Origin of the sequence: Marinobacter pelagius (assembly GCF_003315345.1) — a bacterium.
GTDB lineage: Bacteria > Pseudomonadota > Gammaproteobacteria > Pseudomonadales > Oleiphilaceae > Marinobacter > Marinobacter pelagius_A.
The window spans coordinates 1-57,404 of record NZ_QNRO01000012.1 but is presented as its reverse complement, the minus strand read 5'-3'; the positions used below and the strand labels follow the sequence as shown (position 1 = coordinate 57,404).

General features: G+C 59.6%; 53 protein-coding genes and 1 pseudogene (1 of these 54 running past the window's edge). 28 read left to right on the top strand and 26 right to left on the bottom strand.

The features are described from left to right. From DET50_RS11645 to DET50_RS11625, 5 genes are all read right to left on the bottom strand, one after another. On the bottom strand, positions 1-9 hold the start of the coding sequence (locus DET50_RS11645; RefSeq protein WP_113863018.1) for a FecCD family ABC transporter permease. It extends 1,068 nt beyond the left edge of the window; the window shows 9 of its 1,077 coding nt (coding positions 1-9); its start codon is at positions 7-9; its stop codon lies beyond the left edge, outside the window. Position 10: 1 nt separating this feature from the next. Beyond that, positions 11-1,012 (bottom strand): iron ABC transporter permease, encoded by a 1,002-nt coding sequence (locus DET50_RS11640; RefSeq protein ID WP_113863017.1) that lies wholly within the window; start codon positions 1,010-1,012, stop codon positions 11-13. Positions 1,013-1,014: 2 nt separating this feature from the next. Then, a complete protein-coding gene (locus DET50_RS11635) occupies positions 1,015-1,935 on the bottom strand; it encodes an ABC transporter substrate-binding protein (protein WP_258546114.1) in 921 nt (306 codons plus the stop codon). Further along, a complete protein-coding gene (locus DET50_RS11630; protein ID WP_258546113.1) occupies positions 1,935-3,938 on the bottom strand; it encodes a TonB-dependent receptor family protein in 2,004 nt (667 codons plus the stop codon). The genes DET50_RS11635 and DET50_RS11630 overlap by 1 nt, the downstream gene beginning before the upstream one ends. 405 nt (positions 3,939-4,343) lie before the next feature. Then, a complete protein-coding gene (locus DET50_RS11625) occupies positions 4,344-4,967 on the bottom strand; it encodes a TetR/AcrR family transcriptional regulator (protein WP_113863015.1) in 624 nt (207 codons plus the stop codon). 140 nt (positions 4,968-5,107) lie between these two features. Between DET50_RS11625 and DET50_RS11620 the strand changes: the two genes are divergently transcribed. From DET50_RS11620 to DET50_RS11590, 7 genes are all read left to right on the top strand, one after another. Further along, the gene (locus DET50_RS11620; protein ID WP_113863014.1) at positions 5,108-6,919 is read left to right on the top strand and encodes an acyclic terpene utilization AtuA family protein; all 1,812 of its coding nucleotides are present in this window, start codon (positions 5,108-5,110) and stop codon (positions 6,917-6,919) included. Further along, on the top strand, positions 6,916-7,782 hold the full coding sequence (locus DET50_RS11615) for an SDR family oxidoreductase (RefSeq protein WP_113863013.1): 867 nt from the start codon (positions 6,916-6,918) through the stop codon (positions 7,780-7,782). Before DET50_RS11620 ends, DET50_RS11615 begins: the two co-directional genes overlap by 4 nt. Before the next feature lie 10 nt (positions 7,783-7,792). Then, positions 7,793-9,409 (top strand): acyl-CoA carboxylase subunit beta, encoded by a 1,617-nt coding sequence (locus DET50_RS11610; protein WP_113863012.1) that lies wholly within the window; start codon positions 7,793-7,795, stop codon positions 9,407-9,409. Between the two features lie 477 nt (positions 9,410-9,886). Beyond that, a complete protein-coding gene (gene atuD, locus DET50_RS11605; RefSeq protein ID WP_113863011.1) occupies positions 9,887-11,047 on the top strand; it encodes a citronellyl-CoA dehydrogenase in 1,161 nt (386 codons plus the stop codon). 160 nt (positions 11,048-11,207) lie between these two features. Continuing rightward, positions 11,208-12,029, top strand: coding sequence for an enoyl-CoA hydratase/isomerase family protein (locus DET50_RS11600; RefSeq protein ID WP_113863010.1), 822 nt, complete (start codon positions 11,208-11,210; stop codon positions 12,027-12,029). Between the two features lie 154 nt (positions 12,030-12,183). After that, positions 12,184-14,139 carry an acetyl/propionyl/methylcrotonyl-CoA carboxylase subunit alpha gene (locus tag DET50_RS11595; protein ID WP_113863009.1) on the top strand — a complete coding sequence of 652 codons (1,956 nt, stop codon included), beginning with the start codon at positions 12,184-12,186 and terminating at the stop codon, positions 14,137-14,139. Continuing rightward, on the top strand, positions 14,136-15,962 hold the full coding sequence (locus tag DET50_RS11590; protein ID WP_113863008.1) for a long-chain-acyl-CoA synthetase: 1,827 nt from the start codon (positions 14,136-14,138) through the stop codon (positions 15,960-15,962). Before DET50_RS11595 ends, DET50_RS11590 begins: the two co-directional genes overlap by 4 nt. Before the next feature lie 400 nt (positions 15,963-16,362). Here the strand turns inward: DET50_RS11590 and DET50_RS11585 are convergent, their stop codons facing one another. Beyond that, a complete protein-coding gene (locus tag DET50_RS11585; protein ID WP_113863007.1) occupies positions 16,363-17,343 on the bottom strand; it encodes an NADPH:quinone oxidoreductase family protein in 981 nt (326 codons plus the stop codon). 148 nt (positions 17,344-17,491) lie between these two features. Further along, on the bottom strand, positions 17,492-18,061 hold the full coding sequence (locus tag DET50_RS11580) for a BLUF domain-containing protein (RefSeq protein ID WP_113863006.1): 570 nt from the start codon (positions 18,059-18,061) through the stop codon (positions 17,492-17,494). A 201-nt stretch (positions 18,062-18,262) separates the two neighbouring features. Between DET50_RS11580 and DET50_RS11575 the strand changes: the two genes are divergently transcribed. From DET50_RS11575 to DET50_RS11555, 5 genes are all read left to right on the top strand, one after another. Then, entirely contained in the window at positions 18,263-18,880 is a 618-nt protein-coding gene (locus tag DET50_RS11575; RefSeq protein WP_113863005.1) for a trimeric intracellular cation channel family protein, read from the top strand. Positions 18,881-19,030: 150 nt separating this feature from the next. Then, positions 19,031-20,329: an NCS2 family permease gene (locus tag DET50_RS11570; RefSeq protein WP_113863004.1), complete on the top strand. Its 1,299-nt coding sequence runs from the start codon at positions 19,031-19,033 to the stop codon at positions 20,327-20,329. A 31-nt stretch (positions 20,330-20,360) separates the two neighbouring features. Next, on the top strand, positions 20,361-20,903 hold the full coding sequence (locus DET50_RS11565) for an adenine phosphoribosyltransferase (RefSeq protein ID WP_113863003.1): 543 nt from the start codon (positions 20,361-20,363) through the stop codon (positions 20,901-20,903). A 21-nt stretch (positions 20,904-20,924) separates the two neighbouring features. Next, a complete protein-coding gene (locus tag DET50_RS11560; RefSeq protein ID WP_113863002.1) occupies positions 20,925-21,587 on the top strand; it encodes a fumarylacetoacetate hydrolase family protein in 663 nt (220 codons plus the stop codon). Positions 21,588-21,648: 61 nt separating this feature from the next. Next, complete coding sequence (locus DET50_RS11555) at positions 21,649-22,986, top strand: ABC1 kinase family protein (protein WP_113863001.1); 1,338 nt, start codon at positions 21,649-21,651, stop codon at positions 22,984-22,986. A gap of 226 nt (positions 22,987-23,212) precedes the next feature. Here DET50_RS11555 and DET50_RS11550 read toward each other — a convergent pair whose 3' ends face one another. Beyond that, positions 23,213-23,899, bottom strand: coding sequence for an SIR2 family NAD-dependent protein deacylase (locus DET50_RS11550; RefSeq protein WP_113863000.1), 687 nt, complete (start codon positions 23,897-23,899; stop codon positions 23,213-23,215). After that, the gene (locus tag DET50_RS11545) at positions 23,899-25,302 is read right to left on the bottom strand and encodes an FAD-binding oxidoreductase (protein ID WP_113862999.1); all 1,404 of its coding nucleotides are present in this window, start codon (positions 25,300-25,302) and stop codon (positions 23,899-23,901) included. Before DET50_RS11545 ends, DET50_RS11550 begins: the two co-directional genes overlap by 1 nt. 189 nt (positions 25,303-25,491) lie before the next feature. Between DET50_RS11545 and serA the strand changes: the two genes are divergently transcribed. After that, positions 25,492-26,721, top strand: a complete 1,230-nt coding sequence (serA, locus tag DET50_RS11540; protein ID WP_113862998.1) for a phosphoglycerate dehydrogenase — start codon at positions 25,492-25,494, stop codon at positions 26,719-26,721. A gap of 205 nt (positions 26,722-26,926) precedes the next feature. Continuing rightward, a complete protein-coding gene (locus DET50_RS11535) occupies positions 26,927-27,211 on the top strand; it encodes a sll1863 family stress response protein (RefSeq protein ID WP_092001284.1) in 285 nt (94 codons plus the stop codon). A gap of 61 nt (positions 27,212-27,272) precedes the next feature. Here the strand turns inward: DET50_RS11535 and DET50_RS11530 are convergent, their stop codons facing one another. Further along, the gene (locus DET50_RS11530) at positions 27,273-27,929 is read right to left on the bottom strand and encodes a YiaD family glycine zipper/OmpA-like lipoprotein (protein WP_113863073.1); all 657 of its coding nucleotides are present in this window, start codon (positions 27,927-27,929) and stop codon (positions 27,273-27,275) included. Between the two features lie 54 nt (positions 27,930-27,983). Beyond that, on the bottom strand, positions 27,984-28,982 hold the full coding sequence (locus DET50_RS11525; RefSeq protein WP_113862997.1) for an alpha/beta hydrolase: 999 nt from the start codon (positions 28,980-28,982) through the stop codon (positions 27,984-27,986). 102 nt (positions 28,983-29,084) lie between these two features. Here DET50_RS11525 and DET50_RS11520 point away from each other — a divergent pair, with 102 nt between their 5' ends. Then, positions 29,085-29,978, top strand: a complete 894-nt coding sequence (locus DET50_RS11520) for an alpha/beta hydrolase (RefSeq protein WP_113862996.1) — start codon at positions 29,085-29,087, stop codon at positions 29,976-29,978. On the opposite strand, the gene DET50_RS11515 is transcribed toward DET50_RS11520, so the two are convergent. Together DET50_RS11515 and DET50_RS11510 are read right to left on the bottom strand one after the other, a co-directional pair. After that, positions 29,956-30,234, bottom strand: a complete 279-nt coding sequence (locus DET50_RS11515) for a GIY-YIG nuclease family protein (RefSeq protein WP_113862995.1) — start codon at positions 30,232-30,234, stop codon at positions 29,956-29,958. The genes DET50_RS11520 and DET50_RS11515 overlap by 23 nt on opposite strands. Continuing rightward, complete coding sequence (locus DET50_RS11510; RefSeq protein WP_113862994.1) at positions 30,224-31,132, bottom strand: DMT family transporter; 909 nt, start codon at positions 31,130-31,132, stop codon at positions 30,224-30,226. Before DET50_RS11510 ends, DET50_RS11515 begins: the two co-directional genes overlap by 11 nt. Positions 31,133-31,229: 97 nt before the next feature. Between DET50_RS11510 and dctP the strand changes: the two genes are divergently transcribed. Further along, positions 31,230-32,324: a TRAP transporter substrate-binding protein DctP gene (gene dctP / locus DET50_RS11505; protein WP_113863072.1), complete on the top strand. Its 1,095-nt coding sequence runs from the start codon at positions 31,230-31,232 to the stop codon at positions 32,322-32,324. Here dctP and DET50_RS11500 read toward each other — a convergent pair. Genes DET50_RS11500 through DET50_RS11490 form a run of 3 tightly spaced genes read right to left on the bottom strand, consistent with a single transcriptional unit; the run spans position 32,298 to position 35,241 of the window. Beyond that, positions 32,298-33,107 (bottom strand): mechanosensitive ion channel family protein, encoded by an 810-nt coding sequence (locus DET50_RS11500; protein ID WP_113862993.1) that lies wholly within the window; start codon positions 33,105-33,107, stop codon positions 32,298-32,300. The two genes, dctP and DET50_RS11500, sit on opposite strands and share 27 nt — an antisense overlap. Before the next feature lie 9 nt (positions 33,108-33,116). After that, complete coding sequence (locus DET50_RS11495) at positions 33,117-34,373, bottom strand: hypothetical protein (RefSeq protein WP_113862992.1); 1,257 nt, start codon at positions 34,371-34,373, stop codon at positions 33,117-33,119. Between the two features lie 31 nt (positions 34,374-34,404). Continuing rightward, on the bottom strand, positions 34,405-35,241 hold the full coding sequence (locus tag DET50_RS11490) for a 23S rRNA (adenine(2030)-N(6))-methyltransferase RlmJ (protein ID WP_113862991.1): 837 nt from the start codon (positions 35,239-35,241) through the stop codon (positions 34,405-34,407). 171 nt (positions 35,242-35,412) lie between these two features. Between DET50_RS11490 and DET50_RS11485 the strand changes: the two genes are divergently transcribed. Together DET50_RS11485 and DET50_RS11480 are read left to right on the top strand one after the other, a co-directional pair. Then, positions 35,413-36,726 carry an MFS transporter gene (locus tag DET50_RS11485; protein WP_113862990.1) on the top strand — a complete coding sequence of 438 codons (1,314 nt, stop codon included), beginning with the start codon at positions 35,413-35,415 and terminating at the stop codon, positions 36,724-36,726. A 129-nt stretch (positions 36,727-36,855) separates the two neighbouring features. Next, on the top strand, positions 36,856-37,146 hold the full coding sequence (locus DET50_RS11480; protein ID WP_147252215.1) for a hypothetical protein: 291 nt from the start codon (positions 36,856-36,858) through the stop codon (positions 37,144-37,146). Between the two features lie 612 nt (positions 37,147-37,758). On the opposite strand, the gene DET50_RS19830 is transcribed toward DET50_RS11480, so the two are convergent. Both DET50_RS19830 and DET50_RS11470 read right to left on the bottom strand, forming a co-directional pair. After that, entirely contained in the window at positions 37,759-38,721 is a 963-nt protein-coding gene (locus DET50_RS19830; protein WP_220150142.1) for a thrombospondin type 3 repeat-containing protein, read from the bottom strand. A gap of 147 nt (positions 38,722-38,868) precedes the next feature. Then, positions 38,869-39,927, bottom strand: a complete 1,059-nt coding sequence (locus DET50_RS11470; protein WP_181799977.1) for an OmpA family protein — start codon at positions 39,925-39,927, stop codon at positions 38,869-38,871. 420 nt (positions 39,928-40,347) lie between these two features. On the opposite strand from DET50_RS11470, the gene DET50_RS11465 reads away from it, so the two are divergent. After that, positions 40,348-40,728 carry a DUF6316 family protein gene (locus DET50_RS11465; protein WP_147252213.1) on the top strand — a complete coding sequence of 127 codons (381 nt, stop codon included), beginning with the start codon at positions 40,348-40,350 and terminating at the stop codon, positions 40,726-40,728. 8 nt (positions 40,729-40,736) lie between these two features. Here the strand turns inward: DET50_RS11465 and DET50_RS11460 are convergent, their stop codons facing one another. The 4 genes from DET50_RS11460 to DET50_RS11445 form a co-directional block, all read right to left on the bottom strand. Next, positions 40,737-41,099: a DUF4870 family protein gene (locus tag DET50_RS11460; protein ID WP_092001321.1), complete on the bottom strand. Its 363-nt coding sequence runs from the start codon at positions 41,097-41,099 to the stop codon at positions 40,737-40,739. 154 nt (positions 41,100-41,253) lie between these two features. After that, complete coding sequence (locus tag DET50_RS11455) at positions 41,254-43,296, bottom strand: PhoX family protein (protein ID WP_113862985.1); 2,043 nt, start codon at positions 43,294-43,296, stop codon at positions 41,254-41,256. 157 nt (positions 43,297-43,453) lie between these two features. Next, a complete protein-coding gene (locus tag DET50_RS11450) occupies positions 43,454-43,759 on the bottom strand; it encodes a hypothetical protein (RefSeq protein WP_113862984.1) in 306 nt (101 codons plus the stop codon). A 90-nt stretch (positions 43,760-43,849) separates the two neighbouring features. After that, a complete protein-coding gene (locus DET50_RS11445) occupies positions 43,850-44,107 on the bottom strand; it encodes a hypothetical protein (RefSeq protein WP_113862983.1) in 258 nt (85 codons plus the stop codon). Between the two features lie 200 nt (positions 44,108-44,307). Here DET50_RS11445 and DET50_RS11440 point away from each other — a divergent pair, with 200 nt between their 5' ends. Beyond that, positions 44,308-45,576, top strand: a complete 1,269-nt coding sequence (locus tag DET50_RS11440; protein ID WP_113862982.1) for an alkane 1-monooxygenase — start codon at positions 44,308-44,310, stop codon at positions 45,574-45,576. 145 nt (positions 45,577-45,721) lie between these two features. Here the strand turns inward: DET50_RS11440 and DET50_RS11435 are convergent, their stop codons facing one another. Together DET50_RS11435 and DET50_RS11430 are read right to left on the bottom strand one after the other, a co-directional pair. Then, positions 45,722-46,501 (bottom strand): crotonase/enoyl-CoA hydratase family protein, encoded by a 780-nt coding sequence (locus DET50_RS11435; RefSeq protein ID WP_113862981.1) that lies wholly within the window; start codon positions 46,499-46,501, stop codon positions 45,722-45,724. Continuing rightward, positions 46,501-48,306 (bottom strand): acyl-CoA dehydrogenase, encoded by a 1,806-nt coding sequence (locus DET50_RS11430; RefSeq protein ID WP_113862980.1) that lies wholly within the window; start codon positions 48,304-48,306, stop codon positions 46,501-46,503. Before DET50_RS11430 ends, DET50_RS11435 begins: the two co-directional genes overlap by 1 nt. A gap of 239 nt (positions 48,307-48,545) precedes the next feature. Here DET50_RS11430 and DET50_RS11425 point away from each other — a divergent pair, with 239 nt between their 5' ends. After that, positions 48,546-49,538 (top strand): GlxA family transcriptional regulator, encoded by a 993-nt coding sequence (locus DET50_RS11425; protein WP_113862979.1) that lies wholly within the window; start codon positions 48,546-48,548, stop codon positions 49,536-49,538. A gap of 114 nt (positions 49,539-49,652) precedes the next feature. Further along, on the top strand, positions 49,653-49,817 hold the full coding sequence (locus DET50_RS19440) for a hypothetical protein (protein WP_181799976.1): 165 nt from the start codon (positions 49,653-49,655) through the stop codon (positions 49,815-49,817). Positions 49,818-49,836: 19 nt separating this feature from the next. Here DET50_RS19440 and DET50_RS19735 read toward each other — a convergent pair. After that, positions 49,837-50,856, bottom strand: a pseudogene (locus DET50_RS19735) (CNNM domain-containing protein). A gap of 403 nt (positions 50,857-51,259) precedes the next feature. Between DET50_RS19735 and DET50_RS11415 the strand changes: the two are divergent. From DET50_RS11415 to DET50_RS11390, 6 genes are read left to right on the top strand one after another with little or no spacing between them, the layout of a single operon-like run. Continuing rightward, on the top strand, positions 51,260-54,061 hold the full coding sequence (locus tag DET50_RS11415; RefSeq protein ID WP_113862978.1) for a monovalent cation/H+ antiporter subunit A: 2,802 nt from the start codon (positions 51,260-51,262) through the stop codon (positions 54,059-54,061). Further along, positions 54,061-54,432 (top strand): Na+/H+ antiporter subunit C, encoded by a 372-nt coding sequence (locus DET50_RS11410; protein WP_113862977.1) that lies wholly within the window; start codon positions 54,061-54,063, stop codon positions 54,430-54,432. Before DET50_RS11415 ends, DET50_RS11410 begins: the two co-directional genes overlap by 1 nt. Beyond that, entirely contained in the window at positions 54,429-55,946 is a 1,518-nt protein-coding gene (locus DET50_RS11405; RefSeq protein WP_113862976.1) for a monovalent cation/H+ antiporter subunit D, read from the top strand. Before DET50_RS11410 ends, DET50_RS11405 begins: the two co-directional genes overlap by 4 nt. Further along, positions 55,946-56,434 (top strand): Na+/H+ antiporter subunit E, encoded by a 489-nt coding sequence (locus DET50_RS11400; protein ID WP_113862975.1) that lies wholly within the window; start codon positions 55,946-55,948, stop codon positions 56,432-56,434. The genes DET50_RS11405 and DET50_RS11400 overlap by 1 nt, the downstream gene beginning before the upstream one ends. After that, positions 56,431-56,700 carry a K+/H+ antiporter subunit F gene (locus DET50_RS11395; RefSeq protein ID WP_113862974.1) on the top strand — a complete coding sequence of 90 codons (270 nt, stop codon included), beginning with the start codon at positions 56,431-56,433 and terminating at the stop codon, positions 56,698-56,700. Before DET50_RS11400 ends, DET50_RS11395 begins: the two co-directional genes overlap by 4 nt. 9 nt (positions 56,701-56,709) lie before the next feature. Beyond that, a complete protein-coding gene (locus DET50_RS11390; RefSeq protein ID WP_092001364.1) occupies positions 56,710-57,042 on the top strand; it encodes a Na+/H+ antiporter subunit G in 333 nt (110 codons plus the stop codon). 12 nt (positions 57,043-57,054) lie between these two features. Here the strand turns inward: DET50_RS11390 and DET50_RS19435 are convergent, their stop codons facing one another. Then, positions 57,055-57,225 carry a hypothetical protein gene (locus tag DET50_RS19435; RefSeq protein ID WP_181799975.1) on the bottom strand — a complete coding sequence of 57 codons (171 nt, stop codon included), beginning with the start codon at positions 57,223-57,225 and terminating at the stop codon, positions 57,055-57,057. Positions 57,226-57,404 lie beyond the last annotated feature (179 nt).

Genomic DNA, 57,404 nt, shown 5'->3' with positions numbered 1-57,404 from the left:
ATGAGTCACTTTAAGCGCTCCGGGGTGAGGTTCGCGAATTGAGTAGGTAAATCAGCCAGGGGGCCCCGATCAGGGCGGTCAGCATGCCGACGGGTAACTCCTGGGGGAAGGCCAGCTGTCGGGCCAGGATATCGGCGGCCAGCAATAACAGCCCGCCAAGCAGAGCGCTCAGGGGCAGCCAGTGCTGGATCTGATTGCCGATCATCCGCCTGGCAATGTGCGGTGCCACCAAGCCGATAAAGACGATCGGGCCGGTGAAGGCGACCAGAGCCGCTGCCAGCAACAGCGCCAGCAGCAGAAAAACCAGGCGCCACAGACCGACGGCCAGCCCCATGGCCTGGGCCAGATCATCGTCCAGTTGCAGCAACCGGAACGGGCGTTGCGTCACCAGCAGGGCGAAAAGCGGCAGCAGCAGCCAGGGCAGCACCATCTGTAACTGCAACCAGCCCCGGCCCATCAGGCTGCCGGCCAGCCAGTAGTAGAGCTCGGCCGCCTCCGCCCCCGACACCAGCAGAAGCCCCGTGGTCAGCGCGGTGGCGAGCGAGGTGACCGCTATGCCGGCAAGCACCACGCGCTCGGGTTGGAGCTTCCGGCGACCGGCAATGGCAAAGGTCAGCGCGCCACCCAGCAGCCCTCCGCCAAGGGCCATCAAGGGCAGCCACATGGCGCCTGGCGAACCCAGGGTTCGCAGCGACACCACCGCCAGGGCGGCGGATGCGATCACACCGGTCAGACCGGGTGACGACAGGGAATTCCGGGTGACACCCTGCATGATGGCACCGGCAACACCCAGGGCTGCCCCACCGAGAAGGCCAAGTAAATTACGCGGAAGGCGCAGTTCCAGCAGGGTGATGCGTGTCAGCAAATCGCTGCTGCCATCCAGTGCGGCCAGTATCTGGCTCGGCGAGATCCAGCGCGAGCCCATCATGAGGCCCACGACGAACAGCAACGCCAGGAAGGAGACCGTTGCGCCGTAAAGGGCTGCCGGGCGCAGAGTGGCATCATTAGCCATGGTTATTCCGGTTCCGGCGTCAGCAACAGACGCTGAATGTCGTCCAGGATTCGTGCCCGTGCAATCGGGCCGGCGCCCTCTTTCCAATACTGCGGCACCTCGTAGACCTGATCGGTGCGAACCGCCTTGAGATAGGGCCATATCGGATTCATCGTGAATGCGCGCTGACGGCTGGTGGGCAACAGCAGAATGGTATCCGGGTTAAGTTCCAGCAGGGCTTCAAGACTGATCCGGTAGCCCAGCGGGATGCCGCTGTCGGGATTTGGAGGCTCGCCACCAACATTGTCGAAGCCCAGGCGTTCCAGCAGCGACGTCGGCAGGAAATGGTCGTAATAGATGAATGGGGTTTCACTGCCGCTGGTCAGCAGCGCCACGGTCTTCGTTGAGTTGTGCTTGTTGCGCTCCGCAAGTGATGAGACACGGTCGAGAAAACGAGCGTTGAGTTCTGCGGCTTTCCCGGGTTTGCCCAGCGCATGTCCCGCCAAATCCACCGCTCTCAGGCTGTCCTGAATGGTGATCAGGTCCAGGGCCAGCATCGGGGCAATGGCTTCGATCTGGTCACCGTCTTTCTCGGTGTAGCGGCGAATGGCGATGACAAGATCAGGCCGCACCGACGACAGTACTTCCAGGTTGGGTTGATGTCGCGGGCCGAGCCCCGTAACCCCGTCTAACCGTGATGCCAGGTAGTCGGGAACACCTTGAAGTCCGTAGTCGGTGACCGCGACCGGCGGTGTACCCAGAGCCAGTGCGACATCGGCCCCGAAGGTCGAAATCGCCGCTGGCCGGGTCGCAGCAGCGGACAACCGCAGGGTTTCCCCACGGTCATCCGTCAGCCGGATACCCTGGTTGTCCGCCCACCCTGAGACAGGGGAAAGCAGGACAATCAGCAGGATCTTTGCAAACCGATTCTGTAAAAAGGCCATCAGAAATCGAGCTGCGCCTCCAGGATAAAGCTGCGGCCGGGCTGGGGCACACGACCAACCGGGCTGACGTCCACGCCCCGGAAGTAGTAATCCTCATCCAGCAGATTGTTGACGGCCAGGCCAAGGTTCAGTACACGATCACCGCCCACCGCGAAATCGCGACCGACCCGCGCAGTAACCAGGTGGTAATCCGGCAACTCGCCGGCACTGCCATTACTGGTTTCTTCTTCGGTGTTGTCGGCATCGCTGTAGCTTTCGCTCACGTACACCCAGTTCAGGCTGGCATCCCACGCCTGGTAGGTGTAGACCGCATCGGCACTGACCTTATGGGTGGGCGCGTTGGGCAGCTCGTTGCCTTCGTTATCGCCGGACAGCTGTTCGGTATCCAGGAAGGTGTAACCCAGGCCCAGTTCCCACTGGCTATTGAGGCTCCAGCGGTTTGCCAGTTCGATGCCCTGGTGACGGGTTTCGCCCAGGTTCTCGAAACGACTGGTCGAACGGTTGAACTGAATCTGATCCTCGTAGTCGATGCGGAACAGTGTGGCGGAAGAGAACAGGTCCGGTGTGACCTGCAGGCGCGCGCCCAGCTCATGGTTCCAGGCGGTTTCGTTGGCCACGGCACCTTCACGGGTGGTCTGGGCAATTTGGACCGGCACCAGGGAACGCTGGCTGTTGGCAAAGACAAACAGATCATCAGACGCCTGGTAGCCCACGGTCAGGCCCGGCAGCAGCTCCTCCGCGTTGTTTTCCTCGGTGTTGCCACTGAGGTTGTCGCGGAAATCCATATCGACGTCTTCGTAACGCAGGCCCGGCGTGACCGTCAGCCGGTCATCCAGGAAGGACACGGTATCACTGACGTAGAAGGCTGCGGCCCGGGTATCGAGGTGCCAGTCACGCGCCACCGAACGGTTACCGGAGGAAAGCTCCAGGCGGTTGACGTCGAACTCCACATCCTCACTGACAAATCGGGCGCCCAGAGTAATGTCGTGGCGACCTTGGCGGATGGCGAGCCGGGGCTCCGTGCCTAACACGGTGAACAGCCGGGGCGAATCCGCAACGTGGGTGGAGTCCAGCCCGGGGTCTGCCCAATGGCCATTGCCGCTGAGGTTCTGGCCGAAGAAGAACGTGCGGTCAGCGTCGTGCACGAAATTGCGCCACTGGAATTCCACGTTGTCGACTGGGGTGTACGTCCAGGTGAAGGTTGCGCGGCTCATGTCTGCCTCGTAGCCATCGTACGGGCGCTGGCTCTGGGTGCGATCCTGCTCATAGGCTTCTGGCGTCAGGGCGCCGGGAAGCTCAGCATCGACACGGTAGTATTGCAGCTGAGAAGCCAGTTCGTTCCGGTCATTCAGGTAATAGCGGGCATCCAGGATGAGGTTGTCCACTTCGGTGTCGGAGTGATCACGAAAACCGTCGCCGCGCTGGACGTTGGCCTGGAACTGCAGGTCCAGCTTGTCGGTCGCCCGCCCGCCGACACGGTAATAGGTGTCGGTAAAGACGTTGCCTGTCTCTTCCGCAATGGTCACCCGTTCACGAAGGGTCTGGGAGGTTTCCGCCGGAATTGGTTTGGTGACGAAATTCACCACGCCGCCCACGTTGTTGGGGCCGTAATGAACCGAGGCGCCACCCCGGACAATATCCACAGCCTCAAGACTCGGAAGGGTAACGGGGAAAAGGGACACGCCCACGTTGCTGTAGGGGCCAATGGCAATTGGGTAACCGTCTACCAATATCTGAAGCCGTTCACTACGCAGCGGGTTCAGACCACGGACGCCGATATTGGGGAGGATGCCCGTTCCCGTTTCATCAAGCACCGTAACACCGGGTACCGGGCGCAGGGCGTCTTCCAGATTGAGCGCGCCGGTATCCTGGAGCTCTTCTTCCTCGACCACGGAACGGGCACCGGTGTAGGTTCTCTCGGATTCTTCCGTCGGCGGTCCCAGCCAATCAGCAGTAACCTCAATGCCGGGGAGCAGAGCAGGCGCTTGTTCTTGCGCTTGCACAATCGTAGGCGCGGCAACCGTCGCGAGAAAAGACACCGATAGAAAAGTTGAACCAGCGGAAAGGCTCAGGCGAGGACGTCGATTTGGCGATGATGATTGACCGGGTGTTGGCATTGGGATCTCCAGCAGTGGGTATAATTATGTATGCGCATAATACTGATAATAATTCGCATTACAACCCCAAAAGAAATCGCTACCGCCAATGAGCACTTTCCCCGCCTTCCAACGAAACTAGTTGTCTTGCAGTGGGCGACACGTTGATCGCCTTTAGTTGAGGGACGTAAATGTTCGCTTCTGTTTAATTCCCGGCAATCACTAATCAATCTCACCCAGTATCTTTTTGATGGCTTTCAATAGAATTGTACCCGGAAGCTCCAGGGCCCTTTGTTTTACAGCAGGCGCCCTTCAGGACGTTGCCGGAAATCCGAGCATGGCCATGACCTGATCGGTCAGCCCATCCAGGGTCAGCCCACCCCGCTCCGGCCGGTACCAGGTAACAGTCCAGCTCAGGGCTCCGGTCAGCATACGCCGAACCACGAAAGGCTCCGCCAATAGCCGGCCCTGGTCTCGCAGGGCACCGAGCACATCCAGCCAGAGCGCTTCATAGATATCCCGCAGCTCCAGAACGTCAGCCTGGGAATCCGCGGACAGGCTTCGCCACTCGAAGACCAGAACCGCCATGGCTTCACCAGTCTGGCCATTGATGGATTCAAGCTCGGCACGAACCAGCGCCCGGAGCTTGTCCTTCGGGGTATCGGCCGCCTCCATGGCCGCCTGCATCAGGGCGGTGTTCAGCCCGATGGTCTCGACCATCACTGCCTTGAGGATTTCCTCCTTGGTGCGGAAATGGTGGAACAGGCTGCCAGACTGGATGCCCACGGCAGCGGCGAGATCCCGGACCGTGGTGCGCTCATACCCCTTTTCCCGGAACAACCGCGCGGCTTCCTTCAGCAAACGGCCACGGGCGCCGTTGGGGTCAGAAACGAGGTTTTCGGCAATCAGGGACTGGAGGATCTGGTTCTGGCTCACTACGGCTGTCCGGTTGGCTGATGAGGCCTTTAATACTACCTCAAATCTGCCTGTTTACAAACCAAGCGCTTGCTTGGTATTGTCATTTCCATCCTCCGAAAAACCCGCGGGATGCGGGCGACAAACACAAGGCAGAGAAGATGTCAGATTCCAACCGCAAGACCGTGCGTATCGGCTGCTCCGCCGCCTTCTGGGGCGACACCGAGACCGCCGCCGCCCAGCTGGTCAGGAAGGGCAATATCGATTACCTGGTGGCGGACTACCTGGCCGAGATCACCATGTCGATCATGGCCGGCCAGAAGATGAAGGACCCGACCCAGGGGTATGCCCGGGATTTCGTCCAGACCGTGATGGGCCCCTTGCTTGGCGAGATCAGAGAGAAAGGCATCCGGGTACTGGCCAATGCCGGCGGCGTGAATCCGATAGCCTGCCGCGACGCTCTACAGGCGTTGTGTGAGAAGGCGGGTGTCGATCTCAAGATTGCCCTGGTACTCGGCGACGACCTGCTGATGAAGAAGAAAAAACTCAGCGACGCCGGCATCACCGAGATGACCACCGGCCAGCCCATGCCGGCCATGATGGTCAGCCTCAATGCCTACCTGGGCGCACCAGGCCTGGTGGCCGCCCTGGAACAGGGGGCCGACATTGTCATCACCGGCCGCGTGGCGGACAGCGCCCTGGTGCTGGCACCGTTGGTGCACGAGTTCGGCTGGCAATGGGACGACTACGACAAACTGGCCCAGGGCAGCCTCGCCGGCCACCTGCTGGAATGCGGCGCCCAGGCCACCGGCGGTAACTTCACCGACTGGCAGGATGTGGCCGACGGCTATGCCGATATGGGCTTCCCGATCGCCGAAGTCAGTGCTTCAGGCGACTTTGCCATCACAAAGCCCGAGGATACCGGCGGTATGGTCAGTCGGGGGACCGTCGCGGAACAACTCGTCTACGAGATCGGTGATCCCCGTGCCTACCTGCTTCCCGACGTGGTGTGTGATTTCACCGGGGTCACCCTAGAGGAGTCCGGCCCCGACCGGGTAACGGTCAAAGGGGCCCGTGGCCAGGCTCCCACCGACAGCTACAAGGTATCCGGCACCTGGCCGGACGGTTTCAAGTGCACAGTCACCTTCCTGCTGGCCGGCCTCGATGCCCGCAACAAGGCGCAGACCGTGGCCGAGGCCATCCTGGCCAAGACCTCCCGCATGTTCAGCGAGCGGGGCCTGCCTGATTACTCCGAAACCAGCATCGAACTGCTGGGCACCGAAACCACCTATGGCGCCCACGCCCGTGGCGAGGAGTGCCGGGAGGTGGTGGTAAAAATCAGCACCGCCCATCCGAAAAAAGAGGCGCTTGTTCTGTTCTCCCGGGAAATTGCCCAGGCCGCCACCGGCATGGCACCGGGAATTACCGGTATTGTCGGCGGGCGGCCGACTGTGTGGCCCAAGATCCGGCTGTGGTCCTGCCTGGTTCCGAAGACGGACGTCTCAGTAACCGTGGACCTGGGAGGAGAACAGACACCGATCGACATCCGCACGGACGGCGGCTTTGATCCGGACCGGCTCCTGCCGGTTGTCGACTCCGCAGCCACTTCGGAAGCCGACCTGGTCGTACCCCTGATCGAACTGGCCTGGGCCCGCAGCGGCGATAAGGGCGATCACAGCAACATCGGCGTCATCGCCCGAGATCCGGCTTTCGAACCCTACATCGCTTCCGCCCTGACCGAGGCCGGCGTCGCGGACTGGATGGCCCACACCTTGAATCCCGAGACCGGCAGGGTCACCCGCTGGGCCATGCCCGGCCTGCACGCATTCAACTTCCTGCTGGAACACAGCCTCGGAGGCGGCGGCGTTGCCAGCCTGCGCATCGATCCCCAGGGCAAGGCCTTCGCCCAGCAGCTTCTGGAATTTCCCGTGCCCATCAGCCGGGCCGTTTATGAAAAAGGACAAAAACGATGAGTTATCGCTCTGTATTCCAGCCGGACCTGTTCAAAGACCACACCTACATCGTCACCGGCGGTGGCTCCGGCATCGGCCGCTGCACGGCCCACGAGCTGGCCGCCCTGGGCGCCAGAGTTGCCCTGGTTGGCCGGAAGCAGGAAAAGGTTGACGCGGTAAAGGCAGAAATCACCGAGGACGGCGGCATCGCCTCGGCCCATGTGTGCGATATCCGCGAGGAGGAGTCGGTCAAGGCGACCGTCGCCGCCATCATCGCCGAACACGGCGGTCTCAACGGCGTGGTGAACAATGCCGGCGGCCAGTTTGCGTCTCCGTTGACCGGCATCAACCAGAAGGGCTGGGAAACCGTCGTCCGGACCAACCTCACCGGCGGCTTCCTGATGGCCCGGGAAGCCTACACCCAGGCCCTGAGTAAAACCGGCGGTGCCATCGTCAACATCGTCGCCGACATGTGGGGCGGCATGCCCGGCATGGGCCATTCCGGCGCAGCCCGGGCCGGCATGGTCAACTTCACCCAGACCGCCGCTGTGGAGTGGGCTCCGTCCGGTGTCCGCGTCAACGCCGTGGCCCCGGGCTGGATCGCCTCCAGCGGCATGGACAACTATCCCGCCCACATGAAGAACTGGATCCGCAGCCTGGCCGACGCCGTGCCGATCAAGCGCCTCGGCACCGAATCCGAAGTCAGCGCCGCCATCTGTTTCCTGCTCAGCCCGGCCGCCACCTTTATCTCTGGTGATTGCCTGAGAATCGACGGCGCCGCCTCCCAGGGAGGACGTGTCTGGCCGATGCCGAAAGCCAAGAACAATGAGCCCTGGAACGGCTTCCACCGCGCCGTCACCCCGAAAGTACTGAGCGAGGACTGAGGAGCCGACCATGCAGGTACTCGACACCACAGTAAACCCTCAGTCCGACGATTTCCGGGCCAACGCCGAAGCCATGGAGGCCCACATCCACACTTTCCGCGAGGTCGAGCAGAAGGTTCTGGATCTTGCCGAATCGGCACGGGAAAAATTCACCAAACGGGGCAAACTCCTGCCCCGGGATCGCATCAACCGGTTGCTAGACCGCGGCAGCGAATTCCTGGAACTGTGCTCCCTGGCCGGCTACAAGATGCACGATGACAAAGACGGCTCCCAGGCCGGCGGCGGCATCATCGCCGGCATCGGCACCGTCAGCGGTGTGCGCTGCCTGGTGGTGGCCAGCAACAGCGCCATCAAGGGCGGCACGATCACTCCGGCCGGCCTGGACAAAACCCTGCGGCTGCAACAGATCGCCATGGAGAACAAACTGCCCGTGGTGTCCCTGTCCGAAAGCGGCGGCGCCAACCTCAACTACGCCACCGACATTTTCGTGCTCGGGGCGCGAGGCTTTGCAAACCAGGCCCGCATGTCCGCCGCCGGCATCCCCCAGGTCACCGTGGTCCACGGCAACGCCACCGCCGGCGGCGCTTACCAGCCGGGGCTGTCAGACTATGTCATCACCGTGCGCGAACAAGCCAAGATGTTCCTCGCCGGCCCGCCCCTGCTGAAAGCCGCCACCGGCGAGGTTGCCACTGACGAAGAACTCGGCGGCGCCGAAATGCACGCCACCGTGGCCGGTACCGCCGAATACCTCGCCGAAGACGACGCCGACGGCATCCGCCAGGCCCGTGAAATCCTCGGCGCCCTGCCCTGGAATGAGCATCTCCCGCCCCAGCGGGAAATGGCGTGGGAACAGCCCCTGTACCCGGCCGAAGAACTACTGGGCGTGATTCCCGCCGATTCCAAGAAACCCTACGACGTCCGGGAAATCCTCGCCCGAATCGCCGACGGCTCCCGGTTCCTGGACTTCAAGAACGGCTACGACGACCAGACCGTGTGCGGCACCATCCGCATCGAGGGCCATTCCGTCGGCATCATCGGCAACAACGGCCCAATCACCCCGGAAGGCTCCACCAAGGCCGCCCAGTTCATCCAACTCTGCGACCAGGCCGGCACCCCGATCCTGTTCCTGCACAACACCACCGGTTTCATGGTGGGAACGCATTCAGAACAGAACGGCATCATCAAACACGGGTCAAAGATGATTCAGGCGGTGGCCAACTGCCGGGTGCCGAAGTTCGCAATTGTGGTTGGCGGTTCCTATGGTGCAGGTAACTACGCGATGTGCGGCCGGGGCCTCGACCCACGTTTCATCTTCGCCTGGCCCAACAGCCGAACGGCTGTGATGGGTCCGGCTCAGGCGGGCAAGGTGATGCGCATCGTAGCGGAGGAGAAGCAGCGCCGCGGTGGCATGGAGCCGGATGCCAAGACGCTGGATTTCCTGGAACAGGCGACGGCCAAGAAACTGGAGGATGGCTCCACGGCCTTGTACGGAACGGCCCGGCTCTGGGACGACGGCCTGATCGATCCACGGGATACCCGGCGGGTTCTGGCCCTGGTGCTATCGGTCTGCCGTGAAGCCGAACAGCGGCAGTTGCGGCCCAACACTTTTGGTGTGGCGCGGTTTTGACCTGTTCATAGGTGGAGCCCGCCTCGAGGCGTTCGAATTTGGGGGGAGAACCGGTTGGAAGGACCTGTCCAAAAACCGCTACGAGCACGTCCATGTGCGCTTGTTTCAGGCCATCCTTGGCCTTCAACATTTTTGGACAGGTCCTTCCAACCGGTTCACGCAAATTTGGGAATACCGCCCCTCCTAGAGTCAGCTTTTCGAGGCAGACAAAGAGATGAGAGCAGCAAAGAAAGAGCTCGTTATGGCGAAGGGTCAACCAGAAAAAGGAATTCAACAGGCAGCAACATCGTTTCAGACAAAGGCGGGTGTGGGGGATGGCTTTCAGAAAATGTAGAGGGCCATGGATGGCCCGAAACAAGCGCACATGGACGTGCTCGTAGCGGTTTTCTGAAAGCCATCCCCCACACCCGCAACCCAGGCTAATGGACGTGCACCAGAACAAACAGGCACGAACTAACCACCCAGGAGAACAAGAACGTGAAATTCACAGCCGAACACGAAGCCCTGAGGAAAACGGTAAGAGACTTCGTCGAAAAAGAGATCAACCCCTACTGCGACGAATGGGAAGAAGCCGGCGAGTTTCCCATCCATGATTTGTTCAAGAAACTCGGCAACCTCGGCATCCTCGGCATCCAGAAACCCGAGGAATACGGAGGTATGGGTCTGGATTACAGCTACAACCTGGTTGCGGCCGAGGAACTGGGAACGGCGCTGTGCGGTGGCGTGCCCCTGGCGATTGGCGTGCAGACCGACATGTGTACCCCCGCCCTCGCCCGCTTCGGCTCCGACGAGCTCAAACGGGACTTCCTCGTTCCCGCCATTGCCGGTGACATGGTCGGCTGTATCGGCGTGAGTGAGGTCGGTGCCGGTTCGGACGTTGCCGGTCTGAAGACCACCGCGAAGAAAGACGGCGACGATTACATCATCAACGGCTCGAAGATGTGGATTACCAACTCGCCGAAGGCAGACTTCATTTGTCTGCTGGCCAACACCAGCGACGACAAGCCCCACAAGAACAAGTCCCTGATCGTGGTACCGATGAACTCCCCCGGCATCACTTTCAGTCCGCATCTGAACAAACTGGGCATGCGCTCCTCTGAAACCGCCCAGATTTTCTTCGACGATGTTCGTGTGCCCCAGCGTAACCGGATCGGGGCCGAGGGCACGGGGTTCATGATGCAGATGCTGCAGTTCCAGGAGGAGCGGATGTGGGGCGCGGCGAATGTCATCAAGGCGCTGGAGGTCTGTATCGACAAGACCATCGAGTACTGCCGTGAGCGCAAGACCTTCGGCCAGCCGTTGTTGGACAACCAGTACATCCATTTCCGTCTGGCAGAACTGCAGACCGAGGTGGAGGCCCTTCGGGCGCTGACTTACCAGGCCTGCGAACTGCACATTGCCGGCAAGGACGTAACGAGGCTCGCCTCCATGGCCAAGCTCAAGGCCGGGCGTCTGGGGCGAGAGGTGACAGACAGCTGTCTGCAGTACTGGGGTGGTAACGGTTACATGTGGGACAACCCCGTGTCTCGGGCTTACCGGGATGTCCGGCTGGTGTCCATCGGCGGCGGTGCCGACGAAATCATGCTCGGGATTATCTGCAAGCTGATGGGTACTTTGCCGGGTAAGCGGCGCGACTGACCAGAGTAGAAATTGGTGCATGGTCTGCAGCCCGGAAGCACTTGCCAGGACACGCTACGAGCACGTCCATGTGCGCTCGTTTCGGGCCGTCCCTGGCCCTCAACGGTCCTGGCAAGTGCTTCCGGGCTGCAGACCCCAAATTTAGTGCGTGGAGTCACAAATGGAACGGTTACCTCATTGCGAAACGCTTCTCCTTGAAAAACAGGGCCCAACCCTGTTTTTAACCATCAACCGCCCCGATGTCCGCAACGCCATGAGCCTGCAAATGGTGGCGGAATTGGCAACGATCTTTACCCAGATCGAACACGACGAAACCATCCGCGCCGTCGTCATCCGCGGTGCCGGAGGCCACTTCTGCGCCGGTGGCGACATCAAGGACATGGCCGGGGCGCGGGGCCAGAAACCGGAAGAAGGCCAGCACGACCCGTTCTATAAACTGAACCGTGCCTTCGGCCAGATGATCCAGCAGGTCAACGAATCCTCGAAAGTCGTCATTGCGGTCACCGAAGGTGCCGTAATGGGCGGGGGCTTTGGTCTAGCTTGCGTCTCCGACGTCGCCATCGCCGGACCCACGGCCAAATTCGGAATGCCGGAAACCACCCTCGGTGTTATACCCGCCCAGATCGCTCCGTTTGTAGTGGAACGCATTGGCCTGACCCAGGCCCGAAGGCTGGCCCTGCTCGGCCTTCGAATCGACGCCAAAGAAGCCTGCGCCCTGGGCATAGTCCATCAGGTTGCGGAAACAGACGAGGAGCTGGATCAACTCCTTGAACAGGCCCTCGAACGCGTCCGCCTGTGCGCCCCCAACGCCACGGCCGAGACCAAGGCGTTGCTGTACCGGGTCGGCCACGAACCGATGCACAAACTCCTGGACAGCGCCGCAGAAAACTTCGCAGAGGCCATCCGTGGCCCGGAAGGCGCCGAAGGCACCATGGCGTTCATGCAAAAGCGTCCCCCCAAATGGGCAGACAACGACGAATGATTGCGGAGCAAGGGGGAGGGTCGATTCACTTCCAGAAAATGTTGAGGGCCAAGGATGGCCCGAAACAAGCGCACATGGACGTGCTCGTAGCGGTTTTCTGGAAGTGAATCGACCCTCCCCCTTGCGGCATGCACCCAACTCAGAGAAAACCACAATGCTAAAAAAACTCCTGATAGCCAACCGAGGCGAAATCGCCGTAAGGGTCATCCGCACTGCCAAAGCCCTGGGCTACCGCACCATCGCGGTCTACTCCGAAGCGGACGCCAACGCCATGCACGTGGAACTGGCCGACGAAGCCGTCTGCATTGGGCCGGCGCAGGTCTCAGCTTCCTACCTGAATGCCGAAGCGATCCTTGAGGCGGCCCGAAAAACCGGAGCCGACTGCATTCACCCCGGTTACGGCTTCCTTTCCGAGAACTCCGCCTTCGCCAAAGCCTGCAAAGACGCCGGCCTCGTCTTCGTCGGCCCGCCGGAATCTGCCATCGAACTGATGGGCAGCAAACGCCGCTCCAAGATCGCCATGAAGGAAGCCGGCGTCCCCGTCGTGCCCGGCTACGAGGGCGACAACGCCAGCGACGACGAGCTGATCCAGGCCGCAACCGATATCGGTTTCCCACTAATGGTCAAAGCCTCCGCCGGTGGCGGCGGCCGGGGCATGCGCTTGGTGGAAAACGAAGCCGAACTGGCTGACAACCTCAAACGCGCCCGCTCCGAGGCCAAACAGGCCTTCGGTGATGACGAACTCATCCTGGAAAAAGCGGTTATCGAACCCCGGCACGTGGAAATCCAGGTCTTTGCCGACCGCCACGGCAACGCCGTCTACCTGGGCGAACGGGACTGCTCAGTGCAACGACGCCACCAGAAAGTGGTCGAAGAAGCCCCCTCTCCCTTCGTCACCCCCGAACTCCGACAGGCCATGGGAGAAGCCGCCGTCCGGGCCGCGCTGGCCTGTGGTTATGAAGGCGCCGGCACGGTGGAATTCCTGGTGGACAAAGACCGCAACTTCTACTTCCTCGAAATGAACACCCGCCTGCAGGTGGAACACCCGGTCACCGAGCTGATTACCGGCCAGGACCTGGTGGCCTGGCAGCTTGCCGTCGCCGAGGGCCAGCTCCTGCCGCTGACCCAGGAGGAGATCACACTCAATGGCCATGCCATCGAAGTACGCCTATACGCCGAAGACCCCGCCCACGGCTTCACCCCGCAGACCGGCGAACTCCATTGGTTTGAACCTGCCGAAGGTGAAGGCCTGCGCTACGACACCGGTGTCCGCTCCGGCGATACGGTCAGCCCCCACTACGACCCCATGCTGGCCAAAGTCATCGCCTGGGGCCAGACACGGGATGAGGCCCGCCGCCGGCTGATTCGCGCTCTTGAGGACACGAAAGTATTCGGCGTCACCACCAACCGCTGGTTCCTCAGCCGGATCATCGCCGATGACACCTTCGGCGCCGGTGAAGCCACTACGGGCTTCCTGCAAAGCGCGTTCGCCGACGATCCCTCCCTGTCACCGCAAAAACTCAGCATCCGGGAACTGGCCCTGAGCGCCTGCGCCCTGGGTCTTGGCAATTCGGGCCAAGGCGGCTGGAGTAACGCGCCCGCAACGGTGATACCGATCAAGCTGGAGGTGCAGGGCGAAACCCTCGAACTGAAGGTTCGCAAAAGCGGCAACAGCCTGTCCGTGAGCCATGGTGACGAGGAATACCATCTGGAGGTCCAGAGCCACTCCGATGGCCTGTTATGCATTATCGACAATGGCGTTCGTCAGCGTTGCCAATACCACCGGCAAGGCGATTCCCTATATTTGCAGGCGTTCGGCCAGTCCTGGTCGGTGCGGGATGTGACCCACCAACCAGCGGCTGGCAGCGCCGGCGCCGGGAGCGGAAAGCTCCAGGCCAGCATGGACGGGGCTATCATTGATGTACTGGTGGCCGAAGGCGAAACCGTGGAACAGGGCCAGACCCTGGTCATCCTCGAAGCCATGAAAATGGAACACCCGGTCAAGGCCGACCGGCCTGGCGTGGTTGCCGGCGTGCATACCCGTGCCGGGGAACAGGTCAGACGCAGCCAACTCCTGGTGGAAATCACCGTTACTGAAGAAAAAACATGAGCCAAGACACCGTATCTGCCCGAGACATCTTCCGCAGCCTGCCCGGCGTCCTCCGCCGGTTTCCCGCCATTGCGAAGGGACTGTACTACTACTCCGTGAAGGATGAGAACGCAGACCTGACCCTGGGCAAGCTGATCGAGCAGAACGCTGAGAAATACGGCAACCGGCCCGCCATCCTGTTCGAGGACCGATCCATCACCTGGAGCGAACTCGATACCTGGAGTAACCGCATCGCCCACTATCTGAAAGACAAGGGGCTGGTAAAGGGCGAGGCCATTGCCGTCTTGCTGGAGAACCGGCCCGAACTGCTGGCGGTAGTCGCCGGCGCGGCCAAGGTCGGCATTGCCTGTGCAATGCTCAACACCTCCCAGAAGGGCAAGGTCCTGGCCCACAGCATTAACCTGATCCAGCCGCGTATGGTGGTGGTCGGTGAAGAGCTGGTGGAACACATCGAGGACATCCGCGGCGACATTCGCCCCCGGCATAGTCAGCCATTCCAGTTCCTGGCGGACACCAACACCATGAACAGCTTCGGCGACGCTCCTGCCGGCTATACCAACATGGCAGAGCAGATCAGCAGCTATTCAGGCACCCGTCCGCTGGTAAGCAACCCGCCCACCATGGGCGATACCGCCATCTACCTGTTCACCTCCGGCACCACCGGCCTGCCCAAGGCCGCCCCCGGCTCGCACCGCAAGTTCGTCAAAGCCTATGGCGGCTTCGGCATGATGTCCCTGGCCATGGAGCCGGAAGACGTCCTCTACTGCACACTGCCCCTGTACCACGGCACCGCCCTGCTGGTGTGCTGGGGTTCGGTACTGGCCGGCGGCTCCGCCATCGCCCTGCGCCGCAAATTCTCCGCCACCGCCTTCTGGGACGACGTGCGCCGCTACAACGCCACCACCTTCGGCTACGTGGGCGAACTCTGCCGCTACCTGCTGAACCAGCCGCCGAGCGACCAGGACCGCAACCACAGCCTGACCAAGATGATCGGCAACGGCCTGCGCCCATCCATCTGGAAGGAATTCAAGGAACGCTTCGGCATCGAAACCGTGGCGGAACTCTACGCCTCCTCCGAGGGCAACATCGGCTTCAGCAATTTCTTCAACATGGACAATACCGTGGGCTTCTCCACGGCGCCTTACAAACTGGTGAAATACCACGAGGGCACCCGCGACCCGGTTCGCAACAAGAAGGGCAAACTCGAACCGGTCAAGAAGGGCGAACCGGGCCTCCTGATCGGCGAGATCACCAAAAAATGGTCGTTTGAGGGCTACACCCAGAAAGAGGCGACCGAAAAGTCCATCCTCCGGGACGCTTTCAAGAGGGGCGATGCCTGGTTCAATACCGGCGACGTACTCAAGGAGATCGGTTTCGGACACCTGCAGTTCGTGGACCGGATGGGGGACACGTTCCGCTGGAAGGGGGAGAACGTCTCGACCACGGAGGTGGAGAACATCATCGATGGCTCCGGCATGGTGGAGGAGGCCATTGTCTACGGCGTGGAGATCCCCGGGACCAACGGCAAGGCGGGCATGGCGACGCTGGTGCCCCATAACAACGGCAAGGATTTCGACGTCAACCGTCTGTTCGCCTATCTGCAGGATAACCTGCCACCCTATGCGGTGCCGGTATTCGTGCGTATCACTCACGCCATTGAGATGACGGGGACGTTCAAGTACCGGAAGGTGGATATCCAGAAGCTCGGTTATTCGCCCCGACCCCGTGAAGAAGTCTACGCATGGTTGCCGGGAACTTCTGGTTACACCTTGGTTGATTCGGAGCTGGTTTCTCGGATTGATGCTGGGGAGGTTCGGTTTTGACCTTTGGTTTTTGGTCCTGGTTTGGCCCTAGCCTGTTAGGTTCGGAGTTTGCCGGGCTGGGGTAGTCTTCCCAAAAACCGCTACGAGCACGTCCATGTGCGCTTGTTTCAGGCCATCCATGGCCTTCAACATTTTTGGGAAGACTACCCCAGCCCGGCAATCGAAACTGGGAGTTATAGCCACGCGTCTGGCGTCACCAATGATTTTAGGGCTGGCTCTGCTCGACTATCACTGCCAAGTTCAGAGAGTGAGAGTGGGTGGCCCCTCCCTAAAATGTCGGAGGCCATGGATGGCCGGAGTCAAGCGCACACGGACGTGCTTGTAGCGGTTTTTGGGAGGGGCCACCCACTCTCACCACCCCCGAAACCAGGCAGGCTAGGAACGCAAATCAGGCCAGAACTCAGGACCCAACCTTGAGCACCACCTTCCCGGTAGCCTTCCGCCCCGTAAGAGCACCCAAAGCCTCCACGTAATCCTCGAATTCGTAGACGGCACTGATTTTGGGATCGATCTTGCCCTCGGAGAACAGCTTCATCAGATCCATCATGTTCTGGGCACTCACCTCCGGCTCGCGACGGGTGAAGTCGCCCCAGAATACACCAACCACGGAACAGCCCTTCAGCAACGTCAGGTTCGCCGGGATCTTCGGAATTTCGCCGGCGGCGAAGCCAACGATGAGGTGGCGACCGTTCCAGGCCATGGCGCGCAGGGCCTGTTCGGTGAAGTCGCCGCCAACGGGATCGTAGATGACATCCACGCCTTTGCCCTTGGTGAGCTTCTTGGCGGTTTCCTTGAGGGGTTCTTCGGAGTAATTGATCAGCTCATCGGCGCCGGCTTCTTTGGCAACCGCCAGTTTCTCGGCGGAACTGGCCGCCGCGATAACACGGGCGCCCATGGCTTTGCCGAGTTCGACCGTGGCCAGGCCAACGCCACCGCTGGCACCAAGTACCAGAAGCGTTTCTCCCGGCTGAATGTTAGCCCGTTGTTTCAGGGCGTGGTAGGAGGTGCCGTACACCATGGTGAAGGCGGCGGCCTTTTCGTCGGACATGCCGTCGGGGACGGGCAGGAGGTTGTCTTCCGCGGTTACTACTTCCTCTGCAAAGGCACCGTGGCCGGTGAGGCCGGCGACCCGATCACCGGGTTTGAAGCGGGTGACCTTCTCGCCTACCTCGATGACTTCGCCGGCCATCTCACCACCCGGCGAGAATGGGAGGGGCGGTTTGAACTGGTACTTGTTCTCGATGATCAGGGTATCGGGGAAGTTCAGTCCCGCCGCCTTGACGCGGACCTTCACACCTCTGCCCTTCACTTCCGGGCTGGGTACCTCTTCAATGACCAGTTTGTCGGCGGGCCCGTATTCCTTGCAGAGTATGGCTTTCATGGATTCTCCCGAGATTGTTTATTGTTCGACCGGCGTTTCCGGAATTCTTGATAGCGATCAAGCTAAACACTCTCGGGCCATGAGGCAAATCAGGATCCTTTATTTTTCACAATAAACGCTGCTTATTGTCGGGCTGTTCCGCCCGTGCTCAGAGCAGCGATCCGGCATAGATGAGCGCGCCAACCAGGCAGACCGCCGCAGCGATCAGGCCGAACTTCAGGGCCGGGGAAAAGCCCGAAGGTTTGCTGGCGGGAGCAGTAACCGCTTCGTCGTGGTTGACCAGCTTCTGGTCATGGTTGGAGTCGCGGATAAGCTCGATCATCTCTTCACACTGTTCGGCGGAGAACGCCTGGGGATTGAACCTGTCCAGTCCGTGGCGTTCCAGAAACTTTCGCACGTCGGCGGACAGCGGTACGTATTTCATGGACCAGTTGCTGAAGGTGCGCGCCTCGATGGGTTCTTCGATCAGCGTGATGATGTTCCGGTGCCGGTCGTCCCGCTTGATGCGGTCGAAGGTCTTCCGGACTTCCTCTTCTTCCCCCTCGAGATACTGGAAGAACCGGTCGTTACCGTAGTACAGCCCCCCCACCAGCTTTGCTTTGGCGTTGTTGTTGCGAGACGTCAGCAGGATCCGAGCAACATGGGGCTCTACCCCTTTTTCAACGGGCTGGGCATCAAACGTAGCTTCACTGGCATAGGCCAGACGTATCAGGGACATACTGCGTCTCCATTGAGTGGCGAAGGGAAAAGAGTAGGTTGGAGGCAAGATACGCTGGGACATGTCGCGATGGATCACAGGTATGCTTCCAACGGATACCGGTGTGGGGGTCGGAGATGAATCAGAGGGCGATTTCGGCTATCCTTCGCGCACCTGTCGCGGGCGTGCACCCGTTCTGTTGTCTGTTTGCCGGGATTTTCCATGTTCGACATTATCTACCTGCTTGAAATGATCGGGGTCGTCGCCTTTGCCATTTCCGGCATGATTGTGGCGCGCTCCAAGAACATGGATCCGGTGGGTGTGTTTACCATCGGCTTTATCACGGCCCTGGGCGGCGGCACCCTGCGGGATCTGATGATGGACAACCACCCGCTATACTGGATCAAGCATCAGGAGCAACCCATCCTGATCCTGGCCATGGCCATCGTGTTCAGTTACTGGAGCCGGGCACATAGTCTGCGGGAGTCCCGCATCGTATTTCCGGATGCCATCGGGCTGGGAATATTTTCCATACTGGGGGCGCAACTGGCGCTGGACCTGGGGCACTCCTGGTTCGTTGCCTCCCTGCTGGGCGTGATGACCGGAACCTTCGGTGGCGCCCTGCGGGATACCCTGTGCAACGAGGTGCCGTACATTTTCCGGAAGGATCAGATCTACGCTTCTATCTCGTTCGCCGGGTGCTGGCTGTACTTTGTCTGCCAGTGGTCCCTGGAGAGCGAGGCCCTGGCACTGACCATCGGGCTCCTGTTTATCGTGATCGTCCGGATGCTGGCTGTTCGCTTCGATATTCGCCTGCAAAGGGACCCGGGGCAGCAATAGGCATATTCTGTAATCCTGAACTGTCAATCATCCCTTGGCCTGAGAAAGCTCAGGCGGTAACATTGCCGTTTTTTCACGCAATTCAAAACCGTTCGGCTCCAACCGGGCCCAAACCCCAACTTCCAGCATCCTGTGAGGCAGACAACCGTCATGCTTGAACGACTGTTCCAACTCCAGGCCCATGGCACCACCGTTCGTAAAGAAGTGGTTGCGGGCATCACCACCTTCCTGACCATGGCCTACATCATCGTGGTCAATCCGAGCATCCTGTCGTCCACCGGCATGGATTTCGGGGCGGTTTTCGTTGCCACCTGTCTGGCAGCCACCATTGGCACCCTGATCATGGGCCTTTGGGCCAACTATCCGATTGCCCTGGCTCCGGGCATGGGCCTGAACGCGTTCTTCTCGTTCACGGTCGTCGGCAGCATGGGTTACAGCTGGGAGGTGGCGCTGGGCGCGGTGTTCCTGTCCGGTTTCATCTTCTTCATCCTGAGCGTGGTGAAGGTGCGGGAATGGCTGATCAACAGCATCCCGATGTCCCTGCGCTTCGGCATCTCGGCCGGTATCGGTTTCTTCCTGGCCCTGATTGCCCTGAAGAACGCCGGTATCGTGGTTGATCACCCCGCCACCCTGGTGGGCATGGGTGACATAAAGGTGGCCGAGAGCCTGCTGTTCTTCGGTGGCTTCGTGCTGATCTGCGCCCTGTCCTTCCGTAAGATTACCGGCGCTGTGATGATCGGCATTCTCGCCATCACCGTGATTGCCCTGATGCTGGGCATGGTTGAATACGAAGGCTTTGTCTCCGCGCCGCCGAGCCTGGCACCGACGTTCATGCAGCTGGATCTGGCCGGTGCCTTCAATGTCGGCATGATCAGTGTGATCTTTGCCTTCCTGTTCGTGGACCTGTTTGATACCTCCGGCACCCTGATCGGCGCCGCCCAGCGCGGCGGCCTGCTGGATAAGGACGGCAAACTGCCACGTCTGGGCCGGGCCCTGATGTCCGACTCCGTTGCCACCATGTCCGGTGCGGCGCTGGGTACCTCAACCACCACCAGCTACATTGAATCCACTGCCGGCATTTCCGCCGGTGGCCGCACCGGCCTGACCGCGGTGGTGGTCGCGGTGCTTTTCCTGGCGTGTCTGCTACTGTCGCCGATTGCCAGCATCATTCCCCCGTATGCCACTGCGCCGGCGCTTTTGTACGTAGCCGTGCTGATGGCCAGTGGTCTGAAACTGGTAGACTGGGACGACATTACCGACGCAGCCCCGGCTATTGTCACCGCACTGACCATGCCGCTGACTTTCTCAATTGCCAACGGCATTGCCCTGGGCTTCATTACCTATGCGGTGATCAAGGCGCTGTCCGGCCGCTGGTCTGATCTCAATGCCAGCGTCGTAACCATTGCCGTTGTCTTCGTCCTGAAATTCATGTTCCTGGATGTCGCCTGAGCGGCATCCTGACCTTGTGACCGGATACCCCATGGATTACTTCTCAGAGAGCATCAAACAGGCCATCCGCACCGTTCCGGACTGGCCGAAACCGGGCGTGACCTTCCGCGACATCACCACTGTCCTGCAGGACAAGACCGCGTTCCGGAAGCTGATCGACGCCTTCGTCCACCGCTACCACGGTGACAAGATCGATGCCGTGGCCGCCGTCGATGCCCGGGGCTTCATCATCGGTTCGGCCCTGGCCTATGAGCTCAACGCCTCGCTGGTGCTGGTGCGCAAGAAAGGCAAACTGCCCTTCGATACCCTGGTGGAAGACTACGAACTGGAATACGGCACTGCCTCGGTAGAACTGCACAAGGATGCGTTCAAGTCGGGCGACAAAGTGGTTCTGGTGGACGATCTGATCGCCACCGGCGGCACCATGCTTGCGGCTTCCCGCCTGATCCGACGCATTGGCGCCGAGATCGTGGAAGTGGCAGCCATGATTGACCTGCCGGACCTGGGCGGCTCCCGCAAGCTGCAGGAGGAAGGCCTTCAGGTCTATACTGTGTGTTCGTTCGAAGGAGACTGACCAACCACACAGGAGGCGGCCATGCCCGACTACCAACATCACTGGAAGGACGGAACACCGGTCCATCTGCCCCTCGGCAAGATCGTCTGCATTGGCCGCAACTACGCCGAACACGCCAAGGAACTGAACAACCCGGTTCCGGACGAACCGCTGCTGTTCATCAAGCCCTCCACAGCGGCGGTTCACATAACCCGCCCCCTGGACATCCCCAAGGATCGTGGCGAGGTTCATTTTGAAACCGAACTGGCGGTGCTGATTGGTCGCCCCCTGACCAACGCTTCCGCCAGCGAGGCCGAATCGGCCATCCTTGGCTACGGCCTCGCGCTGGACCTTACCCTTCGGGATGTCCAGAGCAAGCTGAAGGAAAAGGGTCAGCCCTGGGAGCGGGCCAAGGCCTTTGACGGTGCCTGTCCCCTTTCACCCTTTGTCGCTGCCGACAAACTACCCCGGGACAACATCCACTTCACCATGGACATCGACGGCGAACGCCGCCAGACCGGCGACACCCGGGACATGCTCAACCCTATCGTGCCCCTGATCGCCCATATCAGCAGCCACTTCTCCCTGATGCCCGGCGACGTGGTGCTGACCGGCACCCCGAAAGGCGTTGGCCCGCTTCAATCCGGCCAGACCCTGACTCTGGAACTGGAGGACTTGCTGTTCCTGCAAACAAGGGTAACCTGAACGGTCGTGACTGCCCGTTGTCAGTGACGATCCCACTCCCGATAACGGACGTATAAGTGGTATGGCAAGAAAACCGGTTACCTCCCGAACAGGGCGCTTCTTCAAACTCGCAGGCATGACCGCTTCGGTGGCCGGGCAATACGCCGGCCAACGGGCGAGGCGTGTATTCCGCAGTGAGAACGACGAAGGCGCCCAAAGCGAAAGCTATACCCGCATGGCCGGCCAGATCGCGGACACTCTCGGCGAGCTCAAGGGTGCGGTGATGAAGGTTGGGCAGATTGCTTCCCAGACCCAGGATTTCCTGCCCCGGGAGTTCTCCGAGGCACTGGAAAAGCTGCAGAAAGAAGCCCCGCCCATGCCCTTTGAGGTGATTGTCGAGCAGATCGAATCGGAGCTTGGCAAACCCCTGGGGGAACTCTACGAATACGTGCAGGAAGCGCCCTACGCCTCCGCGAGCATCGGGCAGGTGCACCGGGCCCGTCTGCATGACGGCACCGATGTCATCATCAAGGTCCAGTATCCGGGCGTGGATGAGTCCTGCGACTCGGACCTCAAGCAGCTACGAATGACCCTGCGCCTCGGCGGCCTGCTGAAAATGCCGAAGGAATCGGTGGACCAGCTGTTCGCCGAGATCCGGGTACGCCTCCACGAAGAGCTGGATTACGAGAACGAGGCCAGCAACATAAAGCTGTTCAGGGACTTCCACCAGGACCAGCCCTGGGTGCTGATCCCGGCAGTGATCGACAGCCATTCCACCCGCCGGGTGCTGACCCTGGAACTGGTGGAGGGCGATCACGTCAGCAAGGTAACCCCGGACCGCTACGATCAGGACACCATCAATCTGATCGGCCACCGGATTTTCATGATCATGGCGGACCAGCTGTTCCGGTTCCAATGCATCCACGGCGACCCCCACGCCGGGAACTTTGCCTATCGCCCGGATGGCAGCATCGTCCTCTATGATTTCGGCTGCGTGAAGAAGCTGAAGCCCGAGATTGTCGAAGCCTACCGCAAGGCCCTGCTCGCCGCGCTGCAGGAAGACTACGAGGCCCTGGACCGGCACCTGATCGACCTGGGCGCCCGGGTTGGCAGCCAGCCGGCGGTGGATGAGGCCTATTACGCCATGTGGCGGGATATTCTCATCGTTCCGTTCCAGGGCGACGAGCCCTACGATTTCGCCGAGGCGGACATTCACAAGCACGTGGCGGCCAAGACCAGCACGGTGTTCAAGTACCTGGATTATTTCAAACCGCCGGTGGAGAGCATTTTCATCGACCGGATGATAGCCGGGCATTACTGGATGCTGAAGCGGCTGGGGGTGCAGGCGGCGTTTCGGGCGGAGTTGGAGAGGTATCTGAAGATGGGGTCAGATGAAGGCGTTCATCTGACCCCGGAGTAAGGCACAGTTTTGGGAAGGTATCCCCCAACAGCGCCCATGCACCGGAGTGAAGTGACCCTCGAAAGTCGGTGTCCAACTTTCGGGGGTCACTTCAGAGTCAGGCTCATGAAGTCGGGGTCAGATGAAAGCTTTCATCTGACCCCATTTTCACCGACCCTGGAACAAGGCATAGAGCTGGGCGCCAGGCCGGGGTCTGAAGAAAGCCTTCTTCTGACCCCATTTTCATCTACCGGTTACCCGCAAGCCTCGACACCCACTCGGCAACCCCCTCACTGGCGCCCTTGCGAATGACATTCGCGCGGGATACCGAGGCCGGCTCGCCGGGATCGATCACGGTAATCGGCACATCCATATCCACCTCATACACCAGCCCCGCTGCGGGGTAGACCTGCAACGAGGTACCCACAATCAGCAGGTAATCGGCGGTGCGCACCACCTCGGCGGCTTTCTCCAGCATCGGCACTTCCTCACCGAACCAGACAATGTGCGGGCGGAGCTGTTCACCGCGGTCGCAGCAGTCGCCGGGATTGATGTCGTTGTAGCCGATGTCATACACCGGCTCCGGATACACTGAACTGCGGGCCTTGGTGAGTTCTCCGTGGAGATGGATCACATTGGAGGAACCACCCCGCTCGTGCAGGTCGTCCACATTCTGGGTCACGATGGTCACCCGGTACCGTTTCTCCAGCTCCGCCAGCAGGCGGTGCGCCTGGTTGGGCCGGGCGTCCTTCAGCTGGCGGCGGCGCTCGTTATAGAAGCGCAACACAAGCTCCCGGTTGCGCTCGAAGGCTTCGGGCGTAGCCACGTCATACACGCTGTGCTGCTCCCACAAACCGCCGTTGTCGCGGAAGGTGGAGAGGCCGCTTTCGGCGCTGATGCCAGCGCCGGTGAGTACGACGATATGGTCCTGCATCAGTCGAAAATCTTGCCCGGGTTCATGATGCCGTTGGGATCGAACACCTGCTTGATGCCCTTCAGGTAGGCGATCTCCGCCTCACTTCGGGTGTACTGCAGGTAAGGCTTCTTGGTCATGCCCACACCGTGCTCCGCGGAGACACTGCCCTCGTAGCGCTGCACAATCTCGAACACCCACTTGTTGACCTGCTGGCACTTCTCGAAGAAGTCTTCCTTGGCCATGTCCTCGGGCTTGAGAATGTTCAGGTGCAGGTTGCCGTCACCGATGTGACCGAACCAGATGATTTCGAAATCCGGATAGTGCTCGGCCACCACGCTGTCGATTTCCTCCAGGAAGCCAGGCACCCTGGAAACCACCACAGAGATGTCGTTCTTGTAGGGAATCCGGGGCGCGATGGACTCGGAGATGCGCTCCCGCAGCTGCCACAGGTTCTGGGCCTGGGTTTCGCTCTGGCTGATCACGCCGTCCAGCACCCAGCCTTCCTCGACACACTGCTCGAACAGCGTCATGGCATCGTCCATGACCTGGTCGGACACCGCCTCGAACTCCAGCAGCGCGTAGTAAGGCGCTTCGGTCTCGAACGGTGCCTGCACCTGGCCGTGGGCCAGTACATGCTGCATGGCCTGATGGGAGAAGAACTCGTAAGCGGTCAGGTCGAGCTTCTTCTGGAACGCCTTGAGCACGTCCATGGTGTTGGTGAGGTCGTTCAGGCCCAACACCAACACCGTCAGGTCGTCCGGCTTGCGGGTCAGTTTCATGGTGGCTTCGGTGATGAAGCCCAGAGTACCCTCGGCGCCGATAAACAGGTGGCGCAGGTCGTAGCCGGTGTTGTTCTTGGCCAGATCCTTGTTGAGATCCAGGACATCGCCCTTGCCGGTCACCACTTTCAGGCCGGCGACCCAGTCCCGGCTCATGCCGTAGCGAATCACCTTGATGCCGCCGGCATTGGTGGACAGGTTGCCGCCGAGCTGGCTGGAGCCGGCGGACGCGAAATCCACCGGGTAATAGAGGTCATTCTCTTCGGCAAAGTTCTGCAGCTGCTCGGTCACCACGCCGGCCTGGCACCGGACGGTGCGGTCGCTGGCGTTGAAGTCGAGGATCTGGTTCATGTTATCGAACGCAACCACCACCTCACCATTAGCGGCAACCGCGCCGGCACTCAGACCGGTACGGCCGCCTGACGGCACCAGAGCCACCTGGTTCTCGTTGGCGAACTTCACCAGCGCCTGCACCTGCTCGGTGGTCTTCGGAAGTGCGATGGCCAGGGGCTTGGGCGGATAAATCTTGGTCCAGTCCTTGCCGTAGGTATCCAGGTCCGCGGGGTCGGTCAGCACCTTGCCCGGGGTATCGCCAGTGGCAATCAGCTCTTTGAGGGAGGCAATGATCTGTTCAGAACTCATGAGTGCGTCAGTCTCGTCAGGGTTGGGCCGGAGCCTGTTGATACGCCATTCACAGGGAATTGATTCAGGCAAACCGGCGCGCTGTGAAAATCTCCGTTTATGGTATCATACCGCCCCTGTTCTGTGAGCCAGCCCGACGATCTCTGGCTCCAGGTCATTTCATGTGACGAAAGGTTCGGAAGCAATCCAATGTCAAATACGTCTCTCGAAAAGAGCAAAATCCGTATCCTGCTGCTGGAAGGCGTGCATCAATCTGCCATTGATACCCTGAATGCCGCGGGTTATACCAACATCGAGTATCTGACTCACTCACTGGGCGAAGAAGAGCTGATCGAGAAAATCGCCGACGCGCATTTTATCGGTATCCGCTCGCGCACCCAGCTGACCGAGAAAGTATTTGAAGCCGCCCAGAAACTGGTGGCGGTAGGTTGCTTCTGTATCGGCACCAACCAGGTGGACCTCAAGGCGGCCACCCGCCGTGGTATCGCAGTCTTCAACGCGCCCTTCTCCAACACCCGTTCGGTGGCGGAACTGGTGCTGGCCCAGGCCATCCTGCTGCTCCGTGGCGTTCCGGAAAAGAACGCCAAGGCCCATCGCGGCGAATGGCTGAAGTCCGCCAAGAACAGCTTCGAGATCCGTGGCAAGAAACTGGGCATCATCGGCTATGGCAACATCGGTACCCAGTTCAGCGTCCTCGCCGAAGGCCTGGGAATGGATGTGTACTTCTACGATGTGGTCTCCAAGCTGCCGATCGGCAACGCCACCCAGGTCGGCACCCTGCAGGAGCTGCTCAACATCGCGGATGTGGTATCCCTGCACGTACCGGAAACCCCGGCCACCAAGTACATGTTCAAGGCCGAGCAGTTTGCCCAGATGAAGCCGGGCAGCATCCTGATGAACGCCTCCCGCGGCACCGTGGTGGACATCGACGCCCTCGCCGATGCCCTGAGCTCCGGCAAGCTGCTGGGCGCTGCCATTGACGTGTTCCCGGTCGAACCCAAGTCCAACAACGAGGAGTTCGTTTCTCCGCTGCGTGAGTTCGACAACGTTATCCTGACCCCGCACGTGGGTGGCTCCACCATGGAAGCCCAGGAGAATATCGGCCGCGAAGTGGCTGAGAAGCTGGCGATGTACAGCGATAACGGCACCTCGGTCTCTTCCGTGAACTTCCCGGAAGTGGCCCTGCCCTCGCATCCGAACCAGCACCGCCTGCTACACATCCACGAGAATGTGCCGGGTGTGATGTCCGAGATCAACCAGGTGTTCTCCGAGAACGAGATCAACGTTTGTGGCCAGTACCTGCAGACCAAGGAAGATATCGGTTACGTGGTGATTGATGTGGACAAGGCCTACAGCGAGCTGGCTCTCGAGAAGCTGCGCCAGGTCAAGGGCACTATCCGCTGCCGCGTGCTTTTCTGAGCCGCGAGGCAACGAATGCAGTAACACCGAAGCCCGGGCCAATGCCCGGGCTTTTTTGTGATGCAGAAGGGGCCAAAACAACGCCGGTTTTCAGAGATTTAATGAAAACTTCCGGATTATCCCTTGAGAAAGCGGGGATACGAGCCATGGTTAAAGTACAGCCTGGTTCCGACCAGCCCATTCATACCGCGACAGGAGAAAATCGATGTCACTCAGGGAGTCCCTGTTGAACAAACTGCAGACCCAGACCGAACACTGGAGCAGGCAGATCGACCAGTTACGGGCAGAGGCGGACGCCAAGATGGCCAAGGCCGAGGATGACAAGGCGGAAGCGGAAATCCAGAAGGAGTTTTCGGAGAAGATCCAGTCCCTGGAGGACCAGATAGAAACTGCCAGGACCAAGCTCGGTGAACTGAAGGAATCAGGCGAGGATCAGCTGGACAACCTCAAGCAACGTATCGACGAGTGGCTGCCCAGCAACACCAACTGAGGCAGATACAAAAAAGGCTCCGGAGGTTTCACACCCGGAGCCTTTTCGTTTTCCCTGAACCTTATTGCATCGGCACCAGGGTCAGCTCAACCCGACGGTTCTGCTCGCGCCCGGCGGCAGTGTCGTTGGAAGCGATGGGGTAGCGCTCGCCGTAGCCCACGGCACGGGTACGCTTGGGCTCAATGCCCTGATTCAGCAGGAAGTCCCGCACTGAACCGGCACGCTGTTCACTCAGCAGCTGGTTGTAGCTGTCGGAGCCGGAGCTGTCAGTGTGGCCCTCGATCTGGATAACGGTCTGGTCGTATTCCTTGAGAACCAGTGCAACAGACTCCAGGGTGCCGGTGAAGGACGGCTTGATGGAGGACTGGTTCAGGTCAAACGTGATGTTGCCCGGCATGACCAGTTCGATCTGATCACCGTTACGGACCACGCGTACACCGGTGCCTTCCAGCTTCCGGCGCAGCTCGGCTTCCTGCTTGTCCATGTAATAACCGATACCGCCGCCGATAGCAGCACCGCTGGCCGCGCCAATGAGGGCGCCCTTGCCCCGGTCACTGCTGCTGGAAGTTGCCGCACCGATAGCTGCGCCACCGATAGCACCAATGATACTGCCCTTGGTCGCGCTCGAGGTCTTTTCCTCTCCGGTATAGGGATCATAGGTCATGCAACCACCCAGACCGACGGTAGCTACTGCAAATGCAAGAATCGTTTTCTTCACAGCTTTCTCCTGCGCCATTATAAAACCCGGCGGTGTTTGTGGTTTGCGACCGGTTCAGGCCGCATTCACCGCCTTCCTGGTGAATGTATCAATGATGGTATTGAATACCGTTGCCTGCAAATCCTGGGCTTCGTTCACTAGATGATGACGTCCATCCGGGATTCTCAGTTCCTCTACCGAGGAAAATTTATTGCGAATAATCCGCAGATTGTGTTGCCAGTCCACGGTCAGATCCTTCTCGCCCTGCACGACCGTCACCGGAAAGTTGACCGGCCGGGCCGACTCAATATGCGGCACCCATTGCCGCAATGCCGTGACCCAGTCCACATGCACCGCCCTTGCCTGCAGCGGGTCATGTTCCTTCAGGAAGCGGAGGAACCGGGTATCACTGCTGTTTTCGGCAAAGACCCGACGCCAACGGGTAATGAAAGGCCTGACCAGAGTATGCAGAAGCTTCGCGCCAAGCCAGCCCGCGGGACGTACCAATGGCGCCAGCAGTACCACCTCCTTGAAGTCGGAGGTTTCGGCCGAGTGCTGGTTCGAGAGCAGGTAATCAATCAGTATCGCGCCACCGGTGCTCTGCCCCACGGCGAACCAGGGCTCGCGCACCTTGCCCCGGGCCTGATCCATCACCGCCGTCAGCACCTGCTGGTACTCCAGGAAACTGCCGATCGCCGCCGGCGTGCCGCTGGAGAGACCGTGACCCGGCTGGTCGTAGGCCAGGACATCCAGGCCGGCACCCAGGCAACAGTCGATCAGCTGACTGTACAACCCGACATGGTCGAAGTAGCCGTGCAGAATAAAGACCGTGCCCCGGGATTCCGGCAGCCGGTAATAGTGCACCATGACCTCGTGCTCGCCGGCATGCACGTAGCCCTGGTGGTAATGCACCTCCGGGTGCTCCACCCAGAGATCCAGACCGTAGAACCGGCAGTAGGCAACCATCTCCTCGCCCAGCTCACCCTGGCCCTGCGGATTGAAGGGCTCAAGCCGCTCCAGCAGAGAGTGCCTGTCCCAGTCGGGTATTTCTATGGTATCCGTTTTCCAGTACACGTAGAGTTAAACGCCTGTCATGATTCAGGAATAAGATTAAGGAGTTAATCAGAGACTCCTTGATCGACTGCCATCCTATCGCATAGCGGGAGTAGAACACAGATGCTGCAACCTCTTATTGAGGCCGGTCTTCGGCAAACCATGAACCACCTGGTACGCCCCATACTGACACCAGCGGTACCGATCAGGGTCCAGCGCGCCCTGACCCGGCAGGCCTATCGCAGCTCGGTTCCTCCCCGTGGCTGCCGGTTCAGCCATGGCACCCTGGCCGGTGTGCCGGTAGTTCGCACCAGCTGCGGCAAACAGCAGGACGGTGTCATCCTTTACCTGCACGGCGGCGGTTTCATCATCGGCTCTGCGGATACACACCGGGGCATAACGGGCCATCTGGCGAAGGCCAGTCAGTGCCTGGTGGTGACGCCAGACTACCGGCTGGCGCCGGAGCATCCCTTCCCGGCGGCCCTCGACGATGCCGAGGCGACCTATCTCCAGTTGCTGGCGGAAGGCTACGCCCCCGATCAGATTGCCCTGGCCGGTGATTCCGCCGGCGGCGGTCTGTGCGTATCCCTGGCCATGCACCTGCGGGACAACCAACAGCCGTTGCCCTCATCGCTGACACTGTTCTCGCCCTGGACCGATCTGACCCAGGAGCAGCTCTATCAGCCCGAGTCAGAACCGGTATTGCAACCGGCCTGGACTGCCAAGGCAGCAAAACTCTATGCCGGCGACCAATCCCTCAAGGACCCGCTGATATCAGCGGTATTCGGGGACCTCAAGGGACTTCCGCCACTACTGATCCAGGTCGGCAGCGATGAAATCCTGCTCAACGACGCGGAACGACTGGCCCGAGTGGCAAAGCGGGACCGGGTACCCGTTAACCTGGAAATCTACAACAGCCTCTGGCACGTGTTCCAGGTCCATAGCGGTCAACTGGACCGGGCGACCGAGGCGATGCGTACCGCGGGTGATCACATCAGGGCACATCTGACAAACTGATTTCGCCCCGGATCAATGCTTCCTTGCGCGAGCGCGACCAGCGCTTGATGTGCCACTCCAGCCGGGAAGCCCGACTGCGATCTCCAGCCTGCGCCCGGAAGACCAGCTCCAGAGGCCCCTTGCCGCGCAGACTGCGCGCGCCCTTCGGCGCACCGGCCTGATGCTCGGCAAAACGCCGCTCCACATCCGTGGAGATACCGGTATACAGTGAGCCGGAAGCGGTTCGCACCAGGTACAGATGCCAGTCATTGCTCACGGGCCAGTTCCGCCTCCCGGGCCTTGACCTTGAGCTGCTGTAGCCACAAGCCACCCATGATCAGCACCAGGCCAATGTAGGTGGATGGCAGGATAATCTCGCCCAGGATGAAATAGATGAACACCAGCGACAGAAACGGCGAGATGAAGATCAGGTTGCTGACTTTCGAGGTGTTTTCCGCCTTCTTCATGGCGTAAGACCAGAGCACAAACGCCACCCCCATCTCGAATACCCCCACGTAAATGGCCGCGGCCAGGGAGGTTCCGGACGGCATCTCGAAGCCCTCGGTGAGCCCGCAGATCACCGCAATCACCGGCAGCCCGAACAGGAAATTGAGGAACAGGCCTACCACCGGATCGCGCTCATCACGGGTAGCAATGATCCAATAGGATGCCCAGACCAGGGTACTGCCCAGGGCGAAGCCGACCCCAAGCGGATCAGAGAAGGTCAGCGAGGTGACTTGGCCCCGGGTGGCGATCACGACCACGCCGGCATAGCAGACCAGCCCCGCCAGGATATCCACCCGCCGAAGCCGTTGCCCCAGAAAGGGCACGGACAGGTAGGCGAGCACCAGCGCCCAGGTGTAGTTCAGAGGCTGGGCCTCCTGGGCAGGCAGCCGGTCAAACGCTCCGAACAGCACGAAATAATACAGGCAGGGATTGACCAGCCCCATCCCCACGGACTGCACGTACTGACGGCGAGACAGGGAAAACACCAGATGCCAGCGCCCCTGGAGTTTCAGAATAATCGCCATCACGACGATCGAGGCCACGCAGGCAATCAGCAGCATCTGCATCGGTGCCAGATCCCTCAGCGCCAGCTTGAACGCAGTGGCAACAGTGGACCACAGCAGAACCGTGGCAAGGCCGTACATCATGGCCTGTTTCTGGTTGGTCATGAACAATGACTCCTGTCGCTGGCAGGAAGCACCCTGCCGAATGTGTTAGCTTAGAAATATTCCGTTATTTTCCAATTCAGGGTCTGGAGAAATGGACATGCGCGCGCACCGCCTCTGGTTGTTCCTGGTTACCAGCCTGGTCCTCATCATGACAGGTTGCTCGGAGACCGAGAGCACCAGGACCAGCGACTCATCCGAGCAGCCACCACCGGAATATCCCGTCACTTGGCGGTTCGCCCTGGAAGAAATTGAGGGCAGTGTACAACACGCCTATGCCGAGGCGCTAAAGAGCCGTATTGAAGAGGCTTCTGGCGGGAAAGTCGAGCTGGATATTTTTCCCTACGGTTCCCTGGGCACCTCTTCCCAACTGACAGAACTGGTACGCAACGGCTCTGTTGATCTTGCCTTCGCCTCCCCCGGGCACCTGGCAGACCTTATTCCGGAAACCGGGATTTTCACGTTGCACTATGTCTTGCCGAACGAGGATTCCGTCAACCGGGCCCTGTTTGCCGGGAGCGAACTGACCCGGCTCTTCTCCGCCGCCTATAACGAAAAGCATCTGACGCTCCTGGGATTTGTGCCCGAAGGATGGATGGCATGGACGGCCAACAAGCCATTGAAGTCACCCTCCGATTTTGAAGGCCTCAGGATCCGGACCATGACTTCACAAATGTCAGCGGAGGCGTTCCGGAGCTATGGTGCCGATCCCCGCCAGACACCTTACTCACAGGTCTACAGCGATCTGCAGTTGAAACAGATTGACGGCCAGACCAACCCGGTCTTCGCCATCGAGGAAATGAACTTCTATGAGGTACAAGACACCCTGACCATGCCCCGGGCCGCCCATTTTGTTTCATCCGTTGTGGCGAACCCTGAATGGTATGCCCAGTTACCGGAGCAGCAGCAGGACTGGCTGGCAGTGGCGTTGATTGAGGTTGGCAAGGAAGCCTGGGATATTCAGAAGGAACTGAACCAGACCAGACTGGAAACCATGCTCGAAGAAGGCCAGCTCGCGGTGACCAGACTGTCCGAACAGGAGCGCGCTGCGTTTCGCGAGGCGAGCAAGCCTGCGCTGGAATTCTACCTCCGGCAAACCGGCGAGCGGGGCCAGCAGATCCTCGAGTCACTCCGCAACATCATTACGGATCTGGAAAACCAGCAGGCCTCAGGCAGTGGTGGCAACGGGGACTGACACAAACTGCACCCCATCTGCGGCCAGCACTTCCGATCCCCTTGCAGTCAGATCACTGATGAACCGGAACTGGTCCCTCGGCTCGAGGGGATAGGCCTTCAGGCGGTAGGTCATGCCCCAGGTTTTGTTGGCGACCACAACCACCACCGGCTTCATGGTCTTGGTGTAGGGCGAGGCAAAAGCCACATCCCGCAGCAGCGCCATGACCCGGCGGACATCATGATTCGGGGCCAGGTGGAACTCCGCCACGCACATGAGGTTGTCGGAACCATCGTTACCGTTGGCAATGAGCGTGTTCCACAGCCTGCCATGGGGAATGATGATAACGGTATCATCCGGCGTGACGATCTCCGCAGCGCGGGTCCCGATTGATCGCACCTCGCCGTACTTGCCATCGACTTCTATCCAGTCACCGGGCCGATAGGGCATTTCATAAAGGGTCACGATCCCCGCAATCAGGCTGTTGGCGTAGTCCTTGAACGCGAAACCCAGCGCCAGGCCCAGGGCGCCGAAAATGGCGACCATGTTCTCGAATGAGGGCTCCACCAATATCGGCACCACCACGATGATGGTGACGACAATGATCAACAGCCGGGCCAGTGGCACCGAGGCGAGCAGGTACAGGCGAGCCTTGCCACCGAGTTTGCCGGCCAGCTTCGGTACCAGTTTCTGGATAACGAATATCAGCAGCACCGCGGCGGCCACCACGAGGGCGGCTTCCACCAGGGCGACCCAGGTGATGGCTGAAAACGCCTGCTGCAGTCCCTGCCCCATATCTCCCATAAGTCCTCCTCAGAATCCGTCTACCGGATAACCCCAGCTTTGCAGATGACGGCGCACCATGGGATACCCCAGGGGCGTGACATGCCAGCGCCCGGATGCCTCACCCTCATACACGACGTCTGCGCGGGTGAGCCGGGACAACGCCAGCTGCAGTTCCGGCTTGCCAACTCCCGTTACCAGGGCAATCCGCTCTTCATCCAGGCCGTCATGGATCAGCAGCGCGTGAAGAATAAAACCGATAGACCGGTCGCTGCTCTGGGGCATGGCAGGCAGGCTGAGCTGATCCAGCGGGACCACCCAGCAGTTCCGGCCACCGGGGCCCCGTGCCTGGGTACCGGTGTCCTCCTCCATTTCGTCCTCCGGCCGCGCCCGCAGGGAGCGCTGCCAGATTGCGAGCGCAACTCCGGGAATACCCCGGGAAGCCGTGGCAAGGTCCCTCAGAAAGCCCGAATGTTTGCGTTTCTCCGCATCCTGCGGATTTTCCACCGGCAACACGTAAAGGCCATCGTCGGTCATTCGCGCGGTGATCGCCCGACCATCCCGGGAAGCGGCGAGATATTCCAGCCACTGGCCCAGACGCTCCGCATCCAGGGGAGCCGGTGTCACTGGGCCCAGGTGGGCATCCGGCAGGTAACTGTCCCAGAATTGCCAGCACCAGCTGGAACAACCCACCAGCCCCTGCCCTGCCTGGCCAGAGGCAATACGCCCAAGCAACTCGCTGATCAGGGCAAAACCGGAGGTATGACGAAGCCAGAAATCCGCCAGCTCGGGAATCACCCAGGGCCCGGTCAGGTCCTGTTCATCCCACCAACGGCGAGCCTCTTCCCGATTCATCAGCAGGTTGTCCGGAGGTGCGATCAGGTCCCAGGATTCGGCGTCCGCGGAAACTGCCCCGAGACCGGGCAGCCGGACCAATGCCTCCCTGACGCCGGAAAATGGCGGCGCGACCACTACGGCCACCTCTCGGCGTAGGGTTTCCGATTGCCGGAGCTCCTGAAGGGAATCCAGAAGGGCGCCGGCCAGGGCGGTAGAGTCCGGATGCGGAGCGATATGCTGAATCTGCTTGTCGGTGAGCGACGGCAGATCATCCAGGCTCTGGAAAGGTTCCTCATCCGGTGAGATGCCCGCGCGAAGCTGGGCGGTAAGGTGACGGACAGCATCCTTGAGTGTCCGCTGCACGGACATTTCCGGCTGCTTCCACTGATCCACGGGGATCAGACCGCCGGGGAGTGGGTGGGAATGCTCGGTCGTGTTTTCGTCCTTCAAAAAGACAGCTCCTGCAATCTGTAGCCGGAACCTACTCCGGAACCAGCCAGCCCAGCTCATGCCGGACATCGAGCCCGTCCGCACCGGACACGTCATCCATCATCGCGCCGAGGCGCTCATCAAAGCCCCAGGGCGGATTGACCACCAGCATGCCGGAACCGGTCATGCCCCGCTCCGGGGGATGGTTGAGGTGTATCTCGCTGCGGAGAATTTTCCGGACCGGCCCGGAACGCAGCGCGTCCGCGAGCTGTTCCTCAAGGCCGGAGGTCAACACCGGATACCAGATAAGATAGACGCCATGCCGGCATTTCTGCCATGCCTTTTGCAGGGTTTTGGCGACCGACCCGTAATCCGCCTTGATTTCATAGGAAGGATCAATCAAAACCAGCAGGCGAGGCTGTTTTGGCGGCAGCTGCCCGAGCAACCCCTTCAATCCGTCTTCCCGTAGCACCCGAACCTTCTGGCCAGCCCAGCCCGCCAGCTGTTCACTCTCGGACGGGTGCAGCTCAAATGTGGTCAGCGCATCATCAGCCCGGAGAAACTGGCGGAACCAGAACGGGGAGCCGGGATAGGTGGTCAGGTGACCATCGCCGGCGTTCAGCCTGGCCAGCAGCTCCAGTACCGGCTGCCAGTCCGATGACAGCAGGTGTTCGCGCAACTGCCAGAGCTTCTGAACACCGGTATCCGCTTCACCGGTTTTCCGGGCCCGTTCGCTGCCAAGATCATAGACGGCACTGCCGGCATGGGTGTCAAAGCAGGCAATCCCCGATGGCTTGGAGTGCATCATGGATAAAGCGAGGGTCAGCGCGGCGTGTTTCTGGATGTCGGCAAAATTGCCGGCATGGAAGGCGTGCAGATAGCTCAGCATCAAGAAAGCTCCATGGTTTGCCGCCTATTAAGCCCGACGAGGCGCAGGATGTGCAAGATCTGCGCTGGAGCCATCATCTGGTCTGTTTAACAGCATCGGCCGTACTCCGCCCTTAAGGGATACCACCGTTACTGGTATGCTCTTGCCAAATTTCTTCCGGAGGACGGCCACTTGCCAGCCAAGAAGCAGGACACCATCGACCAGCTGTACAGCCTGATCGCCAACGAGGAAGATGCCCGGGTCTGCAAGGATATCCCGGAGGAAGCCTGCCGGGAGGTGCCCCGCAATTTCTTCCTGATCCTCGCCAGTAACGTGCTCACCAAGCTGGGCGACCTGCTGATCAGCCCCAAGACCGTGCTGGCATGGTTGATGAGTGCCGTGGGCGCACCGGCACTGGTGGCCTGGCTGGTGCCGATCCGGGAATCCGGCTCCATGGTGCCACAGATGGTGATTGCCGCCTGGGTTCGCCGCAAGGCAGTACGCAAATGGTTCTGGACGCTTGGCAGCTTCGGCCAGGCCGTCAGCGTGGCCGCCATGGCCGCGAGCGTCTGGTTTCTGGAAGGCTATGCCGCCGGCGGCGGCATTGTGGCGGCACTGATTGTGTTCTCCCTGGCCCGGGGGTTCTGCTCCGTCTCCATGAAGGATGTGCAGGGCAAGTGTATTCCCAAGACCCGTCGGGGGCGGCTGTCGGGGCTGGCTACCACTATCGGTGGCACCGCCACCGTCGTCATGACCGCACTGCTGTTCTGGGACCGGGGCGATCCCACTCTGGCCTTCTACACGGCCCTGCTTCTGCTGGCAGCCGTGCTCTGGATGATTGCCGGTTTTCTGTTTGCCAACGTCGAGGAATACGCCGGTGAGACCGGCGGGGGCGGCAACGCGTTGACCGAGGCCGTTCACAGCCTCTCCCTGCTGCGGGACGACGCGCCGTTCCGTCACTTCGTGATTACCCGGGCGCTGCTGCTCTGCTCCGCCCTGGCTTCGCCGTATTTTGTGGTCCTCGCCCAGAAAGAATCTGACATTGGCTGGATGCTCGGGGTATTCCTGCTCGCCAGCAGCCTGGCCAGCTCACTGAGCGCCAGTTTCTGGGGCTGGGCAGCAGACACCTCCAGCCGCCGGGTGATGATCCGGGGCGCCGCCATGGCCAGCTTCGTATGCCTGGCTGTCGGTATCACCGCGCTGATTGTTGGAACCGATATTGGCAGCGTCTGGTTCTATCCGGTTGCCTTCTTTGCCCTCAGCATCGCCCACGCCGGCGTCCGCCTGGGCCGGAAGACTTACCTGGTGGACATGGCCGGCGGCAACAAGCGCACCGACTACACCGCCGTGAGCAATACCGTGATCGGCGTGCTGTTGCTGGTCACCGGCGGGTTGACGGCTGTGATCTCGGTGTTTTCCGAGGTGGCCGTCATCATCGTGCTGGGGCTGATGGGACTGGTGGGCATGTTCAGCGCCATTCGCTTGAAGGAAGTGACCGAGGACTGACCTAAGTAACCTTGAACTGTGTCACAAGCACCAATTCAACCTGCCTCTGGATGGTATAGGGTAAACGCCTGGAAGCTACAGAACAGGGATGTGCATTTTCATGACAGTATCAGCCTTGGAGAAGTGCACATGAGAACCGATACAGCAGGCCCGCAGGTCGACCCCTCGCGCTTTGTACATACCCCCTTCGGCTGGTACGCCCTGACCCGTGAGCCGTCGGATCTGGGCCCCTTCCCGACCCAATCACAGGCTTCAGACGCACTGGTGGACCACATCAGGCTTCATACCGGCCTGAATGCGCGCAACCCTGAAGATCGCTATTCCGGATTCACCGTTCATGATCCGGACAGCTGTGCAAAGAATAATTGCGGGCGCTGTGCGGAAGCGCTGGCGTTTGCCGGTTTTCAGGCTATCGCCTGATCCGGGGCCTATGTCGTGGATTCAACCTGAATTCGCATATTTCACATGTTTTTAAACTGGCACCAGCCAGATGGTCTATAGTGAACTCAATGGATCCTATCCGACAGGGATGTGTCATTTCGTGTAGTTGTTCTCCGATCCCGAAGAAGGATTGAGTATGCGAATGGACACACAAGGGCAGCAGTTACACGCCCGGTGCTTTTCTGACTTTTCCCCTGGCCAGCAAACGCTGGCGGGTGGAGCTTCCGACTCCGCCAAGAAATCTTCCCACCGACATTCCGTTCAATCCTTCGCACCCTTCGCCAGGGTCGTGAGGTTGTCGTTATGAGTGGTGTGACTGAAGGTAGCGCTGTTGAGGCCAGCCTTGTTCCAAGGTATCGACGTAAGCGGGTGTTAATCGCGGTTCTGGTATTTGTCGCCGGGTTGGCTTCGGTCAGTTGGGTGGGGAGTGCTTCGCCGCAGCTTGCTACGCACACCCATGGCAAAACAGTATCGGCAGGCAAATAGCCCCGGCTTGCCGACTTCAGTTTCCGAACGCGCCTAAAAAGAGGGCCGGTTGGCCCGGCCCTCGGAACGTTGAAAGTTCAACGATTAATTATCGTCCAGGCATTGTCAGAGCGCATCCGGACTCGCACACACGGCATTCACATCAAGTTGTGAAAGCAAGTTGATGCCACCAAGACTGATCGAAACTTCGTCAAAGGCCTCAGTGGTATCGACGACAATGTAGCCGACACTTTCGTCGTTCAGCATGCCCAGCAAATCCAGATCCGCAAGTGTCAGGGATGAGAACGTCTCCTTCTCTGCCCCATCCAGCCTTGTCGTGATCTCAACACTCCCCAGCAAAGAGAGGTTCAACAGCTGGTCTGCGTTTGCGACCGCAACCCCCAGGCGGTTTGGTGCCTCATAGGTTTCAACTGAGTCTGTCACAGTCAGGGCTACTCCTTCAGTCAGCCCGAGATCAGCGGGCACGATGATCGAGGCAGAATTGAACAGGTTGGTATCCACCACGTTCTCGGGGTTCTCAACACACCCATTGAGACACAGGAATGAGGTATCACCGATGGCACTGGAGCCAGGCGCCTGAAACGGTTTGAACGGTGCAGCATCAGCCGTACCACACGCATAAGCCGTCTCCGGATCACTATCGGCTACCGGATCGCAAGCATCGCCAATACCGTCGCCATCAGTGTCTTCCTGGCCGGTATTGGCGGTATCGGGACAGTTATCCTGGTCATCCTGAATACCATCTCCGTCGCTGTCGGTATTGTTATCGCAGGCATCACCGATGCCATCGCCATCGGAATCTTCCTGATCAGGGTTATGGACTGTCGGGCAGTTATCGTCAATGTCCCGGATACCGTCACCGTCAGAGTCGGCGTTCTCCTCACAGCCCTCACTGTTATTCGGATCGGTAGGACAGTCGTCCAGCGAGTTGTCGATTCCATCACCGTCAATATCGGAATCGCAAGCATCGCCGACACCGTCTCCATCAAGGTCAGTCTGTTCCGGATTTGGAACCAGTGGGCAATTATCCTCACCATTCAGAACGCCGTCACCATCGGAATCAGCCAATTCCAGCTCTCCACCAACAGCACCATCACCAACAACCAACAACCATACTGTCAGACTTACACCCCGCCAGCGAAAGCAGCGCGGTTACCAGCAATATCAAAGGCCAGTTATAGTTTTTGAGATTCATATTCAAACTCCCTCTACATCTCACTCGGAGACAACATTGAATTCAACGCGACGATTCCGTTCGCGGCCTTCCTCGGTGTCGTTGCTGCGAATCGGTTTGGATTCGCCGTAGCCGACAGCGGTCAGCTGGTCGGGATCAACACCGAGATCCAGCAGGTAATTGCGGACGGACTCTGCCCGCCGCTGGGAAAGCTGCTGGTTGTATGCTTCGGAGCCCACGCTGTCGGTGTGGCCGGCCAATTCCACCTTCAGGTCCGGCTGCCCCTTAAGGGCGTCAGCGGCCGGAATAAGGATGTCCCGGGCGTTGGCAGTCAGGCGGTCGGAGTTGAATTCGAAGGTGACGCCCTGCAGGACCACGGATTGGGCTTTATCGGTCTCGACACAGCCCACGGCGTTGACTTCCAGGCCCTCGAGAGTGTTCGGGCACTGGTCGACACCATCCACCACGCCGTCCTTGTCGGAGTCGGCGAAGTCTTTCTCAACCACCACGGGCTTCTCGATCACGGTGGTCTTCTCGACGATGCGGGTGCGAGTGGCGCCAATAGGTATGGTTACGCCCAGACTGAAATGCAGGTCAGAGAGGCCATCGTCGTAGGAGTCGTAAACATAACGCGCATCGGCGCGCACCCTGAGACCGGACTGGGTGAAAGGACTGCTGATGACGCCAAGTGCGGCATTGGCGTATCCGCCGAACTCGCTTGCTGAATTATTCGCCACGTCATTGCGTGAGACGCCACCGCCAAGCGAGCCGTAGGGCGTAAAGGAGTCGCTCTCCCACAGGCGGTAACTGAGGTCAGCTCCAAGCCCCTGTTGGTAGTAGTCAGTGCCACCGTTCACGCCGGTCTCAATGACACCGCTGTAGAACTGGGGCTCGACCCACCAGTGCTTACCCATCCGGATACTGAACATGCCCCGCACCGCAGACCCGTATTCATCGGTGCGGTCACTGTCGGGCTCGATATAGGTGCCCAGCAGCGATACCTCGGACTCATGCTTGACCGTCTCAGCCTGGGCAACCTGCGCGGCCAGCGCGAGGCTGCTTGCGGCAATTACAGAGGTCAATGCTCGCCGTCTCATCATGCAACCACTCCTTTCTCTTGTAGGATTTTTCCTTGTGACCACACCCGTGATCATTTTTTCGACATTGGCAGTTTGGGCCAAACGGGCAAAACATTACTTGGCCTTAACCCGCATTGCCCTGCGTCAAATTTACCAATTCAAATTGTCAGGAATGTTCTTTTTTGTGACACGCTCGATATATCATTAGAACCATAAACTTAGATACAGATGATGAGCACCCGGCGACAAGTGCATCCCTCAACCTGCCCTGTTTTTTACAGAGTGTTACAAAAACAGCGCCTCTGAGCGCACTTTTGCCCCGTCTTCCTATTGGCAGTTAGACTTTTTTGTGAACTGCGTCACAAACCACTTCGAAAGCTGATATATTTTGCCCCGGGCCACTTCGAGCACCGCGACGCATAGCAAGACGAGAGAACCAGAATGATCAGAAAGGGACTGAAGCGCCTGTCAAAACAGGCACGACAAAAGGAGAGGGTCGAGGGAGTTGTGGAATCGGTGGCGGAAGATCCCGGTCATATCCAGGATGGACCGGTCAAGAGCAACCGGTTTTTGAAAACGCCCGCGGGCTGGTTTGTGAGAACGCGAGAGGCCCGGGATCTGGGCCCCTTCGATTCAGAGGCAGCAGCCCGCGCTGCCCTGGATGATTATCTGAAACGCCATGGCAACAAGCATTCCCTGCGCCGCTACCAGCCGCTACAGGTTCATGGCATGCAGATTCACGACGAAGAAACCTGCCAGAAACAGCACTGCGCACTCTGCGCCGAGATTCGCTATTGGGCCCGGTCAGGCCAGACCTGCTGATACTTGCGTCAGACCACCTTGCCTTCGTTCAGCGCCAGAGCGCCCTTCACAATCCGGTAGATGATCCAGATCGAGATGCCCAGCAGGATGAACCAGCCGATGATCAGGGGTGTGGTGACAATGCCGATCACCGTCCACAATAAACCGATCCAGAAAGTCCGAATCTGCCAGCGGAAGTGACGCTCGATCCAGGTGTTGCGGACATCATCCAGTTTCACGTAGTTGATAATCACGCCCACCAGACCGGTGATCCCGCCCAGGAAGAACGAGAGTGCCTGAAGGATGTAAACGGCCACAGCCAGGTTGCGTCCGGAGTCCGAGCGGCGCTGCATGGGATCGTCGTTTGCGGGGATGTATTCCGGTTCGGGCAAGGTCACTACTCCTTACGATCGGTTTTCCCGAAGTCTAACACAGCCTTTCCCGAAGCCGACCCGTGGTTTTCGCGGACCAGCGCAATAAAAGGAAAGGCCGGCCCCACATGTGCAGGGTCGGCCTTTCAATCAGCTACTTCCTGATTTGAGGGTATCAGGCGCCGATCACGCCACCATCGTTACGGGTAACGATTACCGTCGCATCACGGGGACGCTCGACATTGGCATTCGGCCAATAACCATCGGGATGCTGGATATTCACGAACATGGTTTTGGTGTCTGGGGTGGTTACAACACCGGTTACCTCACAACCGACCGGGCCCACGAAGAACCGCTTGATCTCGCGGGTAACAGGATTGGCTGCCAGCATCATATTGTTCTCATACGGTGCCGCATCGGAACCATCGGTCTGGATCCAGAGACGACCGTTGTAATCAAACCAGAGCCCATCCGGACTGTTGAAAATATTGTCATCGGTGAGCGAAACAATGACTTCGTCATCGACCACGGTTTCAGTGCCCTGCTCACCGGCGAACACGAAAATGTCCCAATCAAACGACATTGCGGAATGATCGTTACCAGCTTCACTCCAACGGATGATGTGCCCGGTAGTGTTGCCTGCAACCGGGTTGGCCGCATTGGTCTGTGAATCCAGACGCTCATCGTTGTTTGTGAGTGTGAAGTAAACTTCACCGCTTACCGGGTCAACCGCACCCCACTCCGGGCGATCCATGGGGGTTGCACCGGCGATATCCGCTGCCAGTCGTGTGTTAACGATAACATCGGCCTGATTCTCAAAACCTTCGAAGTCGATACCACCAACCACACCACGAGCAACCGCAGCATCAACTTTTGCTTTGAAATTGGCGTCCTCAAGCGACAGGGGGAGCCACTCGCCGGTTCCGTCGTTGTTGAACCGGGCTACATAGAGGGTACCTGAATCGAGCAGTGAACCATTGGCGGTGTCAGAATAGTACGGTTGATCGGAAACAAACTTGTAGATGTATTCGAAACGGGAATCGTCACCGGAGTAACAAACCACAGGCTTGCCTTCTTCAACGGGCGCAAAGATGACTCCTTCATGGCCGAAACGTCCCAGCGCAGTGCGCTTGACGGGTTTCTTTTCCGGGACAAACGGGTCAATCTCGACCAAGTATCCGAAGGTGTTGGCTTCATTGCGGTAGTCGGTTGCGGCAGAACCGCCTTCAACAGGTGTTACGTCGAACCGTTTGTACTGATCATATTCCGCGTCCAAAAGGCCGTTGGGGTCAGCGAGTTCCCAGTCATACCGGGAAGAACTTCCTACCCCGTGACGAGTCTGCTCTTTTGTGCGCTCTCCTGAATTGGCAAAGTAGCCGTGCCAGTTCTCTTCCGCTGCCAGATAGGTACCCCAAGGCGTAGGTCCCATGGAGCAGTTATTCAGGGTGCCACGGGTAGCCGTCCCGTCCGTACTGAAAGGAGTTGCAAGCTTACTGAATCCTCGCGCAGGGCCACTGATGTCCATCTCTGTCCCACCAGTGATACGACGGTTATAGTCACTCATCACGATATCCCAGGTGCCATTGCTGTCCTGTTTGATATGCACAATGGAAACGCCATGAGCAGCGATCTCTTTCCGAACTTCGTCAGCGGGTCGAAGACCATTGACGTAGGTCGCGCCGGCGGGATGCAGCGCCTTCTGATTGATGTACTCATGGTTCATCACCAGCAGACCTTCGGTCGAGCTACTGCCACCAGACTTGAGATCGATCGGGAAGAAATGCATACCATCGTGGTGCATCCCTACTTGTTGCTCCTGCTCCTCACCAGTATTGGAAGCATCAGTGCGGAACTCAGGATAACCGCCTGTGATCGGAGTTCCCCATGGGAGAAACGCCTCTGCTGAATAGCCCTCGGGAACCACAACTTCATTGGCATCGGACACAGGAACTGCTTTAAAACCCAATGCTGTATCTTCAGGGTTTCGCGTATTGGTAGTCGTTGTTCCGGTGGAGCTGTCGCCATCACTATCACCACCACAACCCGCCAGACCCAGCCCCATAACGCTGGCCAACGCGGCACCCACGGTGCCTTTCATAACAGTACGGCGCTGCATGCGGGCAGCCAGAACCTGGTGGAACGGGGTATTTTCGGAATGGTTGACTACCGGCTCGTAGTTCGGGTCCAGGTAGTTCGGATCAAGATCGTGTTTGGCCATTTCTTGCCTCTCTCACAACGGTCAGGGGAAGTTGTTTTGGAGAGGTCAGTTTCGGCAGGAAATATTACAGGACGGGAACTGTTTGAAGACAAATTGATGACTGTTTACTGACAGACAAACGCCAGCCTCCCCACTCAGGAGACTGGCGCGGGCGTGATCACTGCTGGGTCGCGTCCTCGTACCCCTCTTCCACCGCTTCCGCAGTTTCCTCTGCAGCGTCTTTCACTTCATCACCTGCTTCTTTGGCCGTTTCCTTGGTCTCTTCCCAGGCGCTATCAGCCTGGCCTGCGGCTTCCTCGTAGGTGTCCTGTGCGGATTCGCCGGCTTCTTCCACCATATCACCGGCGTTGTCGGCGGCTTGTTCGATGTCAACGCCCTGGCTGGTTTCCTCTTCCTCTGAGCTGCAGGCAACCAGTCCCAGTGAGGCGGCCAGTGCCATGGCCATGAGCATTTGCTTTTTCATAACGTTCCCTCCGTTGAAGATCATTCGCAACGGGGAGGAGATTACGCCCATGGCCTCGGATAACACAATTACTGGGGCATTACCCTTTGGTTAGCAGCAACTTACCGTGGGGAACCTGCCATCGATAGTGATGACGTGATCAACACCCACCATCTCGCCCCTGCCAAGGAGAATGAAGTCCTTGCCGGCACGGCTGAAAATATCCCGGATAGTGTCATGGGCAATACATACCTGACCGGCTCCATCCCGGTATACGACTTCTGCCATTCTGCCTGTGGTCAGGTATTCCCGGAGCATATCCTGAACGGACCAATGGGCGACGGCGCCCTGGGTATCTTGAGGTGTCATGGCTGAATCATCCCTGTCGCTCTGTTCGGCCGAGCTGATTGTTGTTGTTTGCACAAAGTTTGGTCCAGTTGCAGGGAATTCGCCACCTTCTGTTTGCTTGTCATTTCATGCCAACCCACCAAAATTGTCTGACAATTATTGAATTGCCAGATTGTCCGACATAAATTGGATCAAACAATGAACAAGACGGAGATCCGGATATGAATGCCAAGGTCAACGACGCAGTACAGAAACACGACGAGAAGGATACCTCCCTTCAGGACGGCAAGGACTGGAAAGATCCCAAGCGTTACCTGTGGCTCCTGGGCCCCGCCCTGCCCGGCATCGGCCTGGCTGCCCTGACCGGGTACGCCATCGCGCCGAAGAAGCTGAAAGCCCTGGCCTGGACTGGTCCGGCGCTGGTACACGGGATTATTCCTGCCCTGGACCGGGCCATTGGTGAGGATCAGAGCAACCCGCCGGAATCCGCGGTCAGGACTCTGGAGCAGGACAAGTACTACGATCGCATTGTGAAGGCGTTCATCCCGACCCAGTACGCCATGACCTTCATGGGCGCCTGGCTGGCCAGCCGGAAGAAGACGCCTATCGAGGACAAGATCGGGCTGACCCTCACGGTCGGCGCCATCAACGGTGTCGGCATCAACACGGCCCATGAGCTGGGCCACAAGTCCAACAAGCTGAACAAGATCCTGGCCATGGCGGCGCTGGCACCTACCGGGTATACGCATTTTGTGGTGGAGCACAATTTCGGGCATCACAAGCGGGTGGCGACACCGGAGGATCCGGCCAGCAGCCGTATGGGTGAGAGTTTCTGGAAGTTCCTGCCCCGTACGGTGATCGGGGGTATCAAGTCGTCGGTCAAGATCGAGAAGGCGCGTCTGGCGCGCAAGGGTAAGAGTTTCTGGAGCCTGGATAATGAGTTGCTGCAGGGCTGGGCGATGAGCGCCGGGTTCTTTGGTGCCACTACGCTGGTGTGTGGTCCGCGGGCGGTTCCGTTCCTGGCGGCGCAGGCGGTGTATGGCGCCAGTCTGCTGGAGAGCGTGAATTACATCGAGCACTATGGTCTGCTGCGGCAGAAGGACAAGAACGGCAAGTACGAGCGGACGAAACCGGAGCACAGCTGGAACAGCAATCACATAGTGACGAACCTGTTCCTGTATCAGCTGCAGCGGCATTCGGACCATCACGCTCATCCGCAACGGAGTTTCCAGGCGTTGCGCCACTTTGAGAAGGCGCCTCAGTTACCGGGTGGTTATGCGTCGATGCTGTTGCCGGCTTACGTGCCTAACTGGTGGTACGAGGAAATGGACAAGCGGGTGATTGACCATTACGAGGGTGATCTGAGCAAGATCAACTGGGATCCGGATCGGAAGGAGGAGTTGATGGCCAGGTATGCGGATTATGCGGCCAGGGTGGCAGCCGAGGCCAAGGCGCGAAAAGAGTCCGGCGCTGATTCTGAGGCTGCGTAGTCTGGGACTTGGGTGCCGGCGGACAGGCGCCCCCATCCTTCCGAAACACGCCCGCAAGTACGTCCCTGTAGGGCTCGGCTGTGGCCATCCATGGCCACAGACGGTTTCGGAAGGATGGGGCCGCCTGTCCGCTCAGATCTCGGAGTTATTTTCCTTTGAAAACAGCCTCACGCCTTTCCAGAAACGACTGAATCCCTTCCTTTACATCCTCACTGGCCATAACAGGCTGCAGATCCGGGAACAATCGCTGCTTGGCCGCTTCCTGACCTTCACTGACCGCAATTTTTGAGGATTTCAAACTTCCCTGAACGCCCAGTGGCGCGGCTTTGGCTATTTTCTCAGCGATTTCCAGGGCCTTGTTGAACTGCTCGCCGGGCTTGACCAGTTCCTGGATCAGGCCCCACTTGTAGGCCTGGTCTGCGGTCCATTCGTCACCGGTCAGCAAGTAACGTTGGGCGTTGCCCCAGCCGATTTCCCGCTGTAACCGGATGGTGGCGCCGCCGCAGGCAAAGATGCCGCGTTTGACTTCGAGTTGAGCGAAGCGGGTGCCTTTGGCGGCCACCCGAACGTCGGTGTTGAGCATCATTTCCACGCCACAGGTGTAGCAGATACCCTGGGCCGCAAACACGACCGGTTTGGTCAGGCCTTCTCCGGTGATGTGGAATGGATCGAGTTCGCCTTCGTCCGGTTCGATGCCTTTGCCGTTGGCGAAGACGCCGGCCCAGTCGTCCAGTTGCAGACCGCTGGTGAAGTGGTCGCCTTCGGCGTACATCAGTCCGACCCGGAGCTCCGGGTCATTCTGGAGCCGGTAATAGGCGGCGGCGATTTCGTGGTACATGGCCCGGTTCATGGCGTTCATTTTTTCCGGGCGGTTAAGGCCGATCAGGAGGATGTGGCCTTGTTTTTCTACCTTGACCAGCGCCATCAGAACCACTCCGCTTTCATATTCAGGCAGGTGTCATCCTGGTTGCGCAGCAGGACCAGGTCCTGGGCGACGGTGGGCAATTCCCAGTGGAAGAAATACTGGGCAGCCTGGAGCTTACCCTGGTAGAAGTTGCGCTCGTCATCGCTGTTGGCCGAACCAAGGGCATGGGCGGCGGCATTGGCCTGGCGCAGCCACATCCAGGCCACGGTGATGTGGCCGAACAGGTGCAGGTAGCAAGAGGCGTTGGCCAGGACGTTGTCGGGGTTGCCACCGCCCATCAGGGATTTGCCCAGGCTCTGGGTGACTTTGACCGCCTGTTGCAAAGTTTCGCTCAGGGACAGGGCCCATTGTTGGCAGCGATCGGTGGTGGCGGCTTCGAGGTCGGTCTGCATTTCCTGCATCAGCAGTTGGAGGCCGTGGCTCTGGTCCTGCCAGATCTTGCGGCCGAGCAGGTCCAGGGCCTGGATGCCGTTGGTGCCCTCGTGGATGGGGTTGAGGCGGTTGTCCCGCCAGCACTGTTCAACCGGGTATTCCCGGGTGTAGCCGGCGCCGCCGTAGACCTGGATTGCCAGGTCGTTGGCTTTGGGGCCGTATTCGGATGGCCAGGCTTTCATGACCGGGGTCAGCAGGTCGAGCAGTTTGCCGGCTTCCAAGCGCTTCTGCTCGTCCGGATGGGTGTTGTGGTCGTCCACCAGGCGGGCGCCATAGAGGCACAGGGCCAGACCGCCTTCGCTGTAGGCTTTTTGCGCCAGCAGCATTCGGCGCACATCGGCGTGTTCGATGATGGGCACCTGCGGGCTTTCCGGGTTCTTTTCGGAGGGTTTTCGGCCCTGCAGGCGGTCTTTGGCGTATTCAAGGCTGTGCATGTAGCCCCGGTAGCCGATGACTGCCGCGCCGAATCCCACACCCAGGCGGGCTTCGTTCATCATCTGGAACATGTATTTGAGGCCCTGGTGGGGCTCGCCGACCAGGTAGCCGTGGCAGGGGGCGTCATCGCCGAAGCTCAGGGCGGTGGAGGTGGTGCCGCGATAGCCGAGCTTGTGGATCAGGCCGGCGAGGCTGACGCCGTTGCGTTCGCCCGGGTTGCCTTCGGCATCGACCCGGAACTTGGGCACGATGAACAAAGAAATGCCTTTCACCCCGGCCGGTGCGCCTTTGATCTTGGCCAGGACCATGTGGACGATGTTGTCGGTGATGGATTGCTCGCCGCCGGAGATGTAGATCTTGGCCCCTTTGATCAGGTAGTGGCCTTCGTCGGTCGGGCTGGCGGAGGTGCGGATGTCCGCCAGACTGGAGCCAGCGTGGGGCTCGGTCAGGGCCATGGTGCCGGAGAAGCGGCCGGAGAGCATGTGCGGCAGATAGGTGGTTTTCTGCTGTTCGTTTCCGAAGATGCGGATCAGGTTAGCGGCCGCGGTGGTCAGGAACGGGTAGCCGGCGGTGCCGGGGTTGGCTGCAGTAAAGAAACCATTGCAGGCGGCCATGACCGATTCGGGCAGTTGCATGCCGCCAAGCTCGTAATCGTACCGGCCCGCGATGAAGCCGGCTTCGGCGTACGCGTCAAAGGCCTGTTTGACCTGGGGTAGCATTTTGACCTGGCCGTCTTCGAAGCGGGGTTCGTCCTTGTCGGCGGCGCTGTTGTGGGTGGCGAACTGTTCGCGGGCCATCTTGTCGGCGGTTTCGATGACGGCGTCGAAGGTGTCTTTGTTGTGTTCGCTGAAGCGCTCGCGGGTGATCAGGGATTCGATGTCGAGTACTTCGTAGAGTTGAAATGCCAGGTCTCGGCGGTCAATCAGGGTGTCGGTCATTCTGGGTCTCCTGTTTATTGCTGCCTAGATTCGCATAACCGGTGGTTGTGTTGGAACCGGCATTTCTGACATATTCTTGGTGAATACCGCCAACTGCCTTATAAGACCGCCCGGGTCTCACTGGAAGGATCTCTCCTGAAACACGCCGTGAATACGTCCCTGTAGGCTTGAGTGCAGCATCCTTGCTGCACACAGTTTCAGGAGAGATCCTTCCACCGAGCCCCTCCATCGGAGGCCGAATGCAAACTGTTTCTATAGTCGGATTTGACGGAGCTCTTGCCAGTGCAATTACCGGTGTAATCGATTTATTCCGCTTGGCCGGCGTAACCTGGGCGCGTATTCATGGCGAAAAACCTAACCATTATTTCAAAACCCGACTGCTGACTTTCGACGGCAAGCCCTGCAAATGCATAAACGGGCTTACCCTGCTCAGCGATGGCGCCTGGAATGATCGGTCATCATCGATTGGTAACGATCTGGTCATTATCCCTACCATTGGTGCCCCCATTGAGAAAGTGCTGGCCGATAACCCCGCTTTGATTAGCTGGCTTGACCAGTTCCGGGACAGGGATTCGGGCACGGTCAGTATTGCCAGCAACTGTACCGGTGCGTTTTTTCTGGCCGAGGCCGGGCTTTTGGAGGGGCGGGAGGCCACGACGCATTGGGGGTTCAGCAGGAAGTTTTGTGAGCGGTACCCCGGGGTTCGCCTGAATCCGGAGAAGCTGGTGACGGTGGATGGTCCGGTAGCCTGTGCCGGAGGTGGAATGGCCTGGTGGGATCTCGGGGTGTATCTGGTTGAGCGGTTTGCCGGGGCGCAGGTAGCGCGGGAACTGTCGAAGGCGTTTGTAATTGATGCCGGCAGGACGAGTCAGGCGCCGTACGGGGCTTTGCAGGCGCGGCGCTATCATTCGGATGGGGCTATTCTGAAATTACAGGACTGGCTGGACGGGCATTTTCATCAAATGATCACAATGCAGGAAATGGCGAACAGGGCGGGGCTGACGGAGCGGTCTCTGATGCGACGTTTCAAGGCCGCAACCGGGGAGACGCCGGTCGGTTATCTGCAGGTTCTGCGGATCGAGAATGCGCGGGAGCTACTGGAGTCTTCCCGGGAGCCGGTGGAGAGTGTTGTAAGGCGCGTGGGGTACGAGGATGCCAGCTCCTTCAGCCGCTTGTTCCGGAAGCATACCGGGTTGGCTCCGGGAGCCTATCGGGCAAGGTTTGGGCGCTGACTGAGAGGTGTAACACTGGCCCATGTTATGCATCTAATCTGAGTAAGGGCCATCAGGCACTGTCAATCGTAAAGATTATTGACACAGGGTGTTCACGTGGGGAGGTAGCATTCCATGAACGCACCATCCAAGCCGGGTCGGGCGGATGTCCTCAGCCGGCTCTATGATTTGAAGCAGAAACAACTCGCCCGGGCACTGCAGCAAGGCAATCCCTTGCGCTGTCAGGTACTTGAAGCCGAGGCGGAGGCGATTTTCTCGGCGCTGAAGTCGATCCGCTGACGCCGGTCGGCGGGTCCCCTCAGGATCCCATTTTGCGCAGTCGCCGGCTCCAACGCTGTTTGGCATACCGGCGAAGGTTGGAGACGTTGTCGGTTTCGTCCATGATTTCGGTGCCCAAAAGCGTCTCCAATATGTCCTCCAGCGTCACTATTCCCAGCCAGGTTCCCAGCTCGTCGTAAACAATCGCAATGTGCTGCCGCTCCCGCAACATGTCGGAGAACAGATATTCGATGTTGGTATTGCCCTTGACCCGCTTGATGGTTCGAAGGTGTTGCATCAGGTCGGCATCATCCGGGAGTGAAATCAGGTCGGAGCGGTGCAGGTACCCCAACGCTTCGCCTTCCTCGTCGATGACCGGGTAACGGGAGAAAGGGGATTTGCGCACCTGCTCCCGGAATTCCGGCACCGTCATCTCCGGGGAGATGAACTTGCACACCGTCCGCGGCGTCATCACGCCACTGACCTTGATTTCATGGAAGCGCAGTACGTTCTGGATGATCCGCCGTTCGTCTTCATCCAGGGCCTGCTGGTCCCGGCCGATTTCGGCCAGGGCGCTGATTTCACCACGGATGTCGGTGTCATCCTCACCGGCCGCGATGCGGCGGGTGATCATCTTCGACAGCCAGATGAACGGCTTGAGTGAGGTCATCAGCAAGCCCAGTAGCGCCGGGAGCCTTGGCGCCAGAGCACGCCAGTATTTGGCACCAATGGTTTTCGGGATAATTTCGGACAGGATCAGGATGGCAAGGGTCATCAGAGCAGATGCCGCCCCGAGCCAGGCCTCTCCGAAAACCACCGCCACCTAGGCACCGACCCCCGTCGCACCAGCAGTGTGGGCGATGGTGTTGAGGGTGAGTATGGCCGCCAGAGGATCGTCGATGTCGCTCTTGAGCTTCCTCAGCTTGAGGAATAGAGCGTGATTGTCCTTTTTCAATGAGGCTATGTAGCTCGGCGTGACCGACAGCAATGAAGCCTCGAGTATGGAACAGAGAAAGGAAAAGCCGATGGAAATAACCGCAAACGCGATCAGCAGTGTCATAGAACCTCAGGCAAGAGATACAGAACCGATATTCTAGCGAGGCAGCCATTTTCCCAGCAACCTTTATTAATGCTTGAGAAGGGTTGATAGAATTGATTAATCACAATGTGACTTGACCTAGCCCCTCGGGCACGTATCATCGGTTTCCAAGTTTGACTGACGGAGCAACCAATGACCGAAAGGTCCTTCGGCTGCAAACAGACCATTCGCCCGCCTGTAACGGCTGATATCGCCCTCCACCGCGGTCGTCTGCCCTATTTCCCGGATCCGCCCTTCATCTGATCCCGGGCTTCCCGCGTATTCCTGCTGCCTTTTATGCCATGCAGGTTCCGCGTCCGGAGGCTAGACTTCTGCACACACGACTTTTTCCATACTAGAAGAAAAAACCGATAACGAGGTTGCGATGTCGCTACCGCTGGTTGTTTTACTGCCTTTCCTGGGGGCGATTGCCGCGCCCCTGTTCGCCCAGGGGGGGCGAACAGCAATTGCTATTGCCTCTTCCGTTCCGGCCCTGATCGCACTGGCCGCGCTCTACCCGAACTGGCAGGTGTTAGCCGACGGTGGCTACGTTCTGTTCCACCAGGAGTGGCTGCCGGCCCTTGGCATCTCGCTCAGCTTTCGCCTGGACGGCCTCGCGCTGCTGTTTGCCTTGCTGATTCTGGTCATCGGGTTGCTGATCATCCTGTATGCCCGCTATTACCTGAAGCCGAAGGAGAACATCGCCAAGTTCTACGCGCTGCTGCTCTGCTTCAAGGGCTCGATGCTGGGCATCGTGATGTCGAGCAACCTGTTGCTGATGCTGATTTTCTGGGAGATCACCAGTCTGGTGTCGTTCCTGCTGATCAGTTACTGGACCCACAAGCAGGATGCCCGCCGCGGCGCCCGGATGGCCCTGGCGGTCACCGGAGGCGGTGGCTTGGCGCTGCTGGCCGGCATCCTGATCATAGGCAACATCGTCGGCAGCTTCGAGCTCGACGACGTTCTTGCTGCCGGCGACCAGATCAAGGCCCACGCCATGTATCCGGTGGCGCTGACGCTAGTGCTGCTTGGCGCCTTCACCAAGTCGGCCCAGTTCCCGTTCCACTTCTGGCTGCCCCACGCCATGCAGGCGCCGACGCCGGTTTCCGCCTACCTGCACTCGGCCACCATGGTAAAGGCCGGTGTATTCCTGTTGGCCCGGTTGTATCCGGCGCTCGCGGGTACTGAACAGTGGTTCTACATGGTGAGCTTCACCGGGATGGCGACCCTGCTGATCGGCGCGTATATCGCCATGTTCAAGCACGATCTCAAGGGGCTGCTGGCCTATTCCACGGTCAGTCATCTGGGCCTGATCACCCTGCTGTTCGGCATGGGCACCCAGCTGGCAGCCGTGGCCGCGGTCTTCCACGTGATAAACCACGCCACCTTCAAGGCCTCGCTGTTCATGGCAGCCGGTATCATCGACCATGAAACCGGCACCCGGGACATGCGCAGGATCAACGGGCTCTGGCGCTACATGCCCCACACCGCCACTCTGGCCATGGTGGCGGCATCGTCAATGGCGGGCGTACCGCTGCTGAACGGCTTCCTGAGCAAGGAGATGTTCTTTGCCGAGTCCCTGGAACTGAACCTGCCCGGGCTCTGGGCCTGGTTGCCGCCGATCGTGGCGACCCTGGCCGGCATCTTCGCGGTGGCCTATTCGGCGCGTTTCATTCACGACGTATTCTTCAATGGCAAGCCGGTGGACCTGCCGGTGTATCCACCCCATGAGCCACCCCGCTACATGAAGATCCCGGTGGAAATCCTGGTATTTGCCTGCGTGATGGTGGGCATGTTCCCGGCAATTTCAGTGGGCCCCTTACTCTACTCTGCGGCCTCTGCCACCCTCGGTGGCGAGGTGCCGGACTACAAACTCGCCGTGATTCACGGCCTGAACCTGCCGCTGCTGATGAGTTTTGTCGCCTTCTTCGGTGGTCTGCTGATGTATACCCAGCGCCAGCGCTTCTTCGATTTCCATGCCCGGTTCAAGGAAATTGATGAGAAAGCCGTGTTCGAAGCGGTGGTGTCACGGCTTGCAACCTTCTCCCATGAGCTGACCGCCCGTATCGAGAACGGCTCCCTGCAACGCTACGCCCTGTTGCTCGTACTGAGCGTCATTGCCGTGGCCGCAGCGCCCCTGATGAATGTGGGCATCTTCGTCGGCGAGCTGGGGCTGAGCCCCGTTGACCCTCCCACCGCGATCGCGGCGGGAGTATTGATCGTGTGCGCGCTGCTGACCGCCTTCCTGCACCGGGAGCGTTTCTACGCCCTGGTGCTGCTCAGCGTGGTGGGGCTGATCGTGGCACTCGCCTTCGCCCGGTTCTCGGCCCCGGACCTGGCCATGACGCAGTTGTCCGTGGAGGTGGTCACCATCGTGCTGCTGATGCTGGCCCTGTTCTACATGCCATCCTGGACGCCGCTGGAAAGCACCCGGGGTCAGCGCACCCGCGACGCCTTCATCGCCCTCATTGCCGGCATCGGTATGACCCTCGTTACCCTGGCCATGCTGACCCAGCCCTTCACTTCGATTTCCGACTTCTTCCTGGAGAACAGTAAAACCGGCGGGGGCGGCACCAACGTGGTGAATGTTATCCTGGTGGACTTCCGGGGCTTCGATACCCTGGGCGAGATCACGGTGCTGGCGATTGCCGCCCTGGGGATCTACGCCATGCTCAAGAATACCGCCCTGACGCCGCCTCCGGGCGATGGTATGGGCCACCCCTGGACCCGGGATGCCCATCCGATGATGCTCAAGCAGATTGCCCGGCCGATGCTGCCGCTGGCACTGATGATTTCGGCGTTCATCTTCCTGCGCGGCCACAACCTTCCGGGTGGTGGTTTTATCGCTGGCCTGATCACCTCCGTGGCCCTGATCCTCCAGTACATTGCCAGCGGTATGGTCTGGACCCAGGAGCGGATCGGAATCAAGTACCACAACGTGATCGGCCTTGGTCTGTTGTTCGCGATCATTGCCGGTGCCGGCAGCCTGGCCTTCGGCTATCCGTTCCTGACCTCTACCTTCGGGTACATCACCTGGCCGGTGGTGGGCAAGTTCGAGGTGGCCTCGGCTCTGGTGTTTGATCTCGGCGTCTACCTGACGGTTATCGGCGCCACACTGCTGGCCCTTGTCAGCATTGGCCGGCTGTCACCCCACTCCGCCATCAAGCCCAAGAAGGAGGGTGTGTAATGGAGCTTGTCTTCGCGCTTGTCATCGGCGCCCTGACCTCCTCGGGCGTATACCTGTTACTGCGGGCCCGGACATTCCCGGTGGTGGTGGGGCTGACGCTCATTTCCTATGGCGTCAATCTTTTCCTGTTCTCCAGCGGACGGCTGACGACGGGTGGCCAGCCTATCCTGGGCAGCACGGAAAGCTACTCCGATCCCCTGCCCCAGGCGCTGGTACTCACCGCCATCGTGATCGGCTTTGCCATGACCGCCTTTGTGGTTGTGTTGTCCCTGAGAAATCTTGCGGATAACGAGGACGACCATGTGGACGGCCGTCAGGGCGAACGACCAGAAAAACCGGAGCAGAAAAGCGAGGAGGAACGCAGTCAATGAACCACTGGCTTATCGCTCCGATTCTGATTCCCCTGCTCGGGGGCGTCCTGCAGGCGTTCATGGGTTACGCCCCGATCAGCCTGCGGCGCACCCTGGCGCTTGGCACCACCGTACTCCTGCTGGTTTCCACCATCGTGCTTCTGGTGATGGCCAATGACGGCAGCTACCGGCTGTATGCGTTCGGTAACTGGCAACCGCCGTTCGGTATTGTTCTGGTTCTGGACCGACTGGCGGCAATGATGCTGGTGATGACCGCCGTCCTGGCCCTGTTTGCCCACCTGTTCTCCATCGGTGGCGCCGATGAGGGCAACCGTCAGTTCCATGGCCTGTTCCTGTTTCAGCTGATGGGGCTGAACATCGCGTTCATGACCGGCGATCTGTTCAACCTGTTCGTGGCCTTCGAGGTGTTGCTGATCGCCTCCTATGGCCTGCTGATGCATGGTGGCGGTACCGCGCGGACGGTTCCGGGCCTGCATTACGTGGTGCTCAACCTGGTGGGCTCGGCCGTCTTCCTGATCAGTGTCGGCATGATCTACAGCGTTACCGGCACACTCAACATGGCTGACCTGGCCATCCGGGTGCTGCTGCTCTCCGGCGAGGAACTGGAGCTGGTCAAGGCCGGCGGCATGATGCTGCTGGTGGTGTTCGCCCTCAAAGCCGCCCTCCTGCCCCTGAGTTTCTGGCTGCCCAGAGCCTACGCCCGTGCCACTGCACCGGTGGCCGCTCTGTTTGCGGTGATGACCAAGGTTGGCATCTACGCAATCCTGCGGGTTTACCTGCTGATATTCGGCGACGACGCCGGAGCGCTGGCCAACCTGGGCATGGACTGGCTGTTCCCGTTGGCGCTGATCACCCTGATCATGGGTGTGGTCGGTGCCCTGGGCGCCCAGAGCCTGAAGACTCTCGTGGCCTGGCAGGTCATCATCTCGGTCGGAACGCTGCTGGCCCCCATCGCGCTGGGTTCCGAGGAGGCTATCTCGGCAGCACTGTTCTATCTGCTCAGCACCACCTGGACCGTCGCCGGGCTGTTCCTGGTGGCGGAGCTGGTGGCCAGTCAGCGCGGCAGTGCCCTGGACAAGATTGTGACAGCGCCGCGCATGCGTCACCGCACGCTGATCAGCGTGCTGTTCCTGATCGGTGCAGTGGCGGCCGCGGGCTTGCCGCCACTGAGTGGCTTCTTTGGCAAGCTGCTGATCCTCAACTCAGTGACCTCCGGGCCTGAAATGGCGTGGCTCTGGTCAGTGCTGATCATTGGCAGCTTCTTTACCATAATCGCCTACAGCCGTGCCGGCAGCATTGTCTTCTGGCGAACCGTTGACGGCCATATCGAGGAGCCAAAACCGCTAGGGGGTAACCTGCGGGCGGCTACCGGCGCCCTGGTTGGCCTGAGCCTGGTGATCGTTGCCTTCGCGGGCCCGATCAACGAATACACCAACGCGACAGCAGCCCAGCTGCAGAACCGTGCGGCCTACCTGGAAATCCTGCAGATTCCGATGGTCGGGGAGGAGAACTGATGCTTGACCGACTGAGTTTTCCCCAGCCCTGGCTCAGCCTGATCCTGTTTGTCACCTGGCAATTCCTGAGTGACGGCATCAGCGGCGGTAGCCTCGTGCTCGGCTTGATCCTGGCATGGGGGATCCCGCAACTGACCCAGGGATTCTGGCCGGAACCACCTGCATTCATGCGGTTCTGGCTGATGCCAAAGTATCTGGTCCGGGTGCTCAAGGACATTGTCATTGCCAGCTTCGAGGTTGCGGCACTGATCATCAGTCCGCGCAAGCCGCGCCCGGCGTTCGTCTGCTACCCGCTGGAACTGGAGCATCCCCTGGCCATTTCCATTCTCGCCAGCACCATTTCCCTGACGCCCGGTACGGTCAGCGCCGACGTCAGTGACGACCAGCGCCTGTTGCTGATTCATGCCCTGGACACCGAGGATGAACAGGAAGTGATCAACACCATCCGAAAACGCTATGAACAGCCTCTGCTGGAGATGTTCAAATGATCACCATTGCCCTCTACATCACCATCGCCATGGTTACCTTGGCTGCCCTGCTGAACGTGTATCGCCTGATCAAGGGGCCGGATGCGCCCGACCGAGTATTGGCGCTGGATACCCTTTACATCAATGCGATCGCGCTGATCATTCTCCTGGGCATTACCCTGGGCACCCGCATGTACCTCGAGTCGGCCCTGCTGATCGCGGTCATGGGCTTCGTCGGTACCGTCGCCATGGCCAAGTACCTCAAGCGCGGCAGCGTGATCGAATAGGAGAGCCTTATGAATCCGTTTGCCGAATACGCCATTGCTTTCCTGCTCCTGCTCGGGGGCGCCTTTACCCTGATCGGCGCCATCGGCCTGGCCCGCCTGCCGGATTTCTTCACCCGGCTGCACGGCCCCACCAAGGCCACCACCCTGGGCGTGGGCGCCATAATGCTCAGCTCGGTGATCTATTTCACCGCACGGGGGGACGGCATCGGAATTTCCGAGGTGCTGATTACCGTGTTCCTGTTCATGACTGCGCCGGTGAGTGCCAACATCCTGGCCAAGGCGGCGATGCATATCGGGGTGAAAACCATGGATGGCACCGAGGGGAAGCCCTGGGAGCAGTGATTGAAAACGGGGTCAGATGAAGGCTTTCTTCAGACCCCGGTTTTCGCCCAGCCCAGGGAGGGTGGCTTCATGCTCTGGGGTCTGATGAAAGCCTTCATCTGACCCCATCTTCACCTCCAGTACGTTCTCAAAAATGTCATTGGAGTTGTAACGTTTTGCCGTATAGTAGTCGGCCCAATCCATTTCAGGAGGCCAGCGTATGCTTAAAGTAAAGGGTATCCGGAATTTCTGGTTGATAAAATGCCAAAGATGTAAAGAAGAAAATCTGGGTATCCGGAATTTCTGGTTGATAAAATGCCAAAGATGTAAAGAAGAAAATCTTTCTCAGCGGATTATCTGATTGATCCTCTTCAGCCTACTCT

Excerpts from the sequence above, each read along its gene's own strand:
- DET50_RS11640 (WP_113863017.1), bottom strand. The coding sequence starts at position 1,012 with ATGGCTAATGATGCCACTCTGCGCCCGGCAGCCCTTTACGGCGCAACG.
- DET50_RS11550 (WP_113863000.1), bottom strand. The coding sequence starts at position 23,899 with ATGCAGGACCATATCGTCGTACTCACCGGCGCTGGCATCAGCGCCGAA.
- DET50_RS11635 (WP_258546114.1), bottom strand. The coding sequence starts at position 1,935 with ATGGCCTTTTTACAGAATCGGTTTGCAAAGATCCTGCTGATTGTCCTG.
- serA (WP_113862998.1), top strand. The coding sequence starts at position 25,492 with ATGTCAAATACGTCTCTCGAAAAGAGCAAAATCCGTATCCTGCTGCTG.
- DET50_RS19440 (WP_181799976.1), top strand. The coding sequence starts at position 49,653 with ATGAACGCACCATCCAAGCCGGGTCGGGCGGATGTCCTCAGCCGGCTC.
- DET50_RS11465 (WP_147252213.1), top strand. The coding sequence starts at position 40,348 with ATGATCAGAAAGGGACTGAAGCGCCTGTCAAAACAGGCACGACAAAAG.
- DET50_RS11570 (WP_113863004.1), top strand. The coding sequence starts at position 19,031 with ATGCTTGAACGACTGTTCCAACTCCAGGCCCATGGCACCACCGTTCGT.
- DET50_RS11435 (WP_113862981.1), bottom strand. The coding sequence starts at position 46,501 with ATGGCGCTGGTCAAGGTAGAAAAACAAGGCCACATCCTCCTGATCGGC.
- DET50_RS11590 (WP_113863008.1), top strand. The coding sequence starts at position 14,136 with ATGAGCCAAGACACCGTATCTGCCCGAGACATCTTCCGCAGCCTGCCC.
- DET50_RS11440 (WP_113862982.1), top strand. The coding sequence starts at position 44,308 with ATGAATGCCAAGGTCAACGACGCAGTACAGAAACACGACGAGAAGGAT.
- DET50_RS11585 (WP_113863007.1), bottom strand. The coding sequence starts at position 17,343 with ATGAAAGCCATACTCTGCAAGGAATACGGGCCCGCCGACAAACTGGTC.
- DET50_RS11560 (WP_113863002.1), top strand. The coding sequence starts at position 20,925 with ATGCCCGACTACCAACATCACTGGAAGGACGGAACACCGGTCCATCTG.
- DET50_RS11445 (WP_113862983.1), bottom strand. The coding sequence starts at position 44,107 with ATGACACCTCAAGATACCCAGGGCGCCGTCGCCCATTGGTCCGTTCAG.
- DET50_RS11535 (WP_092001284.1), top strand. The coding sequence starts at position 26,927 with ATGTCACTCAGGGAGTCCCTGTTGAACAAACTGCAGACCCAGACCGAA.
- dctP (WP_113863072.1), top strand. The coding sequence starts at position 31,230 with ATGCGCGCGCACCGCCTCTGGTTGTTCCTGGTTACCAGCCTGGTCCTC.
- DET50_RS19435 (WP_181799975.1), bottom strand. The coding sequence starts at position 57,225 with ATGGATTGGGCCGACTACTATACGGCAAAACGTTACAACTCCAATGAC.
- DET50_RS11555 (WP_113863001.1), top strand. The coding sequence starts at position 21,649 with ATGGCAAGAAAACCGGTTACCTCCCGAACAGGGCGCTTCTTCAAACTC.
- DET50_RS11600 (WP_113863010.1), top strand. The coding sequence starts at position 11,208 with ATGGAACGGTTACCTCATTGCGAAACGCTTCTCCTTGAAAAACAGGGC.
- DET50_RS11455 (WP_113862985.1), bottom strand. The coding sequence starts at position 43,296 with ATGGCCAAACACGATCTTGATCCGAACTACCTGGACCCGAACTACGAG.
- DET50_RS11430 (WP_113862980.1), bottom strand. The coding sequence starts at position 48,306 with ATGACCGACACCCTGATTGACCGCCGAGACCTGGCATTTCAACTCTAC.
- DET50_RS11480 (WP_147252215.1), top strand. The coding sequence starts at position 36,856 with ATGAGAACCGATACAGCAGGCCCGCAGGTCGACCCCTCGCGCTTTGTA.
- DET50_RS11410 (WP_113862977.1), top strand. The coding sequence starts at position 54,061 with ATGGAGCTTGTCTTCGCGCTTGTCATCGGCGCCCTGACCTCCTCGGGC.
- DET50_RS11615 (WP_113863013.1), top strand. The coding sequence starts at position 6,916 with ATGAGTTATCGCTCTGTATTCCAGCCGGACCTGTTCAAAGACCACACC.
- DET50_RS11520 (WP_113862996.1), top strand. The coding sequence starts at position 29,085 with ATGCTGCAACCTCTTATTGAGGCCGGTCTTCGGCAAACCATGAACCAC.
- DET50_RS11500 (WP_113862993.1), bottom strand. The coding sequence starts at position 33,107 with ATGGGAGATATGGGGCAGGGACTGCAGCAGGCGTTTTCAGCCATCACC.
- DET50_RS11545 (WP_113862999.1), bottom strand. The coding sequence starts at position 25,302 with ATGAGTTCTGAACAGATCATTGCCTCCCTCAAAGAGCTGATTGCCACT.
- DET50_RS11620 (WP_113863014.1), top strand. The coding sequence starts at position 5,108 with ATGTCAGATTCCAACCGCAAGACCGTGCGTATCGGCTGCTCCGCCGCC.
- DET50_RS11565 (WP_113863003.1), top strand. The coding sequence starts at position 20,361 with ATGGATTACTTCTCAGAGAGCATCAAACAGGCCATCCGCACCGTTCCG.
- DET50_RS11390 (WP_092001364.1), top strand. The coding sequence starts at position 56,710 with ATGAATCCGTTTGCCGAATACGCCATTGCTTTCCTGCTCCTGCTCGGG.
- DET50_RS11595 (WP_113863009.1), top strand. The coding sequence starts at position 12,184 with ATGCTAAAAAAACTCCTGATAGCCAACCGAGGCGAAATCGCCGTAAGG.
- DET50_RS11575 (WP_113863005.1), top strand. The coding sequence starts at position 18,263 with ATGTTCGACATTATCTACCTGCTTGAAATGATCGGGGTCGTCGCCTTT.
- DET50_RS11470 (WP_181799977.1), bottom strand. The coding sequence starts at position 39,927 with ATGATGAGACGGCGAGCATTGACCTCTGTAATTGCCGCAAGCAGCCTC.
- DET50_RS11400 (WP_113862975.1), top strand. The coding sequence starts at position 55,946 with ATGCTTGACCGACTGAGTTTTCCCCAGCCCTGGCTCAGCCTGATCCTG.
- DET50_RS11405 (WP_113862976.1), top strand. The coding sequence starts at position 54,429 with ATGAACCACTGGCTTATCGCTCCGATTCTGATTCCCCTGCTCGGGGGC.
- DET50_RS11610 (WP_113863012.1), top strand. The coding sequence starts at position 7,793 with ATGCAGGTACTCGACACCACAGTAAACCCTCAGTCCGACGATTTCCGG.
- DET50_RS11395 (WP_113862974.1), top strand. The coding sequence starts at position 56,431 with ATGATCACCATTGCCCTCTACATCACCATCGCCATGGTTACCTTGGCT.
- DET50_RS11510 (WP_113862994.1), bottom strand. The coding sequence starts at position 31,132 with ATGACCAACCAGAAACAGGCCATGATGTACGGCCTTGCCACGGTTCTG.
- DET50_RS11415 (WP_113862978.1), top strand. The coding sequence starts at position 51,260 with ATGTCGCTACCGCTGGTTGTTTTACTGCCTTTCCTGGGGGCGATTGCC.
- DET50_RS11450 (WP_113862984.1), bottom strand. The coding sequence starts at position 43,759 with ATGAAAAAGCAAATGCTCATGGCCATGGCACTGGCCGCCTCACTGGGA.
- DET50_RS11580 (WP_113863006.1), bottom strand. The coding sequence starts at position 18,061 with ATGTCCCTGATACGTCTGGCCTATGCCAGTGAAGCTACGTTTGATGCC.
- DET50_RS11425 (WP_113862979.1), top strand. The coding sequence starts at position 48,546 with ATGCAAACTGTTTCTATAGTCGGATTTGACGGAGCTCTTGCCAGTGCA.
- DET50_RS11490 (WP_113862991.1), bottom strand. The coding sequence starts at position 35,241 with ATGCTGAGCTATCTGCACGCCTTCCATGCCGGCAATTTTGCCGACATC.